The organism is Niallia sp. WK069_GA_01, assembly GCF_983173855.1.
In genome coordinates, this window is record NZ_OZ470138.1 from 2,479,872 (window position 1) to 2,537,542 (window position 57,671).

Below are 57,671 nucleotides of genomic sequence, written 5' to 3' on the forward strand. Positions count from 1 at the left end.
ATTTCATTTGACTATTTGTAAATAATAGGATATGATGTATCTTGTATGTATTTGAGGTTTGAACGGAAACATGTAGAAAATCGTGTAAGTTAGTCATTTAATAAAACTCGGAACAATTACTAAATTTTAGATTTACACTTCAACTATCTTCAAAAACACATTCTATATTCTTCACTAATCGCGGATTAAATCCTTCCATTTAAATTTATTTCAGAAATGTATTTTTGCCGTTCTCGTTAACTATCCTAAATTCACACTGGCACGGACTAGGAGCCGTAAGGATGAAAGAGAGGTAGGGCTTTCGTTGTTTTAGGTATATACACTAGTATAAAGTAAAATATAAGTGTAAATCCTTAAGTATATGCAAGAAAAAAGAGTGTCTCTTATTAGAAAAAAAAATCATTTTCTATTTATTTTGATAGATAGCTAATGATTCCTTCTAATCTAAGGGACACTCTTTTATTATTCTAAAAAAACTCGGAACGATAGTCGATTCACAAGGAATAAGAATAAAAGTAAAAACATTATTCAAATTGCTTAAAACCTATGTTATGATACTTTTGTAAAATGTAAATGGCACAGTAACTGACGACAATAATGGAATAAACCATATGGGAGCTGTGTATATGTATCGCCGGTCGTCTGGGCAAAAGATGTAGAATGCATCTTTTAACACTTTTCCGGAGGGATTTACATGACTGAAAAACTTATACTAGATGGCAATGTAGTAGCAACTGCAGTAAAAGAAGAATTAAAGACAAGAATTGAAGCATTAAAAGGAAAGAAAATAACACCTTGTTTAGCAACGATTTTAGTAGGGGATGATCCTTCTTCTGAAACGTATGTAAGAATGAAAGGGAATGCATGCGCAAGACTTGGCATTGATTCTAGAAAGATAAATCTTGATAAAGAAACAACAACAGAAGAGCTATTAGAAGTAATCAATCAATTAAATGAAGATAAAAATGTACACGGTATTTTGCTTCAGCATCCTGTGCCGCATCAAATTGATGAAAGAAAGGCATTTGAAGCAATCGCTATTGATAAAGATGTGGATGGGGTTACAAGTTTTGGATACGGGCAAACTGCATTAGGGTTTGGGAAATATCCATCTTGCACACCGGCTGCAATACTAAAAATAATGGAATATTACCATATTAATGCAAGTGGCAAGCATGCTGTAGTAGTTGGAAGAAGTCCGATTCTTGGAAAGCCAGTATCAGCTTTATTGCTTAATGAAGATGCAACTGTCACCACTTGTCATTCGCGAACAAAAGATCTTGCTGGCCATATAAAACAAGCAGATATTGTTATTGCAGCAGTAGGCAAGCCTAATTTTATACAAGGTGATTGGATTAAACCAGGTGCTGTAATTTTAGATGCAGGCTATAACAAAGGTAATATTGGCGATGTTGATTATGACGCATGTTATGAATTGGCTTCTGCCATTACACCAGTACCTGGCGGAGTTGGCCCTGTTACCATTAGTATGCTTTTAAAGCACACGGTGGATTCAGCAGAAGCTTCTTTGAAATAAATTGGTTCTAATGTGTTGCTTTTTTCTGAATAAAAGAACATCTTTAGGTCAATAAAACTTCATTGACAAATGCTTAAAAATTTTATATGATGTATTTAACGCTATTAAGTTCGGTATATGTTTTATGGATAAGTGGTCGTAGCTGCAATAATATGTAGACGATTTAGATCCCTGCATATAAAGGCTACGACCTTTTATGTGGCGAAGATTTATCGATTCCTAAAAGTTTATATTAGGTGCTTAAAGGTGTAACACATTTTTGGAGGTTTTACAATGAATACAGGTAAAGTTAAATGGTTTAATGCAGAAAAAGGTTTTGGTTTCATCGAGTCTACAGAAGGACAAGATGTATTCGTACATTTCTCTGCAATCCAAACTGACGGTTTCAAAACTTTAGAAGAAGGTCAAGATGTAACTTTTGAAATCGTTGAAGGTAACCGTGGACCTCAAGCTTCTAATGTAACTAAAGCTTAATCTATTTTTGTAAAGTTTAAAGGTGATGCCTTTCCATAATGCATCACCTTTTTTATTGAGAAAGATTCTTTTATCTCATTGTTATGTGAACCAATGGATAAAAGGGAGCTTAATCTTTAATACAAATAATTCTTCTCAATTATATTCATCCTTTTTTTTCATCAGTTTTCTATCCGCATATCTCCCACTTTAACGAGGTATACCGAATGTTTTGAATGATTTACCTTAATTGTTCTGGAAATGAAAAAAAGTGAAATAAAATGGAGAGTATATATTTAAACACTATTAAATGACAATACGCTCTGCTAAAGATATTTTTCAAAACAGATTCATTTTCCATTATAAAGGGAAAAATAAAAAGGCTTTGATCCTGGTTGTTTTATGGAAAAACACAGGGTTGAAATTTTTTTAACAACAAAACATTCTGTATGCTTCAACGTTTATTCCAATTAAATTGTATCGATTTGCAGAGCAAATACACTAAGGAGGAAAAAGTATTGACAACTTTTTCAGATTTTAATCTAAGCAGTAATTTAGAAAAGGCATTATCTAACATGGGTTTTGAAGAACCAACACCAATTCAATCGGAGGCAATTCCAATTGCTCTTTCTGGCAAAGATATGATTGGACAAGCGCAAACAGGAACAGGAAAAACAACTGCTTTTGGTGTGCCTTTGTTAGAAAAAATTGAAGTTGGTAAAGCAATTCAAGGCTTGGTAATTGCACCAACAAGAGAATTGGCAGTTCAAGTTGCGGAAGAGTTAAACCGCATTGGTGCTGTAAAGGGAATTCGTACGCTACCAATATACGGAGGACAAGATATCAATCGTCAAATCCGTGGGTTAAAGAAAAAACCTGAAATTATCGCTGCTACACCTGGTCGTTTAATTGATCATATTGAGCGCAAAACAATTCGTTTACAAGATATAAAAATGATTGTTTTAGATGAAGCAGATGAAATGTTAAATATGGGCTTTATTGAAGATATCGAAAGAATCTTAAGTGAAACGCCAGACAGCCGTCAAACATTATTGTTCTCTGCAACAATGCCGAGAAGAATTCAATCTTTGGCAGAACGTTTTATGGTTGAGCCTGCAGTAGTAAAAGTGAAAGCAAAAGAAATGACTGTTACAAATATTGAACAGCATTATATGGAAGTGCAAGAACGTCAAAAGTTTGATGTATTATGCGGCCTTTTGGATATCCAATCACCAGAACTAGCAATCGTTTTTGGACGTACAAAAAAACGTGTCGATGAAGTGGTAGAAGGATTAATTAAACGTGGTTATTCTGCTGAAGGAATTCATGGAGATATTCCTCAAGGTAAACGTGACCAAGTAATTCGTCGCTTTAAAGAACAAAGCATCGATATCATGGTTGCAACAGATGTAGCTGCCCGTGGATTGGATATCAGCGGTGTTTCTCACGTTTATAACTTTGATATTCCACAAGATCCAGAAAGCTATGTGCATCGCATCGGCCGTACTGGACGTGCTGGTAAAAAAGGATTAGCGATTACATTTGCTTCTCCAAGAGAATTAGATCATTTACGCATTATTGAAAATGTAACGAAAAAGAAAATGACGAAAAAACCAATTCCATCTTTAACAGATGTTTTAGCTGGAAATCAAGAAGCTACTATCAACAAAATTACGAAAACAATTGAAGAAAATCAATTTGCTGAATATAAACGTGTAGCAGAATCCCTTTTAGAAGATCAGGATTCAGTAACATTATTAGCTGCAGCTTTAAAATTGTTAACAAAAGAGCCTGACGCAACTCCAGTTAAATTAACAGCAGTAGAACCGCTTCGCAGCAAAAAGTCGAAAAAAGATCGTTCAGGTTCTGGTTCAGGCAACGGTGGTGGCCGTCGTCGTCGTAATGATCGCGGTGGTGAACGTGGCAGCTATGATCGCAATCGTAAAAGCTCAGGTGGAGAAAGAAGAGGCAGAAGCCGTAATAAAGCATAATATAACCTCTTTTGGTTATCATTTTATCTAATGCTGGAAACTAGATTTTTATCCGTAAATTTTGATTAAAACAAAATAAAGTGGGTAAACTGAATAAATGTAGGTTATTACATAGAGTATCCTGCATTTATTCAAATCTAGGAGGCAATAAAATGGCAACTGGTAAAGTAAAATGGTTTAATTCTGAAAAAGGCTTTGGATTCATTGAAGTAGAAGGTGGAGAAGATGTATTTGTACACTATTCTGCTATTGAAACAGAAGGATTTAAAACATTAGATGAAGGCCAAGAGGTTAGTTTCGATATTGAGCAAGGTGGACGTGGACCACAAGCTGTAAAAGTAACGAAACTTTAAACTATTATAGAAAGCCCGCTCTTATGATTGAGCGGGCTTTTTTTGCTGTCCTGAGAAAATGAGAAATCGGAAAGTGTATAGATTGTTATCTTTGCTTTACAGGACAAGTTTGTTTACAATAGAAAGGAATGAAAGAGGTGTGTTGACATGAAAGAATATACAGTGGAATTTCATCAAGAAGATGGAATCGCAAATATGGTAGTGACAAAATTAAATGAAGATGATTTTAATAAATTGACTAGTGGTGGTACAAGACAGTTATTTGAATTAGACACCAATATTGGTTTCTTTATTTATTTTGATGCCGTTAATGAAAGTGGACAAGAGTCTTATCTTGTTCTCCAATATGAAGAAGATCAGGAAACGCCATCAGCTTGCTATTCCTTCGAGTTAAAAGATTTTTATCAGTTTATTGCCTTGCATTTAAATGACTTGCAGGTGGATGAAGAAGAGCTGGAAGAGGATACTTTTGGACCAATTCATTATTTAGCACATTTAATGCATCATATTGTGGAAGACGGCAAATCGATCGAAGTCTAGTTTCACGTAAAGCATAATGAGTTGCTGAAAAACTTATTACGAATATGGTCTTTTCCTACCCTTAATAGGCTATATTATAGAACCTCTGCCGACGGATTGGAAAACCAAGAAGATAGGCTGGGGAACTGTCCGGTAACGTTTTAATGAGGCGCATCAAGTAAATAGGGTACAAACAATCTTAAAATGAACCATTCGAAGCGATAAAATAAGGGATGCTTCTTAAAGTTTCGAAAAGCTCATAGAGGTCAAAAAAGCTCTATGGGCCTTACGAAACATATAAGTAAGAACCGGAAATTAGAATGAAAAACTCCAGCCTATTTAGACACTTTCTTACTTTTTGAAGTATAGCTTGATGACATTTTGTAAAAAATTTTCACAAACGAAAGTTATACTTTATGCTATATCTATATAGTTTTCTTTGCAGAAAGCATAAACTTCTGCTACTTCTTCTTCCTCTAATGCAAAATCCAGATATTTATTTTCACTGCTATTATAGAAATCATAATTTAAAATTTTTGTATTGTCTCCCTCGACAAAAAATAATACTTTAAGCTGCAAGCCTTGAATAGTGGAAAGGTCATCATCTTCATCCATTTCCAGATTCAAAAAAAACTCATAACGTTCACCTGAAAGGATGCCGGTTGGATCATTTATTTTCTCTACAGTAAATTCATTAATGTTCATGTTTGTCCTCCTTGATTCATTTGTTCAAATATGCGTAATAATAGTAGGGATGGGGAATTAATGAGCTGAGGAGTGGTGTGCAATAGTCTAGTCTATTATATGCAGTTCTCCGAAAACCATCATTAAAAAATCGTCACTTTAGCATCCTTGAAAATAATATCATATTCCATTCTTTATAGCTAATTCTTTTCATTATATGTTTCCGTACAAATAGCTAAATGAAGCCTTGGTTATTAGAGATTGACAAAATTATGAAAAGTGTTATAATTAGAAGATAGGTCATTTAAAGTTTTATATTTTTTTACCAACTTGTTTAAGGAATCCGTAGTTATCCTTTGTTAACAAGTATTTTTTATTTAAAAAAGCTTCATGGAGGTGCTTCATTTGGCAATGGGTTTTGGTAGAAAAAATAACGAAGAAGTTGTTAAAGAAGAAGTTATGATTTGGGATTGTGTATCAGATACGTGTAAATGTTGGATTCGTGACAATTTTAAAAGCACTGAAAAACCAAAGTGCCCAATTTGCGGAAGTGACATGGTAGAAACGACAAGAGAACTTCAAGTAGTAAACAACAATAGCATATATTCTAAGTAAATTATTTATAAAAAAAGGATAAAACCTGCAATAGGTTTTATCCTTTTCTTATTATGGAAAAGAAAACCCTAGGCTAGGCCTAGGGTTCTAAAAAGCTTATAGCGTGGTATTAAAAAAACTCTTCCGAGATGCTAAAATATTTTTGGTTCGCCAACCAAAATATCAGCATACGGAGGAGTTTTTATGTCAAAAGACAATAATAGTTTAGCACACACAACATGGAATTGTAAGTACCACATAGTGTTTGCCCCGAAATATAGAAGACAAGTAATTTATGGGAAAATCAAAAAGGATATCGGGGAAATATTGCGTAGGTTATGTGAAAGAAAAGGTGTAGAGATTATCGAAGCAACAGCATGTAAAGATCATGTGCATATGTTAGTAAGTATTCCACCGAAGTTAAGTGTGTCAGCATTTGTAGGATATTTAAAAGGAAAAAGTAGTTTGATGATATTCGATCGTCACGCAAATTTGAAATACAAATATGGAAACCGAAAATTTTGGTGTACGGGATATTATGTGGATACAGTTGGAAGAAACAAAAAGGTAATAGAAGAATATATACGAAATCAAATTCAAGATGATATAGTCGCAGAACAATTAACGATGATGGAATACATGGATCCATTCACAGGCGAAGAGGTAAAGAAAAAGAGACGAAAGTAAGCAGAAGGCCTTTGAGGTCTGGCCAGTAGAAGTAGTACACTTGGCGAACCATTCAGTAGCCCTTTAGGGTTTGGTCAGTAACAAAGGCTTTCAGCCGTAGAGCAAACCACCCGTTATCACGGGTGGTTTTGATTTTGATTACTTTATAAAAAAGAATGAATAACAATCTCTTTTGTTAATAAAGATAGGATGTTTTTCGCAAACTTTCCCCATCGACAACTAAGTTGATGTCTACTCCTGAATGCTCCTCGTTGTTCGCGTGGCTTCGCTTGAGCTTCCTCCAGCAAGAATATTGCAACTCTCACCATACACTTTAATCAATCTATTTTAACAAAGGTTTTTATTGCATTCTATTTGAGAACAATGATCTTTAGAAAAGTGCCTAAAGATATAAAAACACAAAATATAATGTAAAAAAGCATGGAATCCTAATTGATTCTCATGCCTCCTATTAAATACAATGTGTTAACTGCTGCTTACTACATTCATTAATAAAGGTATTAGTGAACTTCCCCATACGACAGTAATCCATGCTGCTAAAATCATTGCTAATGTTGAAAATGTAGCTTCTTGCTCTCCAATTTCCATAGCTTTTGCTGTTCCGACACCATGTGCTCCCATTCCTAATGCTAATCCTTTTGCAATGGATGATTTAAGTGCTAGTAATTTTATCGCAAATGGACCGATAATTCCACCTATTATCCCTGTGATAATAACGAAAACTGTCGTTAAAGTTGGTAAACCCCCAATTTCTTCTGAAACCTCAATAGCAATTGGTGTTGTAATAGATCTAGGAATAATACTGATAATAAAATCTGATTGTAGATTGATTAATAATGACAAGAAATAAGAAGACATAATCGCTACAATTGTTCCGGTCGTAACACTTACTAAAATAATTAGATAATATTTTTTTAATAGTTCTCTATGTTTATAAATAGGTACTGCAAAGGCAATAGTAGCTGGACCTAATAAATGTGTTAATAATTTGGATGATTGCAAATAACTTCCTGCAGAAATATGAAAAATAGTGATGAAAGCAATTAATAAAACAGGTGTTAATAATAACGGACCACATAATGGGTTGCCAGTTTTTTTATAGCACCATTTTGAAAAAAGATAAAATAAATAAGTAATTGCGGTTAAAAAGATTATTTTCATTTGGAAAAACTTCTCTTTCTATTGTAAATTTTTTCTGCAGTAAAACCAGTTGCGATCATGACAACAAATGTGCTAACCGCAATTAATAAAATCGTTTGAATCCCTTTCATATTTAGTATCTCGTCGTAGTTTACTATCCCAACTGCAGAAGGAATGAAAAATAGCAAAAGCTCTGCAAGCAGCCAAGTTGCTCCTTTTTCTACCCATTCAATTTTGACAATTTTTGTTAGTAAGCAGATTAATAATAGTATTAATCCAACCATGGAAGCTGGAATAGGAAGAGGTACGACCCATTTTATTACCATTCCAATATAAAGAAATACATGGATAAATAAAATTTGAGTAATAATAACAATGAATTTCAAGCAAATCATTTCCCTTCACAAAATGAAAAATATTTATATAGACATCATATAATCAATTTGTTTTGATAAAGTAATCATACGTCTTAAAATGTTATTCGTAAAATACATAGTTATTATATTTAATATAACTAAAAGTTATAATAAGAAATGAAAACGCTTATATAATAGGTGAAAACGCTTTATATTATGCGTGTTTTTGTCAAGAGTAAATTTATTATGAAGGGATAATTGTGAAAAAAATGTGAAAATTCGTTTAAGAAAGGTAGAGAAAGCCCATTTTTTTAGAAGGTAAAAAATAGGTGTTTTTTGAAACTGGAATACACTTGACTTTCCATGGGGCGGGCGGCGATTCCCCTCTTATGGGGTCACGCAGGCCCTGTAAATACCCTAGGAGTATTTGCTTCTACTTCAAGTTACATGTGTACCAGCAGGAGGAGAGGTGCAGAATGTTAGGCTGTTTAACAACTATTTCATTACAGACTCAATAAAACGCTGTCCGGCAACGGAGAGATAACGATCTTTTTTTGTAACAATAGCTAACTCCCATTTGGTAACAGGTTTTAAATCGATAATGCGGACATGCTTATTATTTGTTCTATTGCAAATGGACTGTGGAAGCATAGTTATTCCTAGATTGGCAGCAACCATTTCTACGATAAAATCCCATTGAGAACTTTTAAAAATAATGCTTGGTTCAAATCCTTCGAGAATACATCTTTTTCTCATGATTTCATATAGAGCAAATTCTTCACTGTAAAAAACAAAATTTTCTTCTTTTAACTCTTTTATATGAACGACTTTCCTTGTTGATAGTGGATGTGTTTCATTAACAATTAATTTCATCTCTTCCTGTAAAAGTGGAAAAATATTTAAAGCCTCATTTGAAACTGGAAGAACAGAAACCCCCATTTCTAATTCTCCTGCTTCCACACTTTTAGCCACTTTTGCTGCACCGTATTCTTTAATATTAATATGAATATTTGGATAGGATCGATGGAATGAGGCGATGACTTTAGGAAAAAATAAACTCCCAATAATAGGGGGAATACCGATATTAATACTTCCACGCTTCAAATTTGTCATATCAAGCAGTGTTGTCGCCATTTCATCCACTTGGGCAATTATTTTTTTTGCATATTCAAATACAATCATACCGGCATCCGTTAATTCATGTGTTTTATTGGTTCGGTGGATTAAGATAATGCCAATTTCATCCTCAAGACTTTTAATCACTTTACTTAGTGCAGGTTGAGAAATATGTAAAGATTCCGATGCTTTTGTGATATTTTTTTGTTTTACTACTTCAATAAAATATTTAAGTTGTCTTATTTCCATGTAAGCATCTTCCTTTACGTTCTTTTAGAAAAAGTGTCACTTTATTTTACCTACTTTCTACGTTGAATACAATTTATGGTGATTGTAGTTATGAAAGTAAGAATTTTCTAAAAAAGTTTAACTTAACAAAATAAGGGGAATGAAAAAAATAAGAATGATGAAAGGTGTGTGAATAGTATGTACATTTTTCAACAGTTAAAAAAGAAAATGAGCCATGAAAATTGGAAAACCAATTTACTGGCAGATAAAAAATTTGTTCATTTATATGTGAAGAAGAATTCAGTAGAAGTATTAGCAAAAAATATAAATAAACAGATCCGCTAAAAAAGAGGTTTAAAAAAATCGATTAAGCTGCTTTATACGATAACTATAATAAGATGTCCCAATTGAAAGTTACTCGCTTTTTTTACACAATGTTATTTTCAAAATGTGAATGGGACATTTTTTTGTTGAGGTTGTTGTATCACAGTTTGTGATGGTGAAAGAAAATGAAAGGAGTAGTTCTTAGGAGACAGAATACACTTAGACTCCTACGGAAATGCGAAAAAGGTTTAGCATTCTGCAGGAGTGCAAAGATGAGTTTTTCTGTGCCCGCTAAGTAGAAAGCGAAGTGTATTCAAACTGCAAGTTCAAAAGCAATTATCTATTATTAGAAAATAGCGTTTGATTATAAATGATTAAGAATGAGTAGGAGTTTCCATTAAATAGTCTGAAAATACTTTATGAAGAATATCATTTTCTATCACATAATTTGTACTTTCTAGTTGTTTAATGCGAACAACAAAGACGGACTTTACAAAAATATGAAGAGCTTCATCTACTGTTAAAGCATTAATTTTATTTAATAATTGACTATCCGTACTATAGTTTTCCATTCTATTTAGAAATTCTTTAGGATGATCCTTTGGCAGAAGGCCCGTCTCCTCTTTAAAAATACCCCCTTGTCCTTCAATTTCGACATGATGTATTACTTCTGTTAATTCACGAATACTAAATATCTCCATTGATAAAACACCTCTTTCTTATCTAGTATTATAGCAGTCACTCAAATACTAGTAAATCCATGTTTACTTGTATCATAAAACCGTTGAAATATTGTAAATAAATACCGTTTTATATAAAAGGTTTTCATAGAGCAAAAAAGATTTCTAGTCTATGTTAAACATAGATGAAATAGAAAAGATATTCATGTTAAAATGGTTGATGTTCAATAAAGTTTAACAAGGGAGATAATATGAATCAAGATAATAAAATGTATTATATGGTGAAAGAATTTCATCAAGCATTTGGACATGCAGTAGCAGAAAAGCCAAAAGCTATTGATGAAAAAACAGCACTTAATCGCGCCGTTTGGACGGGAGAAGAAATAGTTGAATTCTTATACGCAACGGCTAACGGAAATGAAGAAGAATTTAAGCAGCTATATGCAAAATTTCTTGCCGGTTTAAACAAGGCTGCCGATAAGATCGTATCGCAAAAAAAAACGGTAGATGATGTTCTAGTAGCACAAATGGATGCTTTAACTGACATTGAATACTTTAATCAAGGAAGCTTTGTCATTGCTGGAGTGGAACCATTTCCTTTGTTTAAGATTGTTCAAGATGCAAATATGGGGAAATTATTTGAAGATGGAAAGCCACGATTTAGAGCAGAGGATGGGAAAATAATAAAACCACCTCATTGGGAAGAAGAATTTGCCCCAGAACCAAAATTAAAAGAGGAAATTGAAAGACAAAAAAGCGGAGAAAAGCAGGAATAAATGCTTTCTTCGCTTTTTTTCTATATAAAATTAGTTATAAAAGGAAGATGGAATTTTAATTGCAGGAGTTCCTGAAACATATGGTCCAACTTCGTACTGCTGAAAAATCAAATACAATCCGTCATCGGCGAAATAAAACTGTGTTTTATTCGTTACTTTAAAAGAGGAGTAGTCATTTGAATCTGGGTAAAAGATATCAGGATGTTTCAGCATATAACTTTTTGCATAATCAGTAACCTTTTTATACATTTTGTCTGATGTGAAGAAATCATCTAATGTATAAAGATGCCCGTTTTTATTGTTGAAATTGTAAGAGGTGACAATGGTATTTCCATGAGCCCCACCAGTAAATTGATAATCATAATACAAAATGCTGAGTTTGTTTCTTTTATTATATTTTGTTTCAAAGTTAGTAACATACTCATACTGACAACCAGAGGGAGAATCTTTGCAAAAATCCTTTTTTTTATCTTCTTTCATTTGTTTCATTAATTCTTGATAGGCTAAAGCAGATTTTTTAATATGATTAGTTAGAACAGTGTTGATTTTCCCTTGAGCGGTTTTATTTTTTAAATTCGAAACAACTGGGTATTTTAAGTTTTTATTATCATGAAAGTATTTAGTAGTAATCGTCGCATTTGCAACACGGGAAGCATTACTTTGGTGCATCGGAAAAATATGCATAAATAAAAAGATAATAAAGGAACATACAACCAAATTTCTTGAGGATATCTTCATAAAATACTCCTTTTGATTTTTTTTTATTTTGTACTAGAAAAGAAACTAAATACTTGTTAAATATTAGCTAAAAAGGGAAACTGTAATACTAAATGATGGATTCAAACTTTTTTTGAAGAAAAACTTGTTAGCAGTACTTCTTAATAAGTATTACAAAGCATTTTAGAAATGATAAAAATATATTGGAGGTTCAAAAAGCTCTAGCCGTTTATGTTGCGCAATAGCTTAAACAAACATTCTTCATTAGCGATAGAAGGATAGGGGTATGAACTAATATCATAGGATAGACTTTTACGATAAGGATAGCTGTTCTCGTTTGAGACAGCTATCCTTATCGTCCAGGAAATATAAACGAAAGGGAATTGTGGATAACGTGGCAGTTGTGTCTGCTTCCAGCATTACAGCACTTCAAGGAGCTAGGCGATTTTGTTCTTGCATTGTGCTATATGACATTTGTCATATAGGGGGCATGACAGGTATGTCTGCACAAAAAAACTCTTTTTATTTACAATAGAGATAACGAGGAAAAGAGGAGAGTATAACATGAATATTCAAAACCTTAAGCATTTGCGTAAAGCGATTGCACCATATGAAAAATCAACAGCAAAAAATAGTATTTGGCAAATTGTAAATACGATTTTTCCATTTTTTATACTTTGGTTTTTAGCTTATCAAAGTTTGTCTATTTCTTATGTATTAACATTAGCGCTTACTATTTTAGCAGCAGGGTTCCTAACAAGAATTTTTATTATTTTCCATGATTGCTGTCACTTTTCATTTTTTAAAAACCGACGTGCCAATAAAATTTTAGGAATGATTACCGGCATTCTTACGATGTTCCCATATAATAAATGGCAGCATAGCCATTCTATTCACCATGCTACAAGCAGTAATTTAGATAAGCGTGGAGTTGGTGATTTGTGGATGATGACAGTAGAGGAGTATTTGCAGGCTTCTTTTGCAACTAAATTAAAATACCGTTTATATCGTAATCCTTTAATTATGTTTTTGTTAGGGCCAATTTACGAATTTTTAATAATGAACCGTTTTAATAGAAGAAATGCACGATGGAACGAACGTATTAATACGTATTTAACAAATATCTTTCTTGTTTCTCTTATTGTTTTACTTGGTGTAACATTAGGATGGCAATCTTTTTTACTTGTTCAATTACCTATTTTCTTAGTCTCTGGAAGTCTAGGCGTTTGGTTGTTTTATGTACAGCATACTTTTGAGGATACTTATTTTGAAGAAGATCAACATTGGGATTATGTAAAAGCAGCAGTAGAAGGCAGTTCTTTTTATAAACTCCCAAAATGGATGCAATGGCTGACTGGAAACATAGGGTATCATCATGTTCATCATTTAAGCCCGAGAGTCCCGAATTATATGTTAGAAGAAGTTCATAATAAAACAGAACCTCTGCAAAATGTACCAACTATTACATTAGCAACAAGCCTGCAATCATTAAAATTTCGTTTATGGGATGAAGAGCAGAAACAATTTATCACTTTTGCTGATTTAAAAAAATTCCGTGGAGTTCTTCCAAAGGTTTCTTCAAAGCCAGAAGTTTAAACACGATGGTGGAATCTTTTAATCAGGTGGAGTAAAGTCTTCACCTGATTTCCTGAACTTTCAGCTTGCTGAAACGAGTGCACTCCCGGTAATAATCAATTGGCGCATTATGTTATTATAAAGAATAATGCCAATTATTAAATTGATTTGTAGTTGAAGCAGAGAGCTGTCAAAATACACGAAGACTCCTATAGAAATTGCGGTACAGACGAGACCCCACAGCACAGCGAGGAGGCTCGGCGCTCGTCCGCAGGAAAGCCAGGCTACAGACCAATTAAAAGTGAAATAAATTTCAAAACAATGAGGTAATTATGATAAAAAAATGGAAAGTGCTACAAAAAAGCACAGGAATTTCCCCATATATTTGGACACTTCTGACCATCTTACCCTTTTATTTTATTTTTCACGCATCTTCAACAATAGATGTAGTAACAGGTATTATTTTAACCACCATGTTTTTTCTGTTTTATCGAATTGCTTATTCGTCTAAAAGCTGGACAGTATACCTTTGGACATCGTTATTAATAGCGATTTCCGTCGCAGCAACTTATTTATACAGCTACGTTTATTTTGCCTTCTTCTTATCTTATTTTATCGGAAATATAAAAAAACAAGTGCCTTTTTCTGTCCTGTACATTTTGCATTTAGTACTTATGTCAGTCGCAATCAACTTGAAGATAATTATGCATGATGACTTATTATTTAAGCAGCTGCCATTTGTATTAATCATTTGGTTTGGCATCATTCTCCTCCCTTTAACGATTCATAATCGAAAAGAAAGAGGACAATTGGAAGAAAAACTGGAAGATGCAAACAAACGGATTTCAGAGCTTGGAAAATTAGAAGAGCGGCAGCGTATTGCCCGTGATTTGCATGATACACTAGGACAAAAGCTGTCTCTTATCGGTCTAAAAGCTGATTTAGCGAAAAAGCTCGTTTATAAAGATCCTGAAAAAGCTCGTATGGAATTAAAAGATGTTCAACAAACCGCTCGAACAGCACTGAATGAAGTAAGGAAAATGGTTTCGCAAATGAGAGGTGTTAAAATAAAAGAGGAACTGCAGCGTGTGAAACAAATTCTTCAAGCGGCAGAAGTAGAGTTTATTTGTGATGAAGAGATTAATCTTTCGAAAGTATCTTCAATAGCTGAAAATATTTTAAGTATGTGTTTAAAAGAAGGAGTAACTAATATCGTGAAACATAGTAATGCCACATCTTGTACAGTGAAGATAGAAGAATCTCCAACAGAAGTGTTATTACAGATACAAGATAATGGATCATCTGTAGTAACAGAAAAAGATTTTTCAAAAGGTCATGGTTTAATCGGGATGCGGGAACGATTAGAATTTGTAAATGGAAGTTTGCAAGTCATATCCTCAAAAGGGACCATATTAAAAATTAAAGTTCCAAAAGATGTGAAGCAAATAGAAAAGGAGGAGCTTGAATGATTACGATTGTGATAGCCGAAGATCAACGTATGCTTTTAGGTGCATTAGGTTCATTGCTTGATTTAGAAGACGACATGAAAGTTGTTGGAAAAGCAAACAACGGGTTAGAAGCAGTGGAACTAGTCAAACAACTCCACCCTGATATATGCATTATGGATATAGAAATGCCGGGAAAAACAGGACTTGACGCTGCTGAAGAGTTAAAAACTGAGCATAGCAAAGTCATTATCTTAACAACATTTGCTCGTTCTGGTTATTTTCAGCGTGCATTAAAAGCTGGTGTGAGCGGTTATCTATTAAAGGATAGTCCAAGCGAGGAATTAGCAAGCAGCATTCGTAATGTAATGAGTGGAAAAAGGGTTTATGCTCCTGAATTGATTGATGATGTTTATAAGGAAGAAAACCCACTTACAGAACGAGAAAAAGAAGTGCTGATTTTAGTTGCAGATGGAAAAAACACAAAAGAAATTGCTGACCAGCTTTCTATCAAAACAGGAACTGTGCGCAATTATATAAGCATGATATTGGAAAAATTAGAAGTGAAGAATAGAATTGAAGCGATTTCGAGGTTTAGAGAGAAAGGATGGTTTAAATAACCATCCTTTCTTATTTTTAGATAAGCACAAAATTTTTGAAATAGGAAGGCTGTCTAGTTTCGCCGTACAGGATGTGCAAGTGCCCCAGATGCGAAGGGTTAGTCGATTTTTTCCTCTTAACGCATATTTAGCCGTCCAGCGCTAACCCCTGTGAGTGTTGCTTCCCTCTAAAAGTAAAAACACTTTTTCAGTCTGGAGAACATTGTTCTTTTGGGTTAAACAAGGCGGTAGCGTTTTCTTATGATCTAAAAGAATGTAATGTTGCTGTTGTTTTGTTTTTTTATAAAAAACGCCAAAATTCACAACTGTTCCTTCTTTCCAATATTTTCTTCTTTATTAATTCGCTTACATAGAATATCAAATGTTTTGAACAAGTGTGAGAGGGAAGAAAATAAGTAAGCTCAAATCCATGAAGGAGGAGATATGATGGAATACACAAAAATAAAAGGAATCAATAAAAAAGCCTCTCGTATCGGACTTGGTACATGGCCGATAGGTGGAAAAATGTGGGGCGGTACAAATGATGACGATGCGATTAAACTGATTCATTATGCTTTGGAAAACGGAGTGACCGTTGTAGATACAGCAGATGACTATGGTCTTGGACATTCAGAAGAAGTGATCGGTAAAGCATTAAAAGAAAATAGAAAAAGAGAGGATATTATTTTAACTTCCAAAAATGCTCTTGATTGGAAAGATGAAACATTATTTCGGAATGGCTCAAAGAAAAGAATTATGGAAGAAATAGATAAATCCTTGCAAAGGTTGCAAACAGATTATTTGGATGTATATTTTGTACATTGGCCGGATCCAGCTATTTCAATGGAAGAAACAGCTAATGCGATGAAAACATTGTATGAGAATGGAAAAATTCACAGCATTGGAGTTAGCAATTTTTCTATTAAACAAATGGAAGAATTTAAGGAGTTTGCTCCAATTCATGCTGTTCAGCCACCATATAATATGTTTGAAAGAGCAGCGGAAGAAGAAATTTTTCCATATTGCCAAAAAGAAGGCGCAACACCTTTTCTATACAGTTCCATTTGCCGAGGGCTTTTATCGGGACAAATGACAGCAGATCGAACTTTTTATGGAGATGATATGCGAAAAAGTGCAGATCCCAAATTTCAACAACCAGTATTTAACCAATATATTGAAGCAGCAAATAAGTTGGATCTATATGTAAAAGAAGTTTATAATCGTCCATTAATAGATTTGGCAGTCCGATTTGCTTTAGATAAGTCAGAGAGCGGAATCGCGTTGCGAGGTGCGAGACGTCCAGAGCAATTAGAACCATTAAATCGCATTGATGGTTGGCGATTAACTGAAGAAGATTTTAAAAGGATAGATGCCATTTTAAATGAGACAATTTTAAAACCATTGCAGCCTGACTTTATGGCTCCCCCTTTGAAGAAAGAAGCACTTGCTGCTAAATAACGAGATGAATGTAAAAAAACAGGGCTTGAAGCAATTTAACTTCAGTCCTGTTTTATTTTTTTTGTTTATACTAAAAAACATTTTTAGCAAAAAGATGCGATTAATACTATTTTGCTATATTTATTATTTCGAGTTTATGAGTCTTTTACGAACAAATAATACTAGAATGGTGAGTACAGCTACAGCGATTAGCGCATAAACAGCATTAGAATAAACGTCCATGTATTGCACGATATTTTCCCAAGAATCGCCTACCATGGATCCGATTTTTATCAATATAAAGTTCCAAATAAGTGTACCTAAAGTTGTTAGTAATAAAAAGATGCCAAAATTCATTCTTGCCATTCCAGCAGGCAAGGAAATTAAACTTCTAATTAATGGAATGAAACGGCAAAAAAAGACGGTCCAATTCCCAAACTTAACAAACCAATCATTCGCTTTATGAATATCTTCTTTTGATAGACGCATAAGATGTCCCCAGCGATCAATAATCTTCTCCATTTTATTCATATCAAGGAAAGTGCCAATCCAATATAAAACTATCGCTCCAACAACAGAACCGACCGTAGAAACAGCCACTACTCCTAAAATAGTTAGATTAGTATTTGTCGTCATAAAACCACCGAATGTCAAGATAACCTCCGATGGAATAGGAGGAAAGATATTTTCTAAAGTAATCAGCAAAAAGATGCCAAAATATCCAAATTCCTCCATTGTACTTGTAATCCAATTTTCCATTCAACACACTCCTTAACCATACATAGCATTATTAAAAAGAAAATATTACTATGTCTATGTACTGATACTAATATAAATTTTACAAGAAGGGAAATGTTTTCATAAACGAAATAATAGAATTCAAGGCAAAAAACTTCAATGACTTCCTTTTGAATCTGAAGTATTTCATAATTAAATTAACCTTAAAAAGTATATCTATATAATTTCCATTAATTAAATAATGAAAGATTTTATTTTCTTTATTACAATGAAGAAATGAAATAGAAAAAGAGGGTGGATAATATATGTTGCATGATTTAACACTATTTCTTTTTTATTATCCACTTATTATGGGAATTATATGGATAGTAGGTGGACTTGTTTTTTATTCCCGAAGAGAACGAAAAGCAACTGATCATTTGGAACAAAAGGAATATCCGTTTATTTCGTTGTTGATTCCTGCTTATAACGAAGAAATGACAATAACTGATACGATTAAAAAAGCAAGCAGCTTAAATTATCCAGAATATGAGGTAATTGTTATAAATGATGGCAGTAAGGATCAGACAATAGATTATTTAAAAGAAGAATTAAATCATAATAAAAAATTGAGAGTTGTAAATATAAAAGAAAATAAAGGAAAAGCAAATGCACTAAAGCAAGGAGTTTTACTTGCTAAAGGAGAGTTTATCGCTACAATCGACAGTGATGCGATTTTAGACAAAGATGCTTTATTGCATATCATGCCACATTTCATAACACCAAACAATGGTGAACGTGTTGGAGCAGTTACTGGGAATCCAAGAATTCGCAATAAAGGAAGTTTATTGTCAAAAATACAAGTAGTTGAATTTTCCAGCATCGTTGGCTTAATAAAACGAACGCAAAGAGTGCTAGGAAAAGTAATGACCGTTTCCGGTGTTTTTGTTGTCTTTCGAAAAAAAGCATTATTAGATGTTGATTTTTGGGATAATGATTTGATTACAGACGATATCGGAATAACTTGGAAATTACAAAGAAGATTTTGGGATATTCGATATGAACCAAAGGCCATATGCTGGATGCTTGTTCCAGAAACGCTAAAAGGAATATGGAAGCAGCGAATCAGATGGAATCAAGGTGGAATAGAAGTTATTTTGAGAAACTGGGATATCTTGTTTGATTACAAACAAAGACGATTAATTCCAGTACTAATAGAACAGGTTTTTAGTTTTACTTGGGCAATTACATGGTTTATTTCCACGATTGTATTTTTTTATCAATGGATTGTACATCACACGTTTTATTCCCCAATTCTTTGGATAGGGAACTATTTAGCTCTAATTGGTCTTTTGCAGATTATTGTATCCTTATATATAGAAAGAAAATATGAGCCAAACATTTTTAAATATTATTTATGGGCTATATGGTATCCATTAGTTTATTGGCAAATAAACGCTATTTTAGTTATCTTTGCTTTGCCAAAAGGATTAAAAATATTAAGCAAAAACAAAAAAGAATTTGCAACATGGGATAGTCCAGATAGAGGCGTTTCTTCTTAATTTAATAAGAAAGGATGTATACATGAAAACGAAACGAGTATTAACTTTCTTTGAATATCTTATTACTACTTTTGGCTGGATTTATTTCTTTGTTTTCTTATATATTTTACTAAATAATATCCATGTTGGTTTTGTTCCTATTTCTTTTCGTTCAATCGGAATTTATAATTCGATGTCGATAATTGAGATAACATTACTTTTTTTTGTGAGCAGTATTTTTCTTCTTTTATCATGGAGTATATATAATAAAAAAAAGTTCGGAAGTTTGACGAGAAGAAAATTTCCCTTTGAGACGACAAAGGAAGATCTTTCTAATGCATATAAAATAACAGTAGAAGAAATAATAGATGTACAAAACTGTAAATGGGTGGAAAGGTAAAATAAGTTCCTATTTATAAGGAATGATGATTGCAAAGAAAAACACCCTAAAAGACGAATCAATCACCCTTTTCTAATTGTTCTAAACCAAGTTTACGGCAATACATGAAGAGGAATCTAATAATTGGGTAGTTTGAGTTGCTATGTAAAAGGCTTGGGATTTTTCCAAGCTTTTTTTTAGTGTGCCGGGCATGTTCACTAGCTAGGCGGTGCAAGTCCGCTATGGGCGTTGGGATATGCGAACCATTAGTCGAAGGCAAGGGTGTCCGTGGTGACGCGGAATCTGAAGGAAGCCCTAGACAAATCCTTGGTCTGAGGTATACGAATCACATTAGAGGTTTTCATTTCAGGACGAGTTTGCTAAACAAAATGAAGTCCTAAATATCCCCGGATGAAATGAGAATAAATGTGGCAGATAGATGAGGAGAAAGCGAGTGAACTTACCCCGGGAGGTCTCTTGAATATCCTATTGGGAACCTATCTAGTGATAGATAGCTGAATCAAGAGAAGTCAGCCGAAGTCATAGTATCAAATCTAGGATTTGAGAAGGACGGAACGAAAGGAGCGACCGTGCTAGAGTTATTGATAAGGAAACGAGGAAACAGAAACAAAATGACTATACGAGAAAAGAAGGTTCGGAAAACCGGAGTTTCTCGGATAGAGTGGAGTTAGCCTTATGCAACCTCAACAGCATGGGAACAATATGAAATCAACGGTAAGTCTAATTATAAAGATAACAGAACTAGATAATTTGAACCATGCTTTCAAGAAGGTGGAAAGGAATAAAGGAGCAGCAGGAGTCGATGCGAAAGATATAGAAGCTACTCGCCTTTATTTGAAAGAAGAAGGTCAACAAATTAGAGAACTTATTAGAGAAGGAAAGTATAAACCAAAAGCAGTAAGAAGGGTGGATATCCCCAAACCGAACGGGGGAACAAGGAAACTTGGAATCCCTACCGTGACAGACAGAGTCATTCAACAAGCAATTGTGCAGAAACTTACCCCCATCTTTGAAAAACAATTTAGTTCGTATAGTTATGGATTTAGACCAAATAGAAGCGCACATCAAGCGATAGAACAAGCAAGACAATATATCGAAGATGGCTACAATTTTGTCGTAGACATAGACCTAGAGAAATTCTTCGACCGTGTTAACCATGACAAACTCATGTCGCTTATCGCGAAAACGATCACTGATAAACCAACCTTGAAACTAATCAGAAGATATCTCCAAGCAGGAGTGATGGACAATGGGTTAATTAAACCGAATACAGAAGGAACACCACAGGGTGGCCCATTAAGTCCGTTACTGAGCAACATCATGCTTCACGAATTAGATAAAGAATTAGAGAAGCGTGGGCACAAATTTGTGAGGTATGCAGATGATTGTAATATTTTCGTTAAAAGCAGGAAAGCAGGAGAACGAATAAAAGAAAGCATCACTCAATTTATCGAGAGAAAATTGAAGTTGAAGGTGAATCAGGAGAAAAGTGCGGTGGGAAAGCCGATAGCACGGATATTCTTAGGAGTAAGCTTCTACCAAAGAGGAAGGAAAACTAGAGTATTTGTGCCAAAAGAGCGGAAGAAAAGGTTCGAAGAAAAATTAAAGAAATGGACCAACCGAAATTGGGGAGTAAGCATGGAATTCCGTGTGAAGAAAATAAACCAACTGATACAAGGTTGGGGAAATTACTTTAAAATCGCGGATATCAAGCAATACGCACATAAAATCGATAGTCATACGAGACGTAGGTTAAGAGCGTGTAGGTGGAAAGAGTGGAAGAAGGTTAAAACGAAATATAAGAACCTTGTAAAACTTGGGATATATAAGGAAGAAGCTAAAAAGAACGCCAACTCCCGTAAGGGATATTGGCGCCTATCAAACAACCCTATATTACATCTTGCATTAAATAATCAATATTGGCAAGATCAAGGTTTAAAATCCTTATCGAAGGTGATTTCATAAACTTTCGAACCGCCGTATACCGAACGGTACGTACGGTGGTGTGAGAGGTCGGCACGGAAATGTGCCTCCTACTCGATTTATTCAAACCCTAATTTTCACCACTTGAATGGATGGTAATTATTTCTTTTCTTATATAAGAATATGCATAAATAAAGAGGAACATCCTTATAGATAGAGGTGAAAATATGTTTTATATCGAATTAATTGCAGCTATTTTCCTAGTAATCGCGTTTATTCACTATCTGTTAACGAAAAAACAGGATGAATACAAGCTTTCATTAGTAACCAATCATATGTATACAAGCGAAGAAATAAAAAAAACACTAGCGATGGGATTATATTTACGTTTTAAAAAGGAAGAAGAAGAACAAGCAAAAAAATATTCATCTAGCTATATTAAAGAAAATCCGATTCAGTTTGAATTGTTTGCAGCGAGTATAATCGAAAAAACAAAAGGGGGATCAATATGGGTATCACCAGCATCAAATGATTTTGGAGTAGATTTCGAACATAGCAGTGCAAACGGTAAACTATATTTAGGGCAAGTGAAGTGTTATCAAGGAGATTTGCCATTTGATTCGATTGCACTCATCCATTCAAATATGATAAAACGGAGTGCAGCTGGTGGTTATGTCATAACAACAGGCTCTTTTACCTATTCAGCTAAAGAATATGCTAAAGGGTTAAATATCGAATTAATCGATGGTATTGCTTTAGTAGACCTTTGGTTATCCAGTCAGTCCAACGCAGAACAAGAAATCAAAAAAATCATACCAACCTTTACTTGAAAAACATATAGTCAATCAAGTAGATATAGGAGTCAATGATCAATTATTCTCCTTAACTTTAAACGATGCTATCTATGAACTAAATGAAAAAGGGCTGACATTAAATTATCAAAACTTGGTGTCAGCCTTTAGAATGTTCTTCATTTCCGTTTTTAGTTTTTATCAAGGAATTTCGGTTTCATTTTTATTGTAAAAATAATCGAAAGTACAGCGATCGAAAATAGAAAAATTTCTATGTAAAGAATATTGGTGAATACTCCTGCTTGGTAAAGTCCAGGAATAAAATTGACTGCTGCATGAAACAGGATTGCATAAATAACATATTTAAATTGCTTTTGTCTTACTCCATAAAGGACTAAAATAGACAAAGCGATATGTAAAGCAATAGCAAATAGTCTTTCCATTCCACCTGCTGCATAAAGCCAAATAGTTGCGTTGGCAAATTGATTTTTAATCAATGTAATCTGTTCGGAAGGAAGATGGGCTCCTAATAGTTGATCTAGTTTTCCAGATTGAACCATTGAATAAACAAGAAGCGAATTAACCGCAGAAAAACCTCCAATCAATATCGCTTCGATTCCTCCATGACCTAATCCATAGGACAGGCCATTATTATATCGATGATGTTTTTTTACTAACACTTTAAAGGCAAAAAAACGACCGATTTCTTCAAAGATTCCAGCTGCCAGTCCTCCATATAATGCAAAAACATACGGATTTGCCGACCATTTAACATGTGTACCAGATGGAGCTATAACAGCTAGATGTAACAGTTTTTCTAGTATTTGCGAAAATACGATAAAAATCAGCACTCCAGCACCGAAGGATTTCCAAGAAAGCATTTTTTTACGCTGAAAAATAACGATTATGATAATGGGAACAACGATGGAAAGAGCCACTTGCAGTGAAATGCCTAGATAAATAGTGTTCAAACAATGTCCTCCTCAAAACTGAAAGATGAATTTCTGTTATACTAATAATATAACAGATGTGAAAAGTAAGTCAATCCTCATACTGGTTTAGCAAAAACGTTAAAAAAATAGATTGTTTTTAAATGAATCGCTAGGAAATGTTTATAGAAGAAAAAGCGGGGTAAAGAACAAAAATGACAGGATAAAGAAGTTGTTATTTCTATATAACGCTTCTTTTATTTATTGGCAGGATATTCAATATGGAGCAGAAGTATCTGAAAGCTCCTCTACAAAAAACGATTATTATTTAGAAAAGAACTTAAGAAATACGATAATTTTGGATATCTTGCCTTCATCATTTAATAGGAGGAGATACACATGAAAAGACTTGAATCAAAAATAGCCGTTATTACTGGTGCGAGTTCGGGAATAGGAAAAGCAACAGCTGAACTTTTTAGTCAAGAAGGCGCCACAGTCCTTTGTGCCGATATTAATTATGATAAACAAAAGGAAGTTGTACATAATATCACGACAGCTGGAGGAAATGCAAAGGCTTTTTACGTGGATGTTTCAGATGAACACAAAGTTGAAGAATTTGCCGACCAAATAAAGAAGGAATATGGAACTATCGATATTCTGTTTAATAACGCTGGTACAGATACAGAAGGCGGGAAACTACATGAATACCCGATTGAGTTATGGGATAAATTGATGTCAGTTGACTTGAGAGGAACATTTTTAGTGAGTAAGTTTCTTATTCCCCTTATGTTAGACAAAGGAGGATCCATTATTAATAGTTCCTCTGTTTCTGGATTAGCTGCTGATCTTGACCGTTCTGGATATAATGCAGCAAAAGGCGGCATTACGAATTTAACTAGAGCGATGGCAATTGATTATGCTCGTGATGGTATTCGCGTGAACTGCGTTGCACCAGGAACAATTGAAACGCCGCTTTTAAATGACATAATGGGTGAAGAAGCAGGCAAAAAATTCAGGGAAGCATATGAATGGGTAGACCCAATGGGCAGATTAGGAAAAACAGAGGAGGTAGCTTCTGTTGTCTTATTTCTTGCATCAAAAGATAGTTCGTACGTAACAGGGGAATATATAACCATTGACGGTGGACATATGGCTTATACATGGGCAGGAAAGTTGTTGAATTCTAGGTTATAATATAAAAAGAAGCTGGGACATAAGTATTCCAGTCGAAAATAAACCCGAACCATGATACGAAGATTTAAAAATTATTTCGTATCATGGTTTGGGTTTTTTATTCATGTAAAAAAGAAGGTTTGTGGTCATCACCCGCAGCCTGCATACACTTCGCTTTCCATCGGGCTCGCGCTGAGCCAGCTGGAGTCTACGTGTATTCAGGCTGCTCCAGTTTCCAATCTATTTCATTTTTTTCTTGATGAAGGAATCAGGTTTTAGAAAATAGCCTTTAAAAACGAAGGAGAATGGAGCGGAAGACACTCGACTCCTACGGGAAGTAGAGGCAAGGCTGAGGCCCCGCAGAAACGAGTGTCTGTAGCGCAATGGAACAACATAGTTTTTATACTTAACTCAAACTTTGCAGTTATAAATCCTTCTTCATGTATTGACTTAACCTGGTTTAGAGCAATTAGAAAAGAATTTGATTAATCTTTTTGGGTGTTTTTTTTTGCAAACATTATTCCTTATAAATAGGGGCAAGATTCTCGTTTCAGGATGCTCGCTTTCCGTGGGGCGTGTGATGAGCCTCCTCGACGCAAGCGCGAGGCCACTGAAAAAGTCCTTTTTTTTACTTAGGCAGTCGAAAGTTCATTCTAAATGACCTTTTGACTGCCTTTTGTTTTATAATGAAGATATCAAATGTATGTAGATGGTATATAAAATGATTTCCAATCAAGAATCTTTCACACTTAGTCCGTTTTTATCTATTTATGATTTCGTTGTTCCAAAGGATAATATGCTTCGCCAAATAAATGAGCTAGTGGATTTCTCATTCGTTCTCGAAGAATTAAAGACAAAATATTGTCTGGTAAATGGTCGCCATGCCGAGCCGCCGATCCGTATGTTCAAGTATCTCCTTCTAAAATCAATTTTTGATTTGTCCGATGTAGATGTAGTGGAACGTTCTCGGTACGATATGTCGTTTAAATTCTTTCTCGATATGGCACCAGAAGATGCCGTCATTGATCCAAGCTCGTTAACGAAATTTCGCAAACTCCGTCTTCAAGACGTGAGTTTATTAGATATGCTAATCGGCAAGACAGTGGAGATTGCATTGGAGAAAGAAATCATGAAAAGTAAAACCATTATTGTAGATGCTACCCATACAAAAGCGCGTTATAATCAAAAGTCACCGAAAGAATTTTTACAAGAAAAATCCAAAAATGTCCGAAAAGCCGTCTATCAAATAGACGAATCCATCAAAGAAAAATTCCCACAGAAAACAACTTCTAATGAAGTAAAAGAGGAGTTGGATTACTGTAAAGACATCATTTCTGTTGTGGAATCCGAACCACAAGTCGCTTCCATCCCTGCCGTTAAAGAGAAACTGAATGTGTTAAAAGAAGTGGTGGAAGATTATACAGAACAACTACATTTTTCAACGGATCCAGATGCACGTGTGGGGCATAAATCAGAGGATTCTTCTTTCTTTGGATATAAAACACATATCGCGATGAGTGATGAGCGAATTATAACAGCGGCAGTAGTGACAACAGGCGAAAAAAGCGATGGAAAATATCTTCAAGAGTTAATAAAGAAAAGTAAAGAGACAGGAATGAAAATAGATACAGTTATAGGGGATGCAGCTTACTCCGAGAAAGATAATATTCGCTATACGAGAGAAAATGAGCTGGAACTTGTTTCTAAATTGCATCCTCATATTACCCATGGAGCAAGGACAAAAGAAGAAGAATTTTCCTTTAACAAAGATGCGGGAATGTATGTCTGCAATGCAGGTCATATGGCTATTCAAAAAAAATATGATGAGCGAAAGAATCAAGATAAAAACCCTCGAATCAAGTACCTTTTTGATATTGAAAAATGTAAAGTTTGTCCTTTTCGTGAAGGATGTTATAAAGAAGGAGCGAAAAGTAAGTCCTATTCTGTGACCATCAAATCAACGGAACATAAAGATCAGGAGGAATTTCAAGGTACGGAAAAATTCAAAGAACTAGCGAAAACTCGCTATAAGATTGAAGCGAAAAATAGTGAACTAAAACACAGACACGGGTATGAAACAGCCTCCTCCTCGGGTTTATTTGGTATGCAAATTCAAGGAGCGACAGCGATATTCGCTACCAATCTCAAACGAATAATCAAATTAATACAAGAAAAAGACAGCAAATAGGAAAGAATACGAAAGAAAATAGGCAAAAAAAGAAAGTTTTCTGTCAAATTTTTGACAAAAAGCTTTCTTTTTTTTCTATCGTAAATTATTAAAAGAAAAACAATAGGTTTTTCAGTGGCCTCGCAAGCGCCTGCGGGGTCTCATCTAACCCGCTAATCCCACAGGAGTCTCGCACCTTCCACTTCAATCAAGCTGTTTGATCCATTAGTTGTTGTCGTTGGACTGGTTAAAACATCCATCTTATAGAAATAGACTAAAAGTGCACATTGTGGGAGAACAACGTTGATTAATAACATAAAAAATCAACGCTACTAGTGTTTAGCAATCATACCTTGTCATAAAATTCAAAGACAAGAACTTATTCTAAAACAGGTTGCTTGTAACGGAGGGTGCGAAGACTCCTGCGGGAAATGTGGGAAGGCTGAGACCCCGCAAGGCAACGCCGAGGAGGCTCAGAGCTCCCACCCCGCGGAAAGCGAAGCAACCCGTAGTGGAAAGCAACCCCATAAGAAAAGCGCAAGCGCCTTGATTAGCCCCGAAGAAAAATGTTCTCCAGCCTCAAAAAGTGTTTTTTACTTTTAGAGGCTGGAGGCAATACTCACTGGGGCTAGGCGCTGGAGCTAGACACCCTTCACATTTCAAAGAGTATATACTTTTTCACCTTTTAAAAAACAATTCTCCCATTTTATTGTTCTTAAACCGAGTAATATCAAGACTTGCAAACGAATTTGAAGATGCGAAGTTTGAGTTAATTAGATTAAAAAACATAAATAACCAGTATAAGGAAGTCGCGATTTACGTGCAAAATTAGGGAATGTTCGTCTTTACCTATTATCTGTTTAGTTATGTCTCAGTCTCTTTTTTCACATATACTAATTAGTTTATTATTTTTACGATGGAACGAATAACAAAGCGCATCAATAAATAAAGAGGTTCGAGTAAATCAAATGCAAAATCAAGTACTTCCCATTTTTGATTTCGTGTTTCTTTCTTTTTCTTTTTAGGTGTAAATCTCACCAAAATGTACCCCCTTTTACGATGAAAAATACGTTTTGTAGATCATTCCTATAATCGAGATAATTGCCAATACTAACCATATATAGTGCAATGAAATTCTATTCGATATTTTTCGAAAGAAGAAGGAAAAAAATAAAAATAGGACAAAGATTAAAATAAAAGGAATGATAGCAGAACTCATTTTTAACTCCTTCAAAATAATAGTTACGGTTAATTTAAAAATGGATTATTAGTAGCTTATATGCATTTATATGATAGAAAATAACGAACACTTTAGTTTAGAATCAGTACGCAAGTTGAATACACACGTTATCTCGATTTGCTTCGTTTTTTTCGATTGTCAGAGACTTTAGATAAATGATGGACCTGGGTAGATATTACTTTAACAGGAAGTCGCTCTTTTAGTGTGGGAAAGACCTGTCCAACATAATCATCTATACTTTGCCGATAAAAGTTTTCAAACATATAAATCTGAAAAGAGCAAGATACCCTTACTAACTGATTTTCACCATCTGCAAATGGCTCAGAAATAGCAATAATTTCAAACTTATCTTTGTATTTATTTTTTAATTTATTTATTTTTGTTTGTATATAGTTACTGTATTTAGAAATATTGTTTATTTTATAATTAAAATAAACAACTCCTACTGCTTGTATCATAATTTCCCCCAGTAAAAGAATAGGTGAATATTTATTGTTCTATCGGGTTTTCAGGTCCTTTAAGATCTAGCTGGTAAAAAGCAAGGTTTAGCCATTTTCCAAATTTATATCCTGCTCTTTTAATGGTACCAGAATGATAAAAGCCTAATTTTTCATGCACTTTAATGCTTTTATCATTATCGGCATCGATTCCAGCTACTAATGTTGCATAGCCTTCAGTTTCTGCAATGCTTATTAATTCTTTTAATAACGTCGTACCAAGCCCTTTTTTACGAGAATCTTTATGTATATAAACAGAATGCTCAATTGTATATTTATAAGCTGGCCAAGCTCTAAATGGTCCAAAAGTAGCGAAGCCTATCACTTTATTATCTTCTTCCACTACTAAAATAGGATAGCCTGCATCCATTTTTTGCTTGTACCATGCTTTTCTATCTTCCAATGTTTGAGGTTTGTACCCATACACAGCTGTCGTGTTAACAATTGCATCATTATAAATTTCCAGAATTTCAGGTAAATCATTTTCATGAATATTTCTAATCATTGACATCACTCTCTTTGCATAATAGTAACTTTAGTATATCATTTATCAATTATACGTCACCAGTCAACATTCTATAAAGAAATTGAAAATCTAAAAAATGGAAAGGAGAAAAAGGATGAATTTTGCTCTAAAAGACTGGATCAATCGAAAATTGATAACAACTTTTATATTGACCACAGTTATTTCGAGCATAATGAGTTTTGCTTATCTAAGAGGATGGGGAGAATTACCTATTCAGGGAACCTTTTTTCTTGGGTGGTTTGCTGTTTATGCCATGTATGTAGGCGTTGTTATTTTACTTTATGGTAACATCGTTTCACTTTTAATAGAATATTTTCATATAAAGCGTTGTTTTCTGCCAAGTTGGTTATATATTTTGCTTCACGGAATTTTCGGATTAGCGAACGGATTGATTTTTCATGAAGTAAATGCAGGGGTGAATGTGGTACTGCTTTTTTATAGTTGTATGGCAGCATTGTTTTATGGATTGATCGATAGATGGATATACATTAGAACAGAAGCGGGGAAAAGTTTAAGTTTGCCAATTGCTGTACCGATGGTTGTTTTTGTTAGTTGCTATCTTTATTTTCTTTTAGGACATTATTATTTTCTCCTATACATAAGATAAGTGAATGGAGATACGAATAGATTCTCCATAACAAAAAAGTGTAAACCGAAAGAGTAGAATATGGAAGTGTTTTCCTCCTTAGTTTCCATTTTCGTTTATTTAATGTATAATAGAGTATAGATAGACCGTGAAGGAGATCATATGAAAACTAAAGCTAAAATAAAAGGTGTAAAGTATAAACCAGAGTATGCACATCCACGGTACAAAGTTAAACTTGAAACACTTGAAGGAAAAGTGTTAATCATTGAATTTGATTATACAAAGTCTTCCGGTTTAAAAGGGTATATGCCATTAAATGTTAATTATGATGGCGAGGACATGGGTGCAAAATTGTCTTGGTATACAAAAGAGATAGAAAATATGAAGGTTACTGAATTCCTACGTATTTTAGCAGTTAAAATTAACAAAAAGTATAATGTTGTATCATAATCAAGGATTCTCTTTTATAAGAGTGTCCTTTTTTGTATTTAATAATATTAGTTCTATTTTCAAGTGGTTATTTATGGTATTATAAATTTTTATTAAAATAGATGCTTTTCTATTCAAATGAATTTTATATAAACAAATAATAATGAAAAGGACATAAAATATAGAATGAATAAAAATCGACGATTCTCCATTATTTTTGGAATTATAACCATCCTATTTATTATAGGTTTAAGTACGTTAGAACAAATTACTGAATCTTCTCTATCCATTGCATGGCAAGGCGGGTTGGTGTTTTCTGTAATTGCTGTATTTTTTGGTATAAGGTCTGTTAAAACGAAGGAAAAGAAAGCTAAAACTTTTACAGGCAGTTAAAAAACGTTCACTCTCTTCGTCACTTCCCGTTTTTTGCGGTGCTCATTACCCAATAACGGTAACTCCGCTCCTCAAAAAGGGTCGTTCCTCGATAGACAAACGTTTTCAATCAGCCTGAAGTTTTTCATTCATACTTGTTTACTGTATTCTAATCCTTCTTACATCTCTTGTAGCTTACATAAATTATTTTTATTATACGTATACATTTGAATTTGAAAATGGAGAAATCTATAATTCGCCTGTACATTCTCCAAATAATAAATACACAGCACAGGCCTATTTTAAAACATATGGTGGTGCGGCCGGTGGAGTAATGATGTGGATTGAAGTTACTCATCATGATGATCACCATAGGGTGGAAACCATTTATTACTCGGACGCAAAAAGCAATTTTGTTATGGAATGGAAAGATAATGACACTCTCGCTATTAAAAATGAAGATCCAGAATATCCTCAAGAAAATAGAAATATAGAATTAAAGGTAAAAAAGGATATATATGATGTGATGGGAGGAGCCTGTAATACACCATTTGTAAAAAACAATTATGAAAATTGCTACCATAACTAAGGAATTCGTTTTTTTTGAACATGAGTTATCTACAAAAGGATAGAAAAGAGGAAATAAAATGGAGATAGATCCATATGTATAGAAAAAAAAGCGATATTAACTTCACAACTTTTAAAGGACAAAAAGTTAAAAAAGTAAAGTCTGAAGTTGGATTGCCATTAGGGATATTTTTTGAAAAGGCTATTTTGGTCATTGAATGTCCTTGGCGTTTGGTGCATTCTAATCAAATTACTGTTGGATTTAGTGACTGTAAACAGCCGTCTATCTCCTCTTATAAAATCCTTGAAAAACAGACAAAAGGGAAGAAAATAACTGATATTCACCACTTTGAGAATATTTCTGATCTTATTATCGAATTGGAACATCAAGTGTTTTTAGAATTATTTCACGATAGCACAAACTTTGAGGGATGGCAATTGCAAGGAGATGAGGGGTTCCTTTTGGTGTCATTGCCTGGAGGAGGTTATGAAAAATTCTAAACGGTTCTTTTTATGATAGATGCGATCGAGGTGTTTGGTTTTTGTTTGTTAGGAGGTTTGAATTAGAGAAAGTAGTTTTTTACTTTTTCGACAAACGAAGCCGACTAACTGTTAGCTCCATTTGTCAAAAAGTGTGATTTGCACAAAAAATTTAGGTTTTTCCTCTTAATGTTTCACCACTTTAGCTGTTGCTGCTTTACTACGATTACCTGCCTTGTCCTTAGCAGTGACAGAGATAATGGTTCCAGTTTTTTGTGTTTTTATTTTTACTGAGTAACTTCCTTTTGAATTGGCTTTAGCAGTACCTAATGATTTCTTTCCTGTCGTGACAGTAACCGTAGCATTTGCTTCCGCTTTTCCCGTTACTGCTTTATCGTTATTATCCACTTTTTTAATAGTCGGTTTATTTGGTGCAACTACATCCGCAACAGTAACGGATGCGTTTGGACTAATATTTCCGGCATCATCAGTAACGGTAATAGTTAGTTTTGTACCAGCTTTTTGCACAGCTATTTTGCTGGAAAAAGTTCCTTTAGCGGATACTTTCGAAGTTCCGATTGATTTTTTTCCATTTTTAATGGTTATTGTTGAATTAGCTTCTGACTTCCCTGTTACCACTTTGTCGTTATTATCCACTTTATTGACAGTTGGTTTATCTGGAGCGATATTATCGATAAATTCAGAAGCGATTGCATATAAATCATCTTCCGTATTATCGTCATAATAGTCATTATCATGATCGATAACACCAACATAATAGGTACCTGGTTTAGCTTGATATGCTTGTATTTCAATGCCTTCATCATATTCACTACCCAAATATTCCAAGTTATTATTTTCAACAAAATCTTTTTGGACAGCATTAAATAATAAATCAATCGCATAGGAATTTGTTCCGCCGGCAATCAATAAAATTCCATTTGTTGGTGCGACTATTTTGTGAAAGTCAACGTCATACAATGGAAGTAATTGACCAATTGTTGGTTTTTCATAAGATAATTCATTTGCAAAATCAAATTCATCATTGTATTCGTTTTCAACTAAGTACTCACTGCTAGAATCGCTACCGTTTATGGCACTTAATTTATTCGAAGCATTTGTTGAATAAGTTCTGGAACCTTTTACTTCTTTTTCAAGCTGATTAAATGTTTGAGCAGTAATGAGTCCTTTTTTTAGCGGTTTTTCAACATGGCTTTCTATCACTTTTTTGGATAAATCTATTGCATTTCCTTCTGCTTTTGTTAGATCTGAAGATGAAAAGAAGATAAATATTCCTAAAGTAAATAATGTGATAAAACTTTTTTTGCGCACAAAACCTCTCCTTTTATTCGTTATAAAGAACATTTTGACATTACTATACTACTACATAAGTAGATTATTAAACTAGCTATTTCTTTCGTTATTTTTCGACAAAAACCTCGTAATTTAAAGCTGAATAATGAATACTTTCTATCCTTTTGTATTCATAATTAAAGTATTCTTTAATAAAAGAGAATTTTTTTGCTTTGATCAGAAAAAGAACATCTTGTGACATCCAAAAGGCATTTATATAGGATGGTCTAGCTAGTCCAAACAGTCACATTATTTTATAAATATAAAGTATTGAGAAGGTTAAACAACAGGTCAATTTCTAAATTAATCAAAAGTTATAGCAAAACTCGAAAAAGAAGAATAAGAAAAAAAATAATTGGCATAATGAAAAAGCAACAGTTATCTGGAACAGGAACAGGAACAGGAACAAATCTAAAGGACTTTTCATATCATTTGGAAAACGACCAAACTTTAAAAAAAGGCAGGCGAAAAATATGGACATTAAAAGAGCAAAGCAAATTCTTTCTTCTTCAGCAGAAATTGGCGTGCAATATAATGGTGTTTCAATCTGGATTGATGAAATAAAAGAAGCAGATGAAATAGCAGTCGTTCATTTAATCGGAGGAATTGAAGAACAAACAGAAGTCGATATTGCAAGCTTAGAAGAAGTCGAATAAGCTAATTTTTTTATAAAGATTTTTGGTTGTAATGAAAGCGATTTATAAAAATGTATCTATGACAACATTTCTTTAAAAGCGGAACGGAATAATGTAGACATATAGGTGAGTGAATGGTATCAAAAAACATGTCACTAGGAGACCTGAGACATAATGAAATAGATAATAGGTCAAGATGAGCATTCTCTAATTTAGCACGTAAATGGTTACTTCCCTATACTAGTTATTTATGTTTTTTAATCTAGTTAAGTATATAAAACTAGGTTGTTCCATTGCGCTACAGACACTCGCTTTCCGCGGGGTTACGCTTGAACCCCACGGAAAGCGAAGTGTATGCAAGCTGCGGGTGATTACCATAAACCTTCTTTTTTACATGAATAAAAAACCCGAACAATGATACGAAATGTTTTTTACATCTTCGTATCACTGTTCGAGTTTATCTTCGGCTCGAATATTTATGTCCCAGCTTTGAGTGAATGGTATCAAAAAACATGTCACTAACAAATAAAAAGATCATTTGAACTTCAAATGATCTTTTTATTTGTTCTTTATTTAATAATTTTTGAAGATCCTGTAAAAGGATTAAGCTCATAGGTTAAATCACTGCCGGCTTCTTTTTCTTCTGCCGAAATTATTTTGCCTAACGAGGCATAATAATAAACCCAAACCCCAAATGATGCTATACCTCCGACGGTTGTGACCCAAAACGCAAGATCCAATTTGAAACCTCCAATTCGTTAAGATTAATACAAATTATACCATATATAATAGGATTATTAATTTTCATTGCATCAATTGTTATAAATGAAGAATAAATTCCCCCCTTTTTTGAAGGAGAGATTAATGTTTTTAGCTACAGAATTACTGTTGCTTTTAAATAATTTTAAAACGTAACAATATCCACCTAACACTTTTTTCCTATTTCTTTTTATAAAAATAGGAATACAATCTGATATATATTAAAAATTAGAACCATTAGAATAAAATAGTTGAAGACTATATGGGTTTGATAGTGATGAAAAGGAAAAAAGCTAAAGGTGAGTAAAAAAATGAGCTTTATTACAATCGATTATGCAAAAGAATATATTAAGAAGGAATTATCAAAGTATAAAAAAATAACGATTCCCCGCTTAAAGATGTCGTTAGAGGGTGATGAATTAGCTGAATGGATAATGGAGGAAGCTTCACCGGAAGATATCGTAACAATGGTTGTCATGATAGAAGAAGTGAAAAATAGATCGTCTTCTCCTAAGACCATCTTTCAAACTGTTGCAATAGGCTTGTTTTATTCTTAAAATATGTAGCACTCGTATTTTAACAATTAGTTAAAAAAGATTAGATAGGTGAAGTACAAAAAGGAAGGGAAGGGGTAGTGTATGGAATTTATTTCAAAAAAATCCATTAGTATGATAATAGTGAAAAATGATATTAAAGGAGAAGATATACAGCATTTTCAGCTATCCATGCATGCTTTTTTAAAGCAAAAAGGCAGTCAATTAATTTTATATATTTCTCATTTTTGCCAATTCCATCATCATCTTTTTGATATTATTGCCGATACTGCAATCAATGCGAAAAAAGTAAACAAAGAATTAATTCTATGTGGGGAAAATCCCCAATTAAAAAAGGAATATGATACAAGAAATTTACATTTTTATTTAAAGTATTTTTTTTCTTTAAAAGAAGCAACGAAATATTTTAAAAATAAGGTCTAAAGTAATGGGTATTTCAACATGAAATATTGTAACATAGAAGTTTATAAAATTTTCTACACTTGATCAGTTATCTATTTTTTTATCGGTTTACGAAAATAGTTGGAAGATGGTGATCATAAAGAAACAATAGCTTCATTTATGGTTTTTTATACTATAAATGATTAACTAACCATCCTTCAAAACAATCATAAATTCTCCTAATATAATCGTATTTGAAGGAGTACAAGAAATGACATATTACGAAAAATTAGATGAACAAATTAGAAAGTATTCATCTAGAATAGGAATAAGTTTATTTGCAATAAATGAGCAAGGGGAAATAATCGCAGGAATCGATCATGTCAATAAATTAGGTTTAAGCAAGCTATTTTCCATTGATTGTCCACCGTTTTCTTCAAAAATTCCCACATTTGTTACGATGAGCAAAACAATAAAAAAACCTACCATTATTTCCATGTTTATAGAATATATGGAACTGAAGTTAATAATAACTCCCATTCAACTATTACCTAATAGGGATCAGATATTTTTTGCTGGACCATTTCTTGATCGAATGGATAAGCAACTAGAAGATCGAATCATAAATTCCTCTATTCCAGTTATTGACAATGATAAAACAATAGAAAATTTATTAAAACAAATGGACGAATGGTTGGAATTAATAAAGTATATTAACAAAGAAGAGACAGTAAGAAATTATGTTTATGAAACAGTAAAACTGATGGATTTATTCAATACATATTCTACTTTAGAAAATGAATGCTTTATAAGTGAACTTTTACATAAGGTTTTTACATTATTAAAACCCATTGATTTTATAGGTTTTGCCAAAAAAGGAAGCAATGAAGTTTTTCACATTACAGAAATTAAAGGGAAAAATACGAAAAATCTCTTTAAAAAACAATTCTATTATGGAGAAGGATTGTTAGGGCAAGCAGCAATTGAACAAAAAGCAAAATATTGGAATAGGTTAAAAAAATCAAATCTTGCCTTCTTTTTTAATGAAGAACAATTCTATCTAGATAGTCTATTTTGTTGTCCTATAAAAAGGGACAATCAAATTACGGGATTGCTGTTTGGAGGAAGTGTGGATGAAGGTGGAATAGAAAAAGAAATTAAAATGGTCTTTGAAGTAGTTGCCAATTTTATAGCCTCATCGCAGCAAAAGGAAATACTAATAGATAGATCCAGCCAGTGCTTAAATTATTTAATTTCATTTATTGATTTTATTTCGGGAATGTTCTCTTTTACAGAGGAAGATCAAATGATCTTTAGAGTAATGGATTTTTGTCAAAGTATAAATAAAGGTTTATGTGTCTTTTATACGGATTATAGGGGGAGAAGATACAACAGAGGAAAAATGGAGTATGTGGAAAGAAAACACCAAGTGCTTGCCCAAGATTTTTTCCAACGAACTTCCATTAAATATGAGGGATATCAAACTACTGATGATGAGAATGAAAATTATATTCATCATCAAGGATTTTATCATCAAAACAAAAAAGTAGGATTTCTAACATTTATTTTCCAAGATGGGAGTTTATTGCAAGAGATAAATCAAATGTTTCAAGTGATTATCCAATTGTACAATTCTTCATCACCACAACGGCAAAATGATAGCGGAAGGTTAGACATAGAGCAGAAAGTTACCATATTATTTGATAGTTTAAAAGAATTAAAAGAAGAAGATTATCTATTCACGAAACAATTATTGAAAAATATAAAAGCGTTCTGCAGCAAGCTTAATCATTCAATCAGAGAGGATCTTGTAGAAAACGCCGCCAAAGTTATTACGTTTCGTACTAATTTTTTAAAAGAAAAGTTAGCAGGATCAGACGAATGGTTATTATTGAATGAAGATTGGGTTCTTGAAAAGACAAATAAACCAAAAAAAATAGAGGAATGGAAATTAGAATATCAAATATTGTGGATGAATTATTATTTATTAAAGGATTGGGAGAAATATAAAAAAATGGCTGTAGATTCCGATTTAAAGGAAGAGTTTGAACATTATTTTTTATTAATGAATGGGAAGATGAAGGAAAAAACGCAATCTTCCTTAACAGAAGAGGAAGAAGATGAAAAAAAGATGAAAAAAGTAATTGAGGATCTTCCTTTAACGGTTCGTGAAAAGGAAGTATTGTTTTTTGTTTTAGAGGGTTTAAATAATCATGAAGTTGCCAATCAATTGACCATTAGTATACATACTGTTAAGAATCATCTTACTAATATATTTAGAAAGCTGGATGTAACCGATAGAGTGCAGGTAATGGCAAAAATGCACAAAATTAAAACAAAGTAAGAAAGTGAATTAGATGTGATGTCTAGTTCACTTTATTTATGTATATTGTTGTTTTCTCTTTCTTTTCGCAGAAAATGTTTGTAGGAGTTACTTCCTATTCTAAAAAACAGGATAAGAAGAAAGAAGGGTTTTTAGAAGAAAGAATGAAAAAATAATCAAACGTATAACTTTCGTCAATTTAATAATCCAGGCAGGAATAATAAGTGAAGAGGCTGCATATTATTTAGATAAAGTCTTAGACAAGCTTAATAGTGCTTGTTTAAATAGTTCGATAAAAAAGTTAATTGCATCAATTAAGATGCTTTTACTAATTTTAAAAGGAGATCATCTCTTATGTCTATTCCAACATCGTTAAAAGATATAGTTATTTTTACGCTGTTCTTATCGATGATGTCTTTGTTCTTTTTTGGGAATGAGACATTTATTCAGTCTATAGGTGTTGCTTTATCAGAAGATGGAAAAACAATCTTTATTTTATTTTTAGGGATTTTTTTAGAAGCCTTGCCATTTATTTTAATAGGAGCTATTGCTTCGTCCATTATTAATCTATTTGTTTCAGAGAAAATGATAGCAGCGTTAATTCCTAAAAATCCAGTTGCAGCAATACTAATGGCTCTATTGGCTGCTGTTATTACACCTGTTTGTGAATGTGCGATTATTCCCGTTGTCCGCAGACTCATTCAAAAGGGAGTTCCTGTTCATGTAGGTGTTGTATTGCTAATGGGGGCGCCGATTTTGAATTTTATTGTATTTGGAAGCACCTATTATGCATTTCAAACGAATTTACCAATGGTTTATGGAAGGTTTATTGTCTGCATTGCTTCAGCCGTTATAGTAGGTACGCTTATCTATCTTTTTTTTGGAAAAGAAAAGATATTAAAAACACAGAAGCAAGATTTGATAAATATGATTCCTTCCAACAGCAACAGAGGAGAATCACGATGGAAAGGAATGCTGCATCACACATGTCATGAGTTTTTTACTGTTGGTAAATTTTTTATGATTGGAGCATTGTTTGCAAGTTTAGCTCAAGTATATTTGCAGGGTTCTGTTGTAGTCCAAGCTGCAGAGAATTCTATTAAGGGTACAGCTGTGATGATGGGGCTTGCCTACTTTTTATCTTTATGTTCAGAAGCAGATGCTTTTGTTGCTGCATCCTTTTCTAAAATTTTTTCAAGTCATGCATTATTAGGCTTTTTAGTATTTGGTCCTATACTTGACTTGAAAAATACCTTTGTAATGCTCGCTTCCTTTAAAATAAAATTTGTCTGCGCTTTTATATTTTTAGTAACAATCGTTGTTTTTCTGTTATCGATTCTTGCAGGTAATTTTCTTGCTTAATGAATAATTTTTTTAGGAGAAATAAGAAAAAAGGAGGGCAGCATGATGAAAATTAGGTGGAGTCCAAATTGGCAATTCTCAAACGAGCTTCAAGGGATAATCTTAATTAGCTTCAGTTTACTTATTTTTAAATTATATGTTAAAAATTCACTTACTTTGCTTATTGCACCAAAGATGATACCGTTTCTTCTATTCTCGATGGTAATTTTGTTCCTATTAGGATTTTTTCGCCTTTTAAATAGTAATTTGCAAGGGGCGGACTGTGATTGTGATGTATGTGATCAAAACTCTTCTATAATAAAGCTTCTTCTGCCGTACCTGCTTTTTTTCAGCCCCTTATTTTTCTTTTTTACCATTCAGGATTTTTCAATAAATAAAGACTTACTTTCTAACACAGGTTATACGTCGGAGAACCAACAAGAAGCTGGAGAAAATACTGTAGATATTAAGGTGAATAATACAATTGTTGTGAACGATGAAAATTTTTTTTCGGTAATGGATGTATTAAATAATGAACTTGATACAATGGGAGGAACAGAAATAGAAATGAGTGGTTTTATATACAGAGAGGAAAATTTCTCATCAGAAGAAGCTGTTATTGCAAGACAGGTTATGACCCATTGTATTGCGGATACGTCTATATATGGCTATATGCTGACAGGCGATATCAAGTCTTTAAAGACAGGTGGTTGGTATCATATAGCAGGCATCATTGAAAAAGCAAACAAAGATGGTGTAGTAATGCCTGTATTGCAAGTGAAACAAATCAAGCCGATAGAACAGCCGAAAGATCCGTATCTATATGATTTATAATAACTTATTTGTCTTAAAAAGCTGAATCTTGCATGCAGAATGAAAATACGATAAAATTTTAGGTAACTGCATAAGTAGCGGGAGTTTGTGGAAACAGACTGAGAGTATGACTAAACTGTCATTGACCGTATGAACCTGTTGGATAATGCCAGCGTAGGGAGGTGTATGAATAATTGAAACACTCTGCTGAATGCAAGTGTATTTAATGAACCATGTTAGTACATTTTTTCAAACCTTGTCGTTGGACGAGAGGGGAAGAATGTATGTTGACATGGTTTTTTTGTATGGTAAAGGAAAAATAATCAATTTATGTGGACTGAAATGAAAAAATGGAATGAAGATTACGAGGTCTTTTCCTATCTAGGATGCGGGTTTACTTATTCATCCTTCAGTGGGGATTTTAGTTTGTTTGGAATACTAAATAAGAATCAGAAAAGGGAGGAAATAGAAATGAAGGAAACGAAAGAATTGATTTCTGTTGCAGATAGTTTAACTAGATTAAGAGAAAAAGCCCCACTTATCCATAATATTACGAATGTAGTAGTGACTAATTTTACGGCTAATGGTCTGCTTGCATTAGGAGCATCTCCAGTGATGGCGTTTGCAAAAGAAGAAGTGGCAAATATGGCAACAATTGCGGATGCGTTAGTATTAAATATTGGAACGTTAACGGCAGAACTTGTGGAAAATATGATTATTGCAGGAAAAGCGGCAAATAGTGCGAATACACCGGTAATTCTAGATCCAGTTGGCGCTGGAGCCACTTCATATCGAACAGAAAGCGTACAGAAAATTATAAAAGAAGTGAAAATTTCTCTGCTGCGTGGAAATGTGGCAGAAGTGGCAAACGTTGCAGGTATACAAGCAGCTATTAAAGGAGTGGATGCGGTTGATATGAAGGATGACCCTGTTTCCATTGCAAAAGCAGCATCTAAGAAAATAGGTGCACCAGTTGTTATTACAGGAAAAAAAGATGTGGTGACAGATGGAACACATACTTATTTAATTGGAAATGGTCATCCTCTTTTAACGAAAGTAACTGGTGCAGGCTGTCTTTTATCTTCTGTACTAGCTGCATTTATTGCGGTGGAAGATAATATAGTGGCAGCAAGTGCAGCTGGACTTGTTGTATACGGAATCGCAGCAGAATTGGCTGCACAACAAGCAAAAGAACTTGGACCAGGAAGTTTTCAAATTGCGTTGTTAAATCAATTAGCTTCCGTTAATAGTGATCAACTTAAACAGTTAGCTAGATTAGAAAAGATAGGAGGATAAATATGAGTGTACCGAAAGCTTTAACAATTGCTGGTTCTGATAGCGGAGGCGGTGCAGGCATACAAGCTGATTTAAAAACATTTCAGGAACTAAAAGTCTTTGGAATGACAGCAATTACTGCGATTACAGCTCAAAACACACTTGGGGTGGAGGCTGTATATCCGGTGAGTCTTGAAGCAATTGAAAAGCAAATTGATGCAGTAGCTTCAGATATTGGAACAGATGCAATAAAAACTGGCATGCTTTTTAATGGAGAAATCATTGAACTTGTTGTCGCAAAAATAAAAAAATACAATTGGCAGCAGATTGTGGTTGACCCAGTAATGATAGCAAAAGGAGGATCCACCCTTCTGCAAAAGGAAGCAATAGATGCGATGTGCAGCCTTTTACTCCCAGTTGCTACAGTTATTACTCCTAATATACCAGAAGCAGAAGAATTGACTGGAATAAAAATAAAGAATTTACATGACCGTAAATTAGCAGCAGAAAGATTATACGAACTTGGAGCCAAAAATGTCATCATAAAAGGTGGGCATGGAGACGAGGAAGAATTAATTGATTTATTATTTGATGGAAAAAAATATACAGAGCTGCAGTCAACAAGATTCTCAACCAAAAATACGCATGGCACTGGCTGTACATTTGCTGCAGCGATTGCAGCAAGTTTAGCAAATGGGGAATTAATGGAAGAAGCATTTCGGATTGGGAAAGAATTTGTCTATCATGCCATTCAGAAGGATTTGCATATTGGAAATGGTCATGGACCAACCAATCATTGGGCATACCAGGAAAAGCGAATCAGCAGTTTTAAGTAGCATACGAGGAGTAGAATATGGAGAATTATCAGCAGAATTATATTAGAGACTTATTAAAAGTTTATTTCATTATGGGCAGCAACAATTGTGAACTAGATCCTGAGTATGTTTTAACGGAAGCATTAAAAGCAGGCATAACAGTGTTCCAGTTTAGGGAAAAAGGACAAGGTGCGCTAACTGGACCTGAGAAGAGAGCACTAGCGAAAAAACTGAAAAATAAATGTAATGCTTATGATGTGCCTTTTATCGTTAATGATGATGTGGAATTGGCATTGGAAATTGCAGCTGATGGCATTCATATTGGTCAAGAGGATGAAAAAGCAGAATTTGTGAAAAAGAAAATCGGTAATAAAATACTTGGTGTTTCTGCCCATTCATTAGAAGAAGTGCAATCAGCTATTAAAGCAGGGGCTGATTATGTAGGAATAGGGCCGATTTATCCTACAAATACAAAAAAAGATACAGAGCCAGTAAGAGGAACGAGCTTAATAAAGGAAATGAAGGTGAATAACATCAAAATTCCTATCGTGGGCATTGGTGGAATAACAACTAAAAATGCCAGAGAAGTGATTCATGCAGGTGCGAACGGGGTAGCAATTATTTCTGAAATCAGTTTAGCATCTTCTCCGTATGAGAAGACAAAAAACTTATTGCACACAGTGAAAGACGAGCTGCGGATTAACGAAAACCAAAAAAAACAATAGGTTTTTTGCTTAATATAGACATTTACCCAACCCAAATTCTCTTCTTTGCATAAGATGTTTTTGTAAGTGCTTATGTAATTACTTTTCATAAGTATCAATTATGATTACACATTAGCTTAAAAAATGGTTAATGATAGCACAAAATCAGAAAGGGAGATGTTCTTATGTACGGTTACGGTGCAGGTTATGGTGCTGGTTATGGATATGGCGGCGGTTGTGGTACTGGAGGAGCTGGTTACGGCGGCGGATTCGCATTAATCGTTGTATTATTTATCTTATTAATTATTGTTGGAGCAACTTTTATTTGCTAATTTAAAATAGGAAAAAGGGAGTTCAGGAAGCATCTTTTCTGGACTCCCTTTTTCATGCTGTGGAAAATAAAAGTGGACAATATTATAGGACAGAATAAAAAAGAGAGACATCGACAGAATCAGCCGAAAGTGGAGTGATGCGTCATATTTTATCACGTGTGCGGCATAAAGAAAAACGAAGGATACTTTCTAAAGAGAAGGATGGCTTAATCCGATTAGGACAATGTATTGACGGTAAATTAAGATAACGCTTTCTTAATCTAGAGTTTTCCTGCTGTTTATTCTTATAAAAAGTTAAAAAAGTCAAAGTAATATTACATAATATTAAAAGTAATTCAATTTTTAGAAAATTAATTATTGAAATTATATTGACAGATAATTTATTATCGGTAAAATAAAGATATTGGAGTGTTAGATTATATGACACTTAATGTTATAATATATATACATAAAAGGGGGAAGAAATCCTGATGGAAAATTTAGAATTTTTAATGAACAGCTTGTGGACAATGGTTGCTGCAATTTTAGTTATTTTTATGTTAGGTGGATTTATTTTACTGGAAGCTGGTTCTACAAGAATGAAAAATGCTGGTCATATTGCTGGTAAAACAGTCTTTACATTCGGTATTGCTTCATTAGTATTCTGGGCAGTAGGATATGGATTTATTTTTGGAGGAAATGCAAACTTTTTTGTTGGGTTAACTGATTTCTTCTATTCTGGTGCACAGGCAGATGGAGCTGGACTTCAAACATCCGTGTTTTTTGTTTTCCAATTAGCTTTTGCTGGAATATCTTTAACCATTGCACTAGGAGGTTTTGCTGAACGGGCAAAATTATCAGTATATCTTATTTTCTCGGTATTATTCTCGGCATTAGTGTATCCGGTTGTAGCGCATTGGATTTGGGGAGGCGGCTGGTTGTTCACACACGGCAAACAGGATTTCGCTGGATCTACTGTAGTACATTTAACTGGTGCAATGGCGGCATTGGCTGCGACTATTTTATTAAAACCTCGTATTGGTAAATTTAATGCAGATGGATCTTCTAATCCAATCTTTGGCCATAACCAAGTATACACTGCATTAAGTGTTATCATTTTATGGGTAGGCTGGTTTGGATTTAACGCAGGTAGTACAGTTTCTGTAGCGGATGGATTCTTTGGTTTTGTTGCATTAAACACAAACTTAGCAGCAGCAGCTGGATCTGTTTCTGCGTTGTTAATCTCTTGGATCGTTTTAGGTAAATCAGATATATCTACTATGTTAAATGGTGCATTAGCAGGTTTAGTTGCTATTACAGCATCTTGTGCATTCGTTGACACTTGGGCAGCTGTAGTGATCGGATTTATTGCTGGAATTCTAGTATTCTATAGTGTTAGATTCTTTGATAACAGAAAAATCGATGATCCGATTTTTGCTTTATCAGTACATGGTACAGCTGGAGTATGGGGAACATTATCAAATGGATTATTTGCTACAAAAGAATTAGCTGTTGTTGGTAAACCAGGCTTATTTTACGGCGGTGGATTCCATCAGTTAGGTGTTCAAGCAACAGGTGTAATCGTTTCTGGATTGTTTGCTTTCGTAGTAAGTTTTGTTATCTTATACGCAATCAAAAAAATCAGTGGTCTTCGTGTAACGGAAGAAGAAGAAATCATGGGACTAGATATTAGTGAACATGGTACTTACGGTTATCCAGAAGTTTTTCTTTCAAATGAAGAAAGTAAAAATGTCTAAGCAATTAGTTTTATAATAGTATACGAATCAATTGGAAGCCTCACTTTATTATAGTGGGGCTTCCGCACTTTTTAGTGATTATCATAAAAAAACATATTATTAGTGCGTGTTCAAAAAGGAGGATAAAAAGGACCGAGAAGTTCGAGGCGGTTTGCTCCTGAGCATCACCCTTTCACAGGATGTGATGACTTCCACGTTGCTCACAGGACGTGAGCGTTTTTAGTGGAAGAACCTCTAAGTTATACGTGAGAAGCGGAGAAGCAAACCAACGAAGAAATTTGATGTGTCATTTTTACCGGACTTTTTGAACACCCTCTATTAGAATAATAGAAATAAAAAGAATAGAAGTTCATTAGTGCCATTGTTTATATGCTAAAATAATACAATAAACATATGTTGTAAACTACTTAAGTAGAGCAGCATACATTCTAACATCTATATTTATTATTTAAGGAAGTGCATGGATGTGTTCTCAAATTATAAGAATTAATCAAATACGGCAAGAAAAAGAAGAGCAGAAGATTCATTGTGCAAAAAATAATACGCAATTAAATGAATGTCATGATAAGGTGATGAAACAAGTTTTCACTGTTGCCTTTGAAGAATTTAGAAAAACAAATGGCGAGCCCCCGTGTGAATTTGTTTGGTTTGTAACAGGGAGTGCCGGGAGATTGGAACAAGGTATATTTAGTGATCAAGATCATGGGATTATCTATAAAGAGAGCAATGCCTCTTTTCAATCCTACTTTATACGGTTTGGCAAACAATTAAGTGATCTTTTAAATGATGTTGGTTATCCTTATTGTGAAGGCAATGTTATGAGCAGCAATCCGATGTGGTGTAAATCTGTCGATGAATGGAAAAAGCAACTATTAGATTGGATGGAAATGGAAAGTTGGGAATCCATCCGGTACTTACAAATATTTTATGATAGCAGAAGATTATTCGGAGACGCTTGCTTTGTTGAAAATCTACGCTCCTATATACATGAATATCGTACTGAGCACCCGAATTTATTACATCGTTTTATGAATAATGTGATGCGTATAAAAAAAGGAGTAGGTTTTTTTGGTCAATTTTTTGTGGAAAGAACTGGCCCACATAAAGGATCTATTCATTTGAAAAATACGTTATATTTACCATATGTAAATTCTGTGCGATTGCTAGCTATTAAAGAGGGAATTCAATCATCTTCCACGCTTGGCCGAATGGAAGAACTGGAAAAAATGGAAAAGTATGAAACCTTTCTGCGTCCTTATGAACAATATTTTATAAAAATTTTGCAATATCGTATTACTTTATTTAAAAATGCGAAAACATACAGTGATGTGCATTTTTTAAATATAAAAAGATTAAGTAAGGAAGAAAGGCAAGAAATCAAGTTATTATTAAGAAATGGGATAAAATTATATCAGCGAGTTCAAAGGATAATCGAAAAAGGGTGTTAAAATGGGCGTGGAATCTTTTCTTCATTATATGAGAGATTTATATGGAAAAGTCAATTCAAGTGTACTTAATGCTAATTCAAATGGTTTTAATTCCCAACAGCTTGCTTTTATGAGAAGGCTGCAAAAGGATTTAAAAGTAGAAGTGGCTTCTCGTTTGCCTTTAAAGGATTTAAGTACGGTTATATTTGATATAGAAACAACAGGTTTTTTTCCTGATAAAGGAGATCAGATTATCTCGATTGGTGCTGTTAAAGTAAGAGGCTGTGACATTTTAGACGATCAGTTTTATTCGTTAATTCGTATTAATGAACAAATACCAGAGGATATCGTAAATTTAACGGGAATTAAAGATGCTGATTTAGTGGATGCCCCATATTTGTCTGAAGTTTTAGTTGGATTTTTTGAATTTGTAAAAGATGATACGTTAGTAGCCCATCATTCATCCCATGAAAAAAACTTTATGCAATCTGCTTGTTGGAAGCAATTTAAAACACCTTTTAAGCATCGAATTGTTGATACATCTTTTTTGTTTAAAACAGTAGAACCGAAACAATCTATTGTTACACTGGAGGATTGGTGTGTGCATAGTGAGGTTCCGATTTATGATCGTCACCATGCTCTTGGAGATGCTAAGCTGACAGCTGTTCTGTGGACAAAATATTTAGCTAAAGCCCAGGAAATGGGATGTAAAACTTTACAAGATATATATGAAAGAGTGGCAAGGAGATAGTAATAAATTTGTATTTAATCTTTCTGTTATTGATAGCATGATTGTTTTGGTTTTAAAAGCATAATGAATGTATATTATAATGAATTGCTTTCACATGAAAGATGAATCAATTTTTGATTCATCTTCTTTCTATATCAGTAAATGTAGGTTTGATTTTGAAAAGGCTCTTTTCTAAAAAAGATTGTTGTCTTTTTATTTGGTTTTGCGTTGGTAAAACACGTTAATTGAGTAGAGAGGAATGAAAAAATTGGAATTACTGAATACAAATCGATTAATGCTGAGGAGTTGGCAGGAAACAGATAGTAAAGATTTATATGAGTATGCATGTAATGAATTGGTTGGTCCTAATGCTGGTTGGGCACCGCATAAAAGTGAAGAAGAAAGCAAGGAGATTATTAAGCTGTTTTTAACGAATGATCATACGTATGCGATTGTTTGGAATGAAGAAAATAAAGTGATTGGAAGTATTGGGATTCATGAAAGAAAACCAGATAGTTCGCTGTCGCATCTTAAGCAAAGAGAAATTGGTTATGCTTTAAATCCGAAATATTGGGGAAGAGGCATTGTGCCTGAAGCTGTTAATAAGTTAATTGATTATGGCTTTACAGAGCTGCAGTTAGATGTGATCTGGTGTGGACATTTTGATTTTAATCGTAATTCTAGAAGGGTGAATGAAAAATGTGGTTTTACTTATAGGCTGCAGAAAACTGGGGTTGTGCCGTTGTTGAATAATAAACTAGTTACAAGTTATTATTATTGTTTGTTCAGAGCGGATTATAGCAAAAAGAAGCTGGGACATAAGTATTCCAGCCGAAGATAAGCCCAAACCATGATACGAAGATGTAAAAAAAATTTCGTATGATGGTTTGGGTTTTTTATTCATGTGAAAAAGAAGGTTTGTGGTAATCGTCCACAGCCTGAATACACTTCGCTTTCCGTGGGGCTCGTGCTGAGCCGCTTCGGCCCTTGGCCTGCAGGGTCTCAGCTGCCTCGCTAATCCCACAGGAGTCTACGTGTATTCAGGCTGCTCCCTGCTTATTAATTTAAGAAAGCAACTTCTTTTCATGGGTTATGGTGTGAATCCTTATTCGCATGGTTATCTATCCTGAAAAAAGGCTCTCTCGAAAAGTCCGCAGTCAGAATACACTTCGCTTTCCTGTGGGCGATCGACGAGCCTCCTCGCTTTGCTACGGGGTCTCGTCTTTCTCGCATTCCCACGGTAGTCTTCGTGTATTCTGACTGCTTCCTGCTTATGAACTTAGACTATAAAAAAAATTGCTGCTTCTTTTCATGGGTTATGGTGTGAATCCTTATTCGCATGGTTATCTATCCTGAAAAAAGGCTCTCTTGAATAGTCCGCAGTCAGAATACACTTCGCTTTCCTGTGGGCGAGCGACGAGCCTCTTCGCTTTGCTGCGGGGTCTCGTCTTTCTCGCATTCCCACGGGAGTCTTCGTGTATTCTGACTGCTTTCTGCTTATGAACTTAGACTGTAAAAAAATGGAATGTCGCTTCTTTCATGAGCCATGGTGCGAGTGTTTTTGAGTGTTGTTTTTTGTGAATTACATTTGAATTATCTTAATGAAATAATAAAAAAATATAAAACAATATAATTAGAAGTAAAGCGAAAAAGGTTAGTTTTTTCACCCAAGCGACGGGTAATTTTTTTCTTGTTTTTTGTTTGTTGAAACCAATAAATTGTATTGAATTTTTGTAAATGACAAAAACTAATAAGCCAAAACCGATATACTGGATGATAAATAGTACCATCAATAGGGAGTTTTCTTGAAAAAAGCTTATGTTTGGGAAAGCATAGCCGGTGATGGATTTAATGATGATGTCATTAATAGAACCAAACAAGGCGAAAAGCAAAACACTCATAATAATAATCTTAATGAGTTCTAAATAATAAAAGGATATCTTTTTCATGTTCATTTTTTATTCGGTTCCTTTTCAAAAAATTTGAGTAGAGCTGATATCTATTATAGGAGATAAGAATGAAAAATTTCAACATTTGAAACATAATTAATTAGGAAAAGGGGTAAAGAGTTTGAATGAGCTTATTTTCTGCCTATTTGAAGAGATAATAAGACAAAAAACGTTCACAAACTTTCATATTTTGAATTTTTTTGAATGATTTTGAAAGAAAATGCTTGATTGTTGAAATCGTTTACAGTATTATTTTTATAGAGGCATAACACATGACTCTAAGGAGATGATGTGAAAAGTTGTTAACACCTGAAAGACATCATTTAATTTTACAATTGATTAAGGAAAAACACACAGTTAAACTACAAGAGCTCGTAGATAGAACATCCACTTCTGAGTCAACAATAAGACGTGATTTAACATTATTGGAACATGAGGGCTTTTTAAAAAGAGTCCATGGAGGTGCATCTAGGCTACAAGGGAAAAGAACAGAGCCTAGTATGATTGAAAAATCTCTCAAAAACCTTCAAGAAAAAAAACAAATTGCAAATTATGCGGCAAGTTTAATAGAAGATGGAGATAGTATATATTTAGATGCGGGTTCAACTGTGACAGAAATGATTCCATTTCTTGAGAAAAAAGATATTGTTGTTGTAACAAACGGATTAATGCATTTGCAGCCACTTTTAGAAAAGGGAATTTCAACTTATATCTTAGGTGGTTATGTGAAAGAAAAAACAAATGCAATTGTTGGAAGAGGTTCATTAGTTAGTTTGAATAATTATCGGTTTGATAAATGTTTTTTGGGTGTGAATGGTATTCATCCTAAATCTGGGTATACTACACCTGATCAGGAAGAAGCGATGGTGAAAGAATTAGCAATGGAACTTTCAAGGGAAGCATTTGTTATTGCAGATGACAGCAAGTTTTCAGAGGTTTATTTTTCAAAAATTGCCGATCTTAATGAAGCGGTAATTATTACTAATTATCTTGACGAAGAAATAAGCGAAAAGTATTTACGAAAAACTAGTATAAAGGTTGTGAAAGTATGATTTATACACTAACATTAAATCCTTCTGTTGACTATATTATTGAATTAGACACAGTTAATTTAGGGGAATTAAATCGTATAGGAACTACTAGTAAATTTCCTGGTGGAAAAGGAATTAACGTTTCTAGAGTATTAAACAAAATGGGTGTTACAAGCAAGTCTTTAGGATTTGTTGGTGGGTTTACAGGTAATTATATTGTAGATCAACTGCAAAAAGAAAATATTGAAACTAATTTTGTGGAAGTTGAAGAAGATACAAGAATCAATGTGAAAGTAAAAGCAGATTCTGAAACAGAGTTGAATGCAAACGGACCTTTTATTTCTGAAGATAAGTTCACTGAACTTAAGCAAAAAATCAGTGAGTTAACATCTGATGACTTATTAGTGCTTGCAGGAAGCATTCCATCTACTCTTCCGAAAACAACATATGAAGAGTTAGTGAAAATTTGTCATGAGCAACATGTTTCTTTTGTTGTTGATGCTGAAGGAGAATTGTTAAATAAAGTATTGCCGTATTCACCATTTCTTATTAAACCGAATCATCATGAATTAGGTGAGTTGTTTGATACGACCATTACAAGTATAGAAGAGGTTGTCCCTTATGGGAAAAAACTATTAGAACGCGGTGCGCAAAATGTAATTGTCTCATTGGCAGGAGATGGTGCGGTTTTAATTAACGAACACGAAACTATTATCAGCACGGTTCCTAAAGGAGAAGTGAAAAGTTCTGTAGGCGCAGGCGACAGTATGGTTGCGGGATTCCTTGCAAAATATCAAGAAACGCAGGATATACGAGAAGCTTTTCGTTATAGTGTAGCTTCAGGTAGTGCTACAGCATTTTCCATTGGTTTATGTTCAAAAGAGAAAGTAGAAAGTTTATTACCACAGGTAATTATTAAATAATTATATCAGATATTCAAATAATAGAACGGAGCACCTCAATTGGCATGGCAAATGCCAATTGAGATTGCTTGATAAAAACAGAAAAAGGAGCGTTATCTGATGAAAATAACAGAATTATTAACGCAAGAAACTATCCTTTTAAATATAGAAGGAACACAAAAGTTATCAACAATTGATCAATTGGTGGATGTTTTAAACAGTGCAGGGAAATTAACGGATAGAGAAGAGTACAAAGCTGCTATTCTAAAAAGAGAATCTCAGAGTACTACTGGTATCGGTGAAGGAATTGCTATTCCACATGCGAAAACAAAAGCTGTAAAAAATGCTGCAATAGCATTTGGGCGTTCAACAGCAGGGGTAGATTATGAATCTTTAGATGGTCAGCCAGCGAATCTTTTCTTTATGATTGCTGCTCCAGATGGTGCAAACAATACACATCTTGAAGCATTATCACGATTATCTACTATCTTGTTAAAAGAAGAAGTTCGAGCTAAATTACTCGCTGCAAAAACGAAACAAGAAATTGTTGGAATTATTGATAGTTATGATGTAGAAGAGGAAGAAGTAGAGCAAAATATTGCAGATAAAAAGAACTTTATCGTTGCTGTTACTGCTTGTCCAACAGGGATTGCTCACACATATATGGCAGCGGATTCATTAAAAGCGAAAGCTGCTGAACTGGGTGTTGACATTAAAGTAGAAACGAATGGATCTGGCGGTGCAAAAAATGTTTTGACTCCTGAAGAAATTGAGAATGCTACAGGAGTAATCGTTGCAGCTGATACAAAAGTGCAAATGGAACGTTTCAAAGGAAAACATGTTTTAGAAACACCAGTTGCAGATGGAATAAGAAAACCAAAAGAATTAATTGAAAAAGCACTTAATCAACAAGCACCAATTTATCAAGGTGGTTCTGGATCAAGTGAAGGGGAAAGTGGCAAAAAAGGAAAAGCAGGTATTTACAAACATTTAATGAACGGTGTATCCAATATGCTTCCGTTTGTAGTTGGTGGCGGTATATTAATTGCTATTTCCTTTATGTTTGGATACAATTCTTCTGATCCTAATGATCCTAGCTATAATGCTTTTGCAGCTGTTTTAAAGCTAATTGGCGGAGATAATGCATTCTTCTTGCTTGTTCCTGTATTAGCTGGATTTATTGCAATGAGTATTGCTGATCGCCCTGGTTTTGCACCAGGTATGGTTGCAGGTTTAATGGCTGCTACTGGTGGGGCTGGATTCTTAGGTGGTTTGATTGCAGGTTTCTTAGCTGGTTACGTAGTTATTGGATTAAAAAAAGCATTGGAAGTATTACCGACTTCTCTTGAAGGTATCAAAACGATTTTGTTGTATCCGTTACTTGGAATTTTAATTACTGGATTAATTATGAATTATGTAGTTATTGGTCCTGTTGGAGACTTAAATACTGCTATTACAAATTGGTTGTCTGGTTTAGGAACAGCAAACGCTGTGTTATTAGGTATTATTCTTGGTGGTATGATGGCAATAGACATGGGTGGTCCTATTAATAAATCAGCTTATGTATTTGGTACAGGTCTTATTGCAAATGGAGTATTTGAGCCAATGGCAGCTATTATGGCTGGAGGAATGGTTCCGCCACTTGCCATTGCTTTAGCGACAACTATATTTAAAAAGAAATTTACAAAACAAGAACGAGATGCAGGTACAACAAATTATATTATGGGATTATCCTTTATTACAGAAGGTGCGATTCCATTTGCAGCAGCAGATCCGCTTCGTGTCATTCCTTCAGTAGCAATCGGTGCTGCAATAACTGGCGGATTGTCTATGTTCTTTCACATTGCATTAAGAGCACCACATGGTGGTATCTTTGTTATCGGATTAGTAGATGGAAGTGCATTATTATATCTGCTATCTATCGTAATAGGTGCAATTGTAAGTGCAGTATTGCTTGGTATTTTGAAAAAACCTATTCAAGAATAGAATTAAATAAACAACAATCTCGACACCCCAAATGTTCACTTTTGGGGTGTTTTTGTTTTTTTAAGATAGATAAGAAAAACTGAGAAAACAAGAGAATAACTGACTTTAATGAGGGAGTATAAAATTTTTGAAATGTGAAGTCTGTCTAGCTCTCCATCCAGTATGTTCAAGTGCCAGTGAAGACATAAGGCTTGCAGGATGCTAGTCAATCGATGTTTTAACAGGATATTGCGTAGTAATTATCAGTAAGAACATTTGCATATTGGAAACATTAAACGGCTTCAATGAGCTTGTTTCAGTATGCTGAAACTTTGGGGAATCAGGTAGCGACTTTATTAGCGAAAATGAAGTTAATGTTCACTTAGAGGTGGGGCGGAATGGCTTAGTGAACGAAAAAAAGTTAATGGTTTGAAAAGTGATTTGCTAATGAAATGATTGGGTGGAGAAAACAATGATTAATTGTGTACCTTTGAAGGGATGTATATGCTTAGATAAAAAGAAGGCAAGGCATATGAATAAGCCTTGCAGAAATTAACATAATTAGAATGACTAAATCATTGTTTAGAATCAATTCAGTCGTTAAGCTTGTGTGGATTTTTGCTGTTTTAAACGAAATAACGCTGCAAGTGCGGCAAGAATCGCAATTCCGCCTAATAAATAAAATTGAAGCTGATCAGCATGTTTAATGAATAATGCCATGCATGGCGGTCCAGCAGCTACGCCAATAAAACGCATAGAGCTATAAAGGCTTGTTATGGTTCCTCTTTCTTCTTTTTCTATCCCTTCTGTAATTAAAGCATCTAAGGGTGGCAGGCTCGCGCCTATTCCGATTCCTGAAATGGTAAGAAATAACACAATAAACCATAATTTTTCAGTGAAGCTGAGTGCGATCGTTCCAGAAATAATCGCAATAATGCCGATAAAAGTAATCCACCTCATTAAATTTTGATCTTGTTTTATTTTTCTCCCAGTGATAAAGGAGGTAAGACACAATGCACCTAACGGAATGGCAAGGAAAAATCCTTTTTTTATATTTTTGATATGATATTTTTTTTCTAGTACATCTGATAAATAAAACATCTCAGCAAATAAAATAAACATAACAATAGCACCAATGAAAAAAATAGCATATAGCCATTTTTTGTCTTTTTTTATTACTTCTTTTGTATGTGTGATAAATTCTTTAAAAGGCAACGGCTCCTTTTGACTTGCAGGCACTTTAACGAAAAGAAGAATCAAGATGATGGATAGAAAACAAAAAATAGGAATAGACATAAAAGGAATGAACCAAATAAATCCGGCTAGGAAGGCGCCGACTATGGGGCTTAATACTTTGCCAAACGTATTTGATGTCTCGATTACACCTAATGTACTGCTAACCTCTTCTTCTTTTTTAAACATATCTCCAACTAAGGGCAAAACGATAGGAAAGGCTCCTGCTGCTCCAACACCTTGTAGTGCCCTTCCAATAAGAATAACCCAATAGCTATTGTCCATCATCCATGCAGCTATACCAGCAATTGCTCCACCAATTGCAGATATAATAAGACTAGGAATAATTACTTTTTTTCTGCCGATATGGTCCGATAGATAACCTGCCACAGGGATTAGCAAAATGGCAACAATAGAATAAACAGTGATAATCATACTAACTTGAAAAGAAGAAATCTCCAGCTTTTTTTCAATGGTAGGGAGCACCGGAATTAGCATGCTATTTCCTAATGTCATAACTAATGGGATAGAGGAAATAGAAAAAATGGACATTTTGGAAACCTTTGTTTGATCATTTTTTGCTTTCTGTTTTGTTTCTTTTGCATTATTAGAAAGATTAATAAAATTTTTTTCATCATTTATATGATCCATTCTGCAATATCTCCTTGACTTCGGTATGTTGGCTAAACTTAATATGTACGAAAAGAAGAAAAATTACTAATGAATTACAGTGGAAAAAAATGGCTTTATAAAATTTTATTTTTCTAAGAGTGTTTTACATTTTATTTATTGCTTTTGTAATTGAAGCAGAGAGCAGCCAAAATTATACGAAAACTCCAGAAAGACGAAGCCTCGTAAGTAGTACTTGCTCGCAGAAAAGGGAAGAGTACTCTGACTGCGGACTATTCAAGAGAGCCAAAACCACTTTCCAGGATAGCTTATATGATAAACTAGACATTATCAGGGGAAGGAGGAAAAATAATTGAGTCAAATTATTGCATTAAGTGTAGGAAAACCAGAAAACTTACCATGGAAAAATAAAATGTATTCTTCAGCCATAGGAAAAACCAAAAAGGATGAAGTTTTATTAAAAGTAGATGGATTTACCGGCGATGATGTTGCCAATCCATCCTTTCATGGCGGACCAGAACGTGCAGTATGTTTTTATCCGTATGAACATTATAAAAAATGGGAACAAGAATATGGTGTTCAATTGTCGCCGCCAGCCTTTGGTGAAAATATCTGCACAAGTGGTTTTTTAGAAAAAGATACATATATAGGAGACATTCTTTCCTTAGGAAATGCAGTCGTTCAAGTAACTCAAGGGAGAATTCCATGTTCAACCATTTCAAAATTTAATAAAATTGACACGTTTTTAAAACGAATAGTAGAAACTTGTTATACTGGCTATTTTCTAAAAGTGATAAAAGAAGGGACTGTAAGAGCAGATTCATCTTTTACATTATTAGAAAGGCAACAGCAGGAAATATCTGTTTGGGATGCCACAAATTTAATGTTATTAGATCGAAACAACAAAGCGCAGATAGAAAAGGTTTTATTAATAGATGCACTAGCTCTTGACTGGAAACAAAGATTTGAAAAAGCATTGCAAAAATAAGGAGAATCACTTGACTTTTATTAAAAAATTCACTATGATGGTTACAACATAGTGATTGGCTATGACGAAGAGTAGTAACTTTTATGGAAGCTTTAGAGAGCTGATGGTTGGTGAAAATCAGTGTGGATATAAAGGTGAATGGACTTCCGAGCCTCTAAACCGAAACTTTTTTAGAAGTAGGCTTTAGCGAAAGTCTCGTCGTTACAAGAGACGGAAATTTTACACCATTGATGTGTAAAGATTTCTTAAAGTGAGCTTATTTTATAAGCTAATGAAGGTGGCACCACGGGTTTCTCGTCCTTTTTATAGGAGAGAGCCCTTTTTGTATTATATAAAATGATGAAAACGATGATTAAGAGTAGTATGTTATGATGCGTTGTTACAGAGAGTCGGTGGCTGGTGTAAAACCGATACAACCATATAACAGAATGGACTTAAGAGTGCGAACTTGAAAAATGCAGTAGAGTTTGCCGGGTTCCGCCGTTAAAAGGAGAGAGTAAACTTTTTAAAGTATACTCGAAAAGGGAGAGTGGAGAAACACTCTAACTAGAGGTGGTACCGCGGTTTCTAATCGTCCTCTATCTGAATCTTTAAGGAGAGATTACAGATAGGGGACTTTTTTTATCCTTTTTTTAAAAGCAATAAAGGCAGCTGCTTCTAATATAACACCAATTTTTTAGAAACGAGTCTTATTAGTTAGATGGATGATTAGCTCTTGAAAATAATTTATTTGCCATTTGGAGGGAAAGACATGTTAAAACAAACGAGTCAGTTATTGATTATCGAAAAAATAAATGGAGATCTTTTAACACCGATTAGTATCTATCAAAGATTGAAAGGAAAGAAAAAATTCTTATTAGAAAGTTCGCTTAAACATGAAAACTCTGGAAGGTATTCCATAATAGGAAGCGATCCAACTTTCGAATTAATTGGAAAGGGATCATGTTCTACAATCGTTCGAGGCAATGAAAAAGAAGAAATAAAGGAAAAAGCTTTATCTCTTGTCAAAAAAATATTACCTGACCAACAAGTTGACTTGCCATTTGATCTTCCTATAAACGGAGGTGCAATCGGTTATGTCGGGTATGATAATATCAGACAATATGAAGAAATCGGAAAAGAAGCAAAAGACGAATTGGGAATTCCAGATGTACATCTATTATTTTTTGAAGATTTGATTATTTTTGATCATTTAGAACAAATTATTTATTTAGTCGCTACACCTCTAACTGATACAACAACAGAGGAAGCACTTAAAGAAAGAATAGAAAAAAGAAAAGCGGAACTTACAGAACCATTTTGCGAAGAAAAAGAAGAAGTTGCTGTTTCCTCTTTTCAATCACATATGACAAAAGAAGAATATATGAAAAAAGTCGAAAAAGCGAAAGAATATATTTTAGAAGGAGACATTTTTCAGGTCGTTCCATCACACCGAATGTCAGCACATGTAGAAGGTTCTCCTTTTTCCTATTATCGAAAACTGCGTATAAAAAATCAGTCACCTTATATGTACTTCTTAGATTTTGAGGAATATGCGATAGTAGGTAGTTCACCGGAAAGTCTGATCAAAGCAAGCAAAGGGAAAATTATTACAAATCCAATTGCTGGTACTAGACCAAGAGGAAAAACAACAGAATTAGATAAAGAATTAGAAGCAGATTTACTGCAAGATGAAAAAGAATTGGCTGAACATAAAATGCTTGTTGACCTAGCTAGAAACGATGTAGGCAAAGTAAGCCATTTTGGAAGCGTAAAAGTTGAAAAATATTTAAAGGTAGAAAAATATAAACATGTGATGCATATCGTTTCTGAAGTAAGTGGAGAGCTTAAAGGAAATCAATCGAATGTAGATGCCCTTGTATCAATCCTTCCTGCTGGAACGGTTTCCGGAGCACCGAAAATTAGAGCAATGCAAATTATTAATGAACTAGAGGGTACAAAAAGGGGAATATACTCAGGTGCTGTTGGCTACTTCTCCAAAAATGGAAATATGGACTTTGCTTTAGCCATTCGCACAATGGTAATTAAGGATAATACAGCATATATTCAAGCGGGAGCTGGGATTGTGCATGATTCCATTCCAGAAAAAGAATACGAAGAAACCATTCATAAACTAAAGGTATTTTTGGAGGGATAATAGATGATCTTATTAATCGATAATTACGATTCATTTACGTATAATTTATTTCAATATTTAGGCGAGCTGGGAGAAGAAGTTAAAGTTGTTCGAAATGATAAAATTTCTG

Annotated in this window: 59 protein-coding genes, 1 riboswitch and 2 other annotated features (1 of these 62 only partly in view); of the genes, 44 read left to right on the forward strand and 15 right to left on the reverse strand. The window is 34.0% G+C overall.

The genetic code is table 11. From position 1 onward, the window contains the following. The first annotated feature begins 571 nt into the window (after positions 1–571). Positions 572–655, forward strand: a riboswitch (ZMP/ZTP riboswitch). Positions 656–694: 39 nt separating this feature from the next. The 5 genes from AC5LWL_RS11880 (at position 695) to AC5LWL_RS11900 (ending at position 4,874) form a co-directional block, all read left to right on the forward strand. Then, entirely contained in the window at positions 695–1,537 is an 843-nt protein-coding gene (locus tag AC5LWL_RS11880; RefSeq protein ID WP_493434485.1) for a bifunctional 5,10-methylenetetrahydrofolate dehydrogenase/5,10-methenyltetrahydrofolate cyclohydrolase, read from the forward strand. 273 nt (positions 1,538–1,810) lie between these two features. Next, positions 1,811–2,011, forward strand: coding sequence for a cold-shock protein (locus tag AC5LWL_RS11885; RefSeq protein ID WP_493434486.1), 201 nt, complete (start codon positions 1,811–1,813; stop codon positions 2,009–2,011). A 497-nt stretch (positions 2,012–2,508) separates the two neighbouring features. Next, positions 2,509–3,981, forward strand: coding sequence for a degradosome RNA helicase CshA (cshA, locus tag AC5LWL_RS11890; RefSeq protein WP_493434487.1), 1,473 nt, complete (start codon positions 2,509–2,511; stop codon positions 3,979–3,981). A gap of 152 nt (positions 3,982–4,133) precedes the next feature. After that, on the forward strand, positions 4,134–4,334 hold the full coding sequence (locus tag AC5LWL_RS11895; protein ID WP_443479817.1) for a cold-shock protein: 201 nt from the start codon (positions 4,134–4,136) through the stop codon (positions 4,332–4,334). A 147-nt stretch (positions 4,335–4,481) separates the two neighbouring features. Then, positions 4,482–4,874, forward strand: a complete 393-nt coding sequence (locus AC5LWL_RS11900) for a cytosolic protein (protein ID WP_493434488.1) — start codon at positions 4,482–4,484, stop codon at positions 4,872–4,874. Between the two features lie 393 nt (positions 4,875–5,267). Here the strand turns inward: AC5LWL_RS11900 and AC5LWL_RS11905 are convergent, their stop codons facing one another. Further along, on the reverse strand, positions 5,268–5,558 hold the full coding sequence (locus AC5LWL_RS11905) for a DUF6509 family protein (protein ID WP_493434489.1): 291 nt from the start codon (positions 5,556–5,558) through the stop codon (positions 5,268–5,270). A 390-nt stretch (positions 5,559–5,948) separates the two neighbouring features. Here AC5LWL_RS11905 and AC5LWL_RS11910 point away from each other — a divergent pair, with 390 nt between their 5' ends. Both AC5LWL_RS11910 and tnpA read left to right on the forward strand, forming a co-directional pair. Next, the gene (locus AC5LWL_RS11910) at positions 5,949–6,152 is read left to right on the forward strand and encodes a cold-inducible protein YdjO-related protein (RefSeq protein WP_493436601.1); all 204 of its coding nucleotides are present in this window, start codon (positions 5,949–5,951) and stop codon (positions 6,150–6,152) included. Positions 6,153–6,335: 183 nt separating this feature from the next. Continuing rightward, positions 6,336–6,818 carry an IS200/IS605 family transposase gene (gene tnpA / locus AC5LWL_RS11915; protein ID WP_493434490.1) on the forward strand — a complete coding sequence of 161 codons (483 nt, stop codon included), beginning with the start codon at positions 6,336–6,338 and terminating at the stop codon, positions 6,816–6,818. A gap of 465 nt (positions 6,819–7,283) precedes the next feature. Here tnpA and AC5LWL_RS11920 read toward each other — a convergent pair whose 3' ends face one another. The 3 genes from AC5LWL_RS11920 to AC5LWL_RS11930 form a co-directional block, all read right to left on the reverse strand. After that, positions 7,284–7,979 carry an LrgB family protein gene (locus AC5LWL_RS11920; protein WP_493434491.1) on the reverse strand — a complete coding sequence of 232 codons (696 nt, stop codon included), beginning with the start codon at positions 7,977–7,979 and terminating at the stop codon, positions 7,284–7,286. Continuing rightward, positions 7,976–8,353, reverse strand: coding sequence for a CidA/LrgA family protein (locus AC5LWL_RS11925; protein ID WP_493434492.1), 378 nt, complete (start codon positions 8,351–8,353; stop codon positions 7,976–7,978). Before AC5LWL_RS11925 ends, AC5LWL_RS11920 begins: the two co-directional genes overlap by 4 nt. 456 nt (positions 8,354–8,809) lie before the next feature. Next, entirely contained in the window at positions 8,810–9,679 is an 870-nt protein-coding gene (locus AC5LWL_RS11930; protein ID WP_493434493.1) for a LysR family transcriptional regulator, read from the reverse strand. Positions 9,680–9,856: 177 nt separating this feature from the next. Here AC5LWL_RS11930 and AC5LWL_RS11935 point away from each other — a divergent pair, with 177 nt between their 5' ends. Further along, a complete protein-coding gene (locus AC5LWL_RS11935) occupies positions 9,857–10,003 on the forward strand; it encodes a hypothetical protein (RefSeq protein WP_493434494.1) in 147 nt (48 codons plus the stop codon). Between the two features lie 353 nt (positions 10,004–10,356). Here the strand turns inward: AC5LWL_RS11935 and AC5LWL_RS11940 are convergent, their stop codons facing one another. Next, positions 10,357–10,683 (reverse strand): hypothetical protein, encoded by a 327-nt coding sequence (locus AC5LWL_RS11940; protein ID WP_493434495.1) that lies wholly within the window; start codon positions 10,681–10,683, stop codon positions 10,357–10,359. 230 nt (positions 10,684–10,913) lie between these two features. On the opposite strand from AC5LWL_RS11940, the gene AC5LWL_RS11945 reads away from it, so the two are divergent. Beyond that, complete coding sequence (locus AC5LWL_RS11945) at positions 10,914–11,438, forward strand: pyrophosphohydrolase domain-containing protein (protein WP_493434496.1); 525 nt, start codon at positions 10,914–10,916, stop codon at positions 11,436–11,438. 30 nt (positions 11,439–11,468) lie between these two features. Here the strand turns inward: AC5LWL_RS11945 and AC5LWL_RS11950 are convergent, their stop codons facing one another. After that, complete coding sequence (locus AC5LWL_RS11950; protein WP_493434497.1) at positions 11,469–12,176, reverse strand: DUF3298 and DUF4163 domain-containing protein; 708 nt, start codon at positions 12,174–12,176, stop codon at positions 11,469–11,471. 543 nt (positions 12,177–12,719) lie between these two features. On the opposite strand from AC5LWL_RS11950, the gene desA reads away from it, so the two are divergent. The 4 genes from desA to AC5LWL_RS11970 all read left to right on the forward strand — a co-directional run bounded on the left by desA (position 12,720) and on the right by AC5LWL_RS11970 (position 17,232). Continuing rightward, positions 12,720–13,751, forward strand: coding sequence for a Delta(5) desaturase DesA (gene desA / locus AC5LWL_RS11955; RefSeq protein ID WP_493434498.1), 1,032 nt, complete (start codon positions 12,720–12,722; stop codon positions 13,749–13,751). 311 nt (positions 13,752–14,062) lie between these two features. Beyond that, on the forward strand, positions 14,063–15,199 hold the full coding sequence (locus tag AC5LWL_RS11960) for a sensor histidine kinase (RefSeq protein WP_493434499.1): 1,137 nt from the start codon (positions 14,063–14,065) through the stop codon (positions 15,197–15,199). Beyond that, entirely contained in the window at positions 15,196–15,795 is a 600-nt protein-coding gene (locus tag AC5LWL_RS11965) for a response regulator (protein WP_493434500.1), read from the forward strand. Before AC5LWL_RS11960 ends, AC5LWL_RS11965 begins: the two co-directional genes overlap by 4 nt. 426 nt (positions 15,796–16,221) lie before the next feature. Beyond that, positions 16,222–17,232: an aldo/keto reductase gene (locus AC5LWL_RS11970; RefSeq protein ID WP_493436602.1), complete on the forward strand. Its 1,011-nt coding sequence runs from the start codon at positions 16,222–16,224 to the stop codon at positions 17,230–17,232. A gap of 123 nt (positions 17,233–17,355) precedes the next feature. Here AC5LWL_RS11970 and AC5LWL_RS11975 read toward each other — a convergent pair whose 3' ends face one another. Further along, complete coding sequence (locus AC5LWL_RS11975) at positions 17,356–17,970, reverse strand: DedA family protein (RefSeq protein ID WP_493434501.1); 615 nt, start codon at positions 17,968–17,970, stop codon at positions 17,356–17,358. A gap of 284 nt (positions 17,971–18,254) precedes the next feature. On the opposite strand from AC5LWL_RS11975, the gene pgaC reads away from it, so the two are divergent. From pgaC to AC5LWL_RS11995, 4 genes are all read left to right on the forward strand, one after another. Continuing rightward, a complete protein-coding gene (pgaC, locus tag AC5LWL_RS11980; RefSeq protein ID WP_493434502.1) occupies positions 18,255–19,490 on the forward strand; it encodes a poly-beta-1,6-N-acetyl-D-glucosamine synthase in 1,236 nt (411 codons plus the stop codon). Positions 19,491–19,512: 22 nt separating this feature from the next. Beyond that, positions 19,513–19,869: a poly-beta-1,6-N-acetyl-D-glucosamine biosynthesis protein PgaD gene (pgaD, locus tag AC5LWL_RS11985; protein WP_493434503.1), complete on the forward strand. Its 357-nt coding sequence runs from the start codon at positions 19,513–19,515 to the stop codon at positions 19,867–19,869. Between the two features lie 675 nt (positions 19,870–20,544). Continuing rightward, on the forward strand, positions 20,545–21,834 hold the full coding sequence (ltrA, locus tag AC5LWL_RS11990) for a group II intron reverse transcriptase/maturase (protein WP_493433353.1): 1,290 nt from the start codon (positions 20,545–20,547) through the stop codon (positions 21,832–21,834). A gap of 185 nt (positions 21,835–22,019) precedes the next feature. Then, positions 22,020–22,622: a restriction endonuclease gene (locus AC5LWL_RS11995; RefSeq protein ID WP_493434504.1), complete on the forward strand. Its 603-nt coding sequence runs from the start codon at positions 22,020–22,022 to the stop codon at positions 22,620–22,622. A 152-nt stretch (positions 22,623–22,774) separates the two neighbouring features. Here AC5LWL_RS11995 and AC5LWL_RS12000 read toward each other — a convergent pair whose 3' ends face one another. Further along, a complete protein-coding gene (locus tag AC5LWL_RS12000) occupies positions 22,775–23,554 on the reverse strand; it encodes a YhfC family intramembrane metalloprotease (protein ID WP_493434505.1) in 780 nt (259 codons plus the stop codon). Positions 23,555–23,911: 357 nt separating this feature from the next. Here AC5LWL_RS12000 and AC5LWL_RS12005 point away from each other — a divergent pair, with 357 nt between their 5' ends. After that, positions 23,912–24,706, forward strand: a complete 795-nt coding sequence (locus tag AC5LWL_RS12005) for an SDR family oxidoreductase (protein ID WP_493434506.1) — start codon at positions 23,912–23,914, stop codon at positions 24,704–24,706. A gap of 700 nt (positions 24,707–25,406) precedes the next feature. Then, entirely contained in the window at positions 25,407–26,873 is a 1,467-nt protein-coding gene (locus tag AC5LWL_RS12010; RefSeq protein WP_493434507.1) for an IS1182 family transposase, read from the forward strand. A gap of 876 nt (positions 26,874–27,749) precedes the next feature. Here AC5LWL_RS12010 and AC5LWL_RS12015 read toward each other — a convergent pair. The 3 genes from AC5LWL_RS12015 to AC5LWL_RS12025 all read right to left on the reverse strand — a co-directional run bounded on the left by AC5LWL_RS12015 (position 27,750) and on the right by AC5LWL_RS12025 (position 29,094). Continuing rightward, on the reverse strand, positions 27,750–27,890 hold the full coding sequence (locus AC5LWL_RS12015) for a hypothetical protein (RefSeq protein WP_493434508.1): 141 nt from the start codon (positions 27,888–27,890) through the stop codon (positions 27,750–27,752). Between the two features lie 309 nt (positions 27,891–28,199). Beyond that, positions 28,200–28,550, reverse strand: coding sequence for a hypothetical protein (locus tag AC5LWL_RS12020; protein WP_493434509.1), 351 nt, complete (start codon positions 28,548–28,550; stop codon positions 28,200–28,202). A gap of 31 nt (positions 28,551–28,581) precedes the next feature. Then, a complete protein-coding gene (locus AC5LWL_RS12025; RefSeq protein WP_493434510.1) occupies positions 28,582–29,094 on the reverse strand; it encodes a GNAT family N-acetyltransferase in 513 nt (170 codons plus the stop codon). A 115-nt stretch (positions 29,095–29,209) separates the two neighbouring features. On the opposite strand from AC5LWL_RS12025, the gene AC5LWL_RS12030 reads away from it, so the two are divergent. The 5 genes from AC5LWL_RS12030 to AC5LWL_RS12050 all read left to right on the forward strand — a co-directional run bounded on the left by AC5LWL_RS12030 (position 29,210) and on the right by AC5LWL_RS12050 (position 31,570). Next, on the forward strand, positions 29,210–29,722 hold the full coding sequence (locus AC5LWL_RS12030; protein WP_493434511.1) for a hypothetical protein: 513 nt from the start codon (positions 29,210–29,212) through the stop codon (positions 29,720–29,722). A 141-nt stretch (positions 29,723–29,863) separates the two neighbouring features. Then, positions 29,864–30,151: a hypothetical protein gene (locus AC5LWL_RS12035; protein ID WP_493434512.1), complete on the forward strand. Its 288-nt coding sequence runs from the start codon at positions 29,864–29,866 to the stop codon at positions 30,149–30,151. Between the two features lie 165 nt (positions 30,152–30,316). Then, positions 30,317–30,523, forward strand: a complete 207-nt coding sequence (locus tag AC5LWL_RS12040) for a hypothetical protein (protein ID WP_493434513.1) — start codon at positions 30,317–30,319, stop codon at positions 30,521–30,523. A gap of 151 nt (positions 30,524–30,674) precedes the next feature. Further along, on the forward strand, positions 30,675–31,091 hold the full coding sequence (locus AC5LWL_RS12045) for a DUF5412 family protein (protein ID WP_493436603.1): 417 nt from the start codon (positions 30,675–30,677) through the stop codon (positions 31,089–31,091). Between the two features lie 74 nt (positions 31,092–31,165). Next, positions 31,166–31,570 carry a hypothetical protein gene (locus tag AC5LWL_RS12050; RefSeq protein WP_493434514.1) on the forward strand — a complete coding sequence of 135 codons (405 nt, stop codon included), beginning with the start codon at positions 31,166–31,168 and terminating at the stop codon, positions 31,568–31,570. A 165-nt stretch (positions 31,571–31,735) separates the two neighbouring features. On the opposite strand, the gene AC5LWL_RS12055 is transcribed toward AC5LWL_RS12050, so the two are convergent. Continuing rightward, entirely contained in the window at positions 31,736–32,881 is a 1,146-nt protein-coding gene (locus AC5LWL_RS12055; protein WP_493434515.1) for an Ig-like domain-containing protein, read from the reverse strand. A 494-nt stretch (positions 32,882–33,375) separates the two neighbouring features. Between AC5LWL_RS12055 and AC5LWL_RS12060 the strand changes: the two genes are divergently transcribed. Then, a complete protein-coding gene (locus AC5LWL_RS12060; protein WP_493434516.1) occupies positions 33,376–33,558 on the forward strand; it encodes an H-type small acid-soluble spore protein in 183 nt (60 codons plus the stop codon). Positions 33,559–34,106: 548 nt separating this feature from the next. Here the strand turns inward: AC5LWL_RS12060 and AC5LWL_RS12065 are convergent. After that, the gene (locus AC5LWL_RS12065) at positions 34,107–34,277 is read right to left on the reverse strand and encodes a hypothetical protein (protein ID WP_493434517.1); all 171 of its coding nucleotides are present in this window, start codon (positions 34,275–34,277) and stop codon (positions 34,107–34,109) included. A 330-nt stretch (positions 34,278–34,607) separates the two neighbouring features. On the opposite strand from AC5LWL_RS12065, the gene AC5LWL_RS12070 reads away from it, so the two are divergent. From AC5LWL_RS12070 to AC5LWL_RS12130, 13 genes are all read left to right on the forward strand, one after another. Further along, complete coding sequence (locus AC5LWL_RS12070; RefSeq protein WP_493434518.1) at positions 34,608–34,853, forward strand: hypothetical protein; 246 nt, start codon at positions 34,608–34,610, stop codon at positions 34,851–34,853. 81 nt (positions 34,854–34,934) lie between these two features. Next, on the forward strand, positions 34,935–35,273 hold the full coding sequence (locus AC5LWL_RS12075; RefSeq protein WP_493434519.1) for a hypothetical protein: 339 nt from the start codon (positions 34,935–34,937) through the stop codon (positions 35,271–35,273). Positions 35,274–35,502: 229 nt separating this feature from the next. Next, positions 35,503–37,575, forward strand: coding sequence for a LuxR C-terminal-related transcriptional regulator (locus tag AC5LWL_RS12080; RefSeq protein WP_493434520.1), 2,073 nt, complete (start codon positions 35,503–35,505; stop codon positions 37,573–37,575). Between the two features lie 333 nt (positions 37,576–37,908). Continuing rightward, positions 37,909–38,916, forward strand: a complete 1,008-nt coding sequence (locus AC5LWL_RS12085; protein WP_493434521.1) for a permease — start codon at positions 37,909–37,911, stop codon at positions 38,914–38,916. Positions 38,917–38,958: 42 nt separating this feature from the next. After that, positions 38,959–39,729, forward strand: coding sequence for a TIGR03943 family putative permease subunit (locus AC5LWL_RS12090; protein WP_493434522.1), 771 nt, complete (start codon positions 38,959–38,961; stop codon positions 39,727–39,729). Positions 39,730–40,179: 450 nt separating this feature from the next. Next, on the forward strand, positions 40,180–41,004 hold the full coding sequence (thiM, locus tag AC5LWL_RS12095; RefSeq protein WP_493434523.1) for a hydroxyethylthiazole kinase: 825 nt from the start codon (positions 40,180–40,182) through the stop codon (positions 41,002–41,004). Positions 41,005–41,006: 2 nt separating this feature from the next. Then, entirely contained in the window at positions 41,007–41,819 is an 813-nt protein-coding gene (gene thiD, locus AC5LWL_RS12100; RefSeq protein WP_493434524.1) for a bifunctional hydroxymethylpyrimidine kinase/phosphomethylpyrimidine kinase, read from the forward strand. Positions 41,820–41,836: 17 nt separating this feature from the next. Beyond that, on the forward strand, positions 41,837–42,523 hold the full coding sequence (thiE, locus tag AC5LWL_RS12105) for a thiamine phosphate synthase (protein ID WP_493434525.1): 687 nt from the start codon (positions 41,837–41,839) through the stop codon (positions 42,521–42,523). 164 nt (positions 42,524–42,687) lie between these two features. Continuing rightward, positions 42,688–42,834, forward strand: coding sequence for a YjcZ family sporulation protein (locus AC5LWL_RS12110; protein ID WP_493434526.1), 147 nt, complete (start codon positions 42,688–42,690; stop codon positions 42,832–42,834). Positions 42,835–43,304: 470 nt separating this feature from the next. Continuing rightward, entirely contained in the window at positions 43,305–44,570 is a 1,266-nt protein-coding gene (locus AC5LWL_RS12115) for an ammonium transporter (RefSeq protein WP_493434527.1), read from the forward strand. A 464-nt stretch (positions 44,571–45,034) separates the two neighbouring features. After that, on the forward strand, positions 45,035–46,018 hold the full coding sequence (locus AC5LWL_RS12120) for a DUF294 nucleotidyltransferase-like domain-containing protein (protein WP_493434528.1): 984 nt from the start codon (positions 45,035–45,037) through the stop codon (positions 46,016–46,018). Between the two features lies 1 nt (position 46,019). Next, positions 46,020–46,748, forward strand: a complete 729-nt coding sequence (locus AC5LWL_RS12125; RefSeq protein ID WP_493434529.1) for an exonuclease domain-containing protein — start codon at positions 46,020–46,022, stop codon at positions 46,746–46,748. Positions 46,749–46,986: 238 nt separating this feature from the next. Beyond that, positions 46,987–47,568 carry a GNAT family N-acetyltransferase gene (locus tag AC5LWL_RS12130; protein WP_493434530.1) on the forward strand — a complete coding sequence of 194 codons (582 nt, stop codon included), beginning with the start codon at positions 46,987–46,989 and terminating at the stop codon, positions 47,566–47,568. Positions 47,569–48,325: 757 nt separating this feature from the next. Here the strand turns inward: AC5LWL_RS12130 and AC5LWL_RS12135 are convergent. Then, positions 48,326–48,682, reverse strand: coding sequence for a hypothetical protein (locus AC5LWL_RS12135; protein ID WP_493434531.1), 357 nt, complete (start codon positions 48,680–48,682; stop codon positions 48,326–48,328). 293 nt (positions 48,683–48,975) lie between these two features. Between AC5LWL_RS12135 and AC5LWL_RS12140 the strand changes: the two genes are divergently transcribed. The 3 genes from AC5LWL_RS12140 (at position 48,976) to AC5LWL_RS12150 (ending at position 52,595) form a co-directional block, all read left to right on the forward strand. Beyond that, a complete protein-coding gene (locus AC5LWL_RS12140) occupies positions 48,976–49,728 on the forward strand; it encodes a DeoR/GlpR family DNA-binding transcription regulator (RefSeq protein WP_493434532.1) in 753 nt (250 codons plus the stop codon). Continuing rightward, entirely contained in the window at positions 49,725–50,630 is a 906-nt protein-coding gene (gene pfkB, locus AC5LWL_RS12145; RefSeq protein ID WP_493434533.1) for a 1-phosphofructokinase, read from the forward strand. Before AC5LWL_RS12140 ends, pfkB begins: the two co-directional genes overlap by 4 nt. Before the next feature lie 99 nt (positions 50,631–50,729). After that, positions 50,730–52,595, forward strand: a complete 1,866-nt coding sequence (locus AC5LWL_RS12150) for a PTS fructose transporter subunit IIABC (RefSeq protein ID WP_493434534.1) — start codon at positions 50,730–50,732, stop codon at positions 52,593–52,595. A 579-nt stretch (positions 52,596–53,174) separates the two neighbouring features. Here AC5LWL_RS12150 and bcbE read toward each other — a convergent pair. After that, positions 53,175–54,458: a bacillibactin exporter BcbE gene (gene bcbE / locus AC5LWL_RS12155; RefSeq protein WP_493434535.1), complete on the reverse strand. Its 1,284-nt coding sequence runs from the start codon at positions 54,456–54,458 to the stop codon at positions 53,175–53,177. Positions 54,459–54,789: 331 nt separating this feature from the next. On the opposite strand from bcbE, the gene AC5LWL_RS12160 reads away from it, so the two are divergent. From AC5LWL_RS12160 to AC5LWL_RS12170, 3 genes are all read left to right on the forward strand, one after another. Continuing rightward, positions 54,790–55,425, forward strand: coding sequence for an MOSC domain-containing protein (locus AC5LWL_RS12160; RefSeq protein WP_493434536.1), 636 nt, complete (start codon positions 54,790–54,792; stop codon positions 55,423–55,425). A 52-nt stretch (positions 55,426–55,477) separates the two neighbouring features. Then, positions 55,478–55,730, forward strand: a binding site (T-box leader). 34 nt (positions 55,731–55,764) lie between these two features. After that, positions 55,765–56,007 (forward strand) — a binding site (T-box leader). Between the two features lie 169 nt (positions 56,008–56,176). After that, positions 56,177–57,562, forward strand: a complete 1,386-nt coding sequence (gene trpE / locus AC5LWL_RS12165) for an anthranilate synthase component I (protein ID WP_493434537.1) — start codon at positions 56,177–56,179, stop codon at positions 57,560–57,562. Positions 57,563–57,565: 3 nt separating this feature from the next. Then, a protein-coding gene (locus tag AC5LWL_RS12170; RefSeq protein ID WP_493434538.1) for an anthranilate synthase component II crosses the window boundary here: on the forward strand, positions 57,566–57,671 show its 5' portion. Its footprint extends 482 nt past the window's final position; 106 of the gene's 588 nt are visible here — the first part of the coding sequence; its start codon is at positions 57,566–57,568; the stop codon falls past the right edge of the window.

Bases quoted from the DNA above. Each gene is read 5' to 3' on its own strand.
- AC5LWL_RS11880 (WP_493434485.1), top strand. From the start codon at position 695: ATGACTGAAAAACTTATACTAGATGGCAATGTAGTAGCAACTGCAGTA.
- AC5LWL_RS11885 (WP_493434486.1), top strand. From the start codon at position 1,811: ATGAATACAGGTAAAGTTAAATGGTTTAATGCAGAAAAAGGTTTTGGT.
- AC5LWL_RS11895 (WP_443479817.1), top strand. From the start codon at position 4,134: ATGGCAACTGGTAAAGTAAAATGGTTTAATTCTGAAAAAGGCTTTGGA.
- AC5LWL_RS11900 (WP_493434488.1), top strand. From the start codon at position 4,482: ATGAAAGAATATACAGTGGAATTTCATCAAGAAGATGGAATCGCAAAT.
- AC5LWL_RS11905 (WP_493434489.1), bottom strand. From the start codon at position 5,558: ATGAACATTAATGAATTTACTGTAGAGAAAATAAATGATCCAACCGGC.
- AC5LWL_RS11910 (WP_493436601.1), top strand. From the start codon at position 5,949: ATGGGTTTTGGTAGAAAAAATAACGAAGAAGTTGTTAAAGAAGAAGTT.
- tnpA (WP_493434490.1), top strand. From the start codon at position 6,336: ATGTCAAAAGACAATAATAGTTTAGCACACACAACATGGAATTGTAAG.
- AC5LWL_RS11920 (WP_493434491.1), bottom strand. From the start codon at position 7,979: ATGAAAATAATCTTTTTAACCGCAATTACTTATTTATTTTATCTTTTT.
- AC5LWL_RS11925 (WP_493434492.1), bottom strand. From the start codon at position 8,353: ATGATTTGCTTGAAATTCATTGTTATTATTACTCAAATTTTATTTATC.
- AC5LWL_RS11930 (WP_493434493.1), bottom strand. From the start codon at position 9,679: ATGGAAATAAGACAACTTAAATATTTTATTGAAGTAGTAAAACAAAAA.
- AC5LWL_RS11935 (WP_493434494.1), top strand. From the start codon at position 9,857: ATGTACATTTTTCAACAGTTAAAAAAGAAAATGAGCCATGAAAATTGG.
- AC5LWL_RS11940 (WP_493434495.1), bottom strand. From the start codon at position 10,683: ATGGAGATATTTAGTATTCGTGAATTAACAGAAGTAATACATCATGTC.
- AC5LWL_RS11945 (WP_493434496.1), top strand. From the start codon at position 10,914: ATGAATCAAGATAATAAAATGTATTATATGGTGAAAGAATTTCATCAA.
- AC5LWL_RS11950 (WP_493434497.1), bottom strand. From the start codon at position 12,176: ATGAAGATATCCTCAAGAAATTTGGTTGTATGTTCCTTTATTATCTTT.
- desA (WP_493434498.1), top strand. From the start codon at position 12,720: ATGAATATTCAAAACCTTAAGCATTTGCGTAAAGCGATTGCACCATAT.
- AC5LWL_RS11960 (WP_493434499.1), top strand. From the start codon at position 14,063: ATGATAAAAAAATGGAAAGTGCTACAAAAAAGCACAGGAATTTCCCCA.
- AC5LWL_RS11965 (WP_493434500.1), top strand. From the start codon at position 15,196: ATGATTACGATTGTGATAGCCGAAGATCAACGTATGCTTTTAGGTGCA.
- AC5LWL_RS11970 (WP_493436602.1), top strand. From the start codon at position 16,222: ATGGAATACACAAAAATAAAAGGAATCAATAAAAAAGCCTCTCGTATC.
- AC5LWL_RS11975 (WP_493434501.1), bottom strand. From the start codon at position 17,970: ATGGAAAATTGGATTACAAGTACAATGGAGGAATTTGGATATTTTGGC.
- pgaC (WP_493434502.1), top strand. From the start codon at position 18,255: ATGTTGCATGATTTAACACTATTTCTTTTTTATTATCCACTTATTATG.
- pgaD (WP_493434503.1), top strand. From the start codon at position 19,513: ATGAAAACGAAACGAGTATTAACTTTCTTTGAATATCTTATTACTACT.
- ltrA (WP_493433353.1), top strand. From the start codon at position 20,545: ATGCAACCTCAACAGCATGGGAACAATATGAAATCAACGGTAAGTCTA.
- AC5LWL_RS11995 (WP_493434504.1), top strand. From the start codon at position 22,020: ATGTTTTATATCGAATTAATTGCAGCTATTTTCCTAGTAATCGCGTTT.
- AC5LWL_RS12005 (WP_493434506.1), top strand. From the start codon at position 23,912: ATGAAAAGACTTGAATCAAAAATAGCCGTTATTACTGGTGCGAGTTCG.
- AC5LWL_RS12010 (WP_493434507.1), top strand. From the start codon at position 25,407: ATGATTTCCAATCAAGAATCTTTCACACTTAGTCCGTTTTTATCTATT.
- AC5LWL_RS12020 (WP_493434509.1), bottom strand. From the start codon at position 28,550: ATGATACAAGCAGTAGGAGTTGTTTATTTTAATTATAAAATAAACAAT.
- AC5LWL_RS12025 (WP_493434510.1), bottom strand. From the start codon at position 29,094: ATGATTAGAAATATTCATGAAAATGATTTACCTGAAATTCTGGAAATT.
- AC5LWL_RS12030 (WP_493434511.1), top strand. From the start codon at position 29,210: ATGAATTTTGCTCTAAAAGACTGGATCAATCGAAAATTGATAACAACT.
- AC5LWL_RS12035 (WP_493434512.1), top strand. From the start codon at position 29,864: ATGAAAACTAAAGCTAAAATAAAAGGTGTAAAGTATAAACCAGAGTAT.
- AC5LWL_RS12040 (WP_493434513.1), top strand. From the start codon at position 30,317: ATGAATAAAAATCGACGATTCTCCATTATTTTTGGAATTATAACCATC.
- AC5LWL_RS12050 (WP_493434514.1), top strand. From the start codon at position 31,166: ATGTATAGAAAAAAAAGCGATATTAACTTCACAACTTTTAAAGGACAA.
- AC5LWL_RS12060 (WP_493434516.1), top strand. From the start codon at position 33,376: ATGGACATTAAAAGAGCAAAGCAAATTCTTTCTTCTTCAGCAGAAATT.
- AC5LWL_RS12070 (WP_493434518.1), top strand. From the start codon at position 34,608: ATGAGCTTTATTACAATCGATTATGCAAAAGAATATATTAAGAAGGAA.
- AC5LWL_RS12075 (WP_493434519.1), top strand. From the start codon at position 34,935: ATGGAATTTATTTCAAAAAAATCCATTAGTATGATAATAGTGAAAAAT.
- AC5LWL_RS12080 (WP_493434520.1), top strand. From the start codon at position 35,503: ATGACATATTACGAAAAATTAGATGAACAAATTAGAAAGTATTCATCT.
- AC5LWL_RS12085 (WP_493434521.1), top strand. From the start codon at position 37,909: ATGTCTATTCCAACATCGTTAAAAGATATAGTTATTTTTACGCTGTTC.
- AC5LWL_RS12090 (WP_493434522.1), top strand. From the start codon at position 38,959: ATGATGAAAATTAGGTGGAGTCCAAATTGGCAATTCTCAAACGAGCTT.
- thiM (WP_493434523.1), top strand. From the start codon at position 40,180: ATGAAGGAAACGAAAGAATTGATTTCTGTTGCAGATAGTTTAACTAGA.
- thiD (WP_493434524.1), top strand. From the start codon at position 41,007: ATGAGTGTACCGAAAGCTTTAACAATTGCTGGTTCTGATAGCGGAGGC.
- thiE (WP_493434525.1), top strand. From the start codon at position 41,837: ATGGAGAATTATCAGCAGAATTATATTAGAGACTTATTAAAAGTTTAT.
- AC5LWL_RS12110 (WP_493434526.1), top strand. From the start codon at position 42,688: ATGTACGGTTACGGTGCAGGTTATGGTGCTGGTTATGGATATGGCGGC.
- AC5LWL_RS12115 (WP_493434527.1), top strand. From the start codon at position 43,305: ATGGAAAATTTAGAATTTTTAATGAACAGCTTGTGGACAATGGTTGCT.
- AC5LWL_RS12120 (WP_493434528.1), top strand. From the start codon at position 45,035: ATGTGTTCTCAAATTATAAGAATTAATCAAATACGGCAAGAAAAAGAA.
- AC5LWL_RS12125 (WP_493434529.1), top strand. From the start codon at position 46,020: ATGGGCGTGGAATCTTTTCTTCATTATATGAGAGATTTATATGGAAAA.
- AC5LWL_RS12130 (WP_493434530.1), top strand. From the start codon at position 46,987: ATGAAAAAATTGGAATTACTGAATACAAATCGATTAATGCTGAGGAGT.
- AC5LWL_RS12135 (WP_493434531.1), bottom strand. From the start codon at position 48,682: ATGAACATGAAAAAGATATCCTTTTATTATTTAGAACTCATTAAGATT.
- pfkB (WP_493434533.1), top strand. From the start codon at position 49,725: ATGATTTATACACTAACATTAAATCCTTCTGTTGACTATATTATTGAA.
- AC5LWL_RS12150 (WP_493434534.1), top strand. From the start codon at position 50,730: ATGAAAATAACAGAATTATTAACGCAAGAAACTATCCTTTTAAATATA.
- bcbE (WP_493434535.1), bottom strand. From the start codon at position 54,458: ATGGATCATATAAATGATGAAAAAAATTTTATTAATCTTTCTAATAAT.
- trpE (WP_493434537.1), top strand. From the start codon at position 56,177: ATGTTAAAACAAACGAGTCAGTTATTGATTATCGAAAAAATAAATGGA.